Genomic DNA, 49,738 nt, shown 5'->3' with positions numbered 1-49,738 from the left:
ACCGCCGTGCGGTGCCCGAGGTGGACGCTGCGCGCGCTGAGTGAGTACACGTCGTCGCGGCGGCCGAGCCAGGCGTCGTCGCCGGGGTCCAGCAGCCGGTCCCAGGCCGCCTTGTCCGCCGGGCGGAGCTCGCCGTCGACGTCCGCGCGGTCGACCCGGTGGCGGAGGCTGAGCAGCACCGCGTGCAGGTCCTCCGCGCACAACGGCACCGGCCGCTCGAACGTGAACGTCTTGGTGGTGACGTCGACGAGGCCGGCTCGGCGCAGCGCGGTCGGCCAGCCGTACGGCATCGGCACGCTGCCCGGGACGCCGGCGCGCATGCGGGCGAACCAGCGGTCCTCGGCGGCGGCCAGCCGCACCTCGATGCCGGGGTCGCCGACGCCGACGTCCCACGGCAGATGCTGGGCGGGCAGGCCGCCCTCGGCCAGCGCCAGCCGGCCGCCGGGCGCGAGCAGAGCCGCCAGTGCGTCGATGGCCGCCTGCTGGTCGGCGAGGTGGTGGATCGCCGACGCCGCCCAGATGATGTCGGCGCTGCGGGCCACCAGTGGCAGCACGGCGAGGTCGGTGTCGAGGTCGGCGCGCAGCAGCCGGATGTGGCCGTCGTCGACGCCGGACTCGACGATGCGCCGGCGCGCCGCGTCGAGCACCTCGCCGTCGCCGTCGACCCCGACGACGAACGCGGCCGGCGGCAGCGCCGCCCCCAGCGCACAGGCCATGCCCGCGCCGCCGCAGCCGATGTCGACGGCCAGCCGGTCATCCGGCCGAGTCAGCTCGCGGGCCACCGACGTGTACCAGGCGGCGTCGTCGGCGACCGCGGCGCACAGCCGCTCGGCCTCGTCGGCCCAGTTGATGACGATGGCGTTGTGGTGGACGTTCATCGCGGTCCCCCCTCGGCCGGCCCGGTTGCCGGCCTGGACCTGTCGAGCGGTGGATCAGCCGCAGCCGCAGGCGCCCCCGCAGCAGCCTCCGCCGCCACCCGAGGGCGCGGCGCCGGCGCGGCCGGACAGGCCCACGGTGGTCAGCAGCTTGACGGTGTCGTCGTGGCCGGCCGGGCAGGGTGTCGCGGCGCCCGCGTCGGCCATGGGCCGGACGACGTCGAAGGTCGAGCCGCAGGAGCGGCAGCGGAACTCGTAGGTCGGCACGACGTCGAGAATACCGGCCGCCGGCGTGCGCGGGAATGTCCCGGCATCCAGACGTGTTGTTGAGAACGACAATCAGAAGGAGGCTGTCGTGAAGAATCGCATCCACCCCGACTACCGGCCGGTGGTCTACCGCGACGCCGACGCCGGCATGGCGTTCCTCACCCGCTCGACTGCCCGCACCGAGCAGACCGTCGTGTGGGAGGACGGGAACACCTACCCGGTCGTCGACGTCGAGATCTCGTCCGCGAGCCACCCGTTCTACACGGGGAGGACGCGGATCCTGGACTCCGCGGGCCAGGTGGAGAAGTTCCGCCGGCGCTATAGCGCGAGTTCGGCCGCGAGTTGAGAAGGGGCGAGCGGGGTGAGCGGCGGGGCCGCTCGCCTCGCTCGTTTCTCGTTGGGCTGCCGGGGCCCGCACCGGCCGGGGGTGGCCCGCCGCGGGGTGCGGCCGCCGGCCCTGTGGCTATGGTGCGTCTCCGGCCGCAGCGCCGATGCCCCAGGCGGCTACCGCGCCAGCTCGGCGGCCTGAGCCAGCAGGTACGAGCGTTCCACATCGTTGCCGGTCAACGCGGCGGCCTCCTCGTAGGAGGCCGCCGCTTCCACGTTCCGGCCCAGCCGCCGCAGCAGGTCGGCCCGGACCGCCGGCACCCCGTAGTACCCACCGAGTCGCGTGGCCAGTGCGGCGACCTCGTCCAGCGCCGCCGCGGGCCCTGTGACGTGCGACCGTGCGGCCACCCGGGCCAGCTCCGTCACGGGTGACGGCGCGGCGGCCACCAGCAGGTCGTAGAGCGCGACGACCTGTGCCCAGTCGGTCTCCTCGTACGACTGAGCCTCCGAGTGCACCGCCGCGATCGCCGCGTGCAGCGCGTACGGACCGGCCCGTCCCGGCACCGTCCGCCGCATGGCCCGCGCCGCCAGTTCACAGCCCGCCTCGACCAGCCCGCGATCCCAGCGGGACCGGTCCTGCGACGACAGCAGCACCAGCCCGCCGTCACCGTCCAGTCGCCCCGGCCGCCGAGCCGCCGCCAGCCGCACCGTCGCCAGCAGGCCCAGCACCTCGGCCTCGTCCGGCATCAGCTCGGCCAGCACCTCGGCCAGTTCCGTCGCCGTGCCGACCAGCTCCGGCCGGCCCAGCGCCGCGCCGCGCGAGGCCGTGTGGCCCTCGGTGAGCAGCAGCGACACCACCGCCAGCGCGGCCGGCAGCCGGTCCGGCAGCTCGTGATCGGCCGGCACCCGGTACGGGATCCCGGCTGCCTGGATCTTCTTCTTCGCGCGGGTCAGCCGGGCCGCCATCGTCGGCTGCGGCACCAGGAACAGCCGCGCGACGTCGGGCGTCGGCACGCCGCACACCAGCCGTAGGGTCAACGCGACCCGGGCCGGCAGCGACAGCGCCGGGTGGCAACAGGTGAAGACCAGCCGCAGCCGCTCGTCCTCGATCGTCTCCCGGCCCGCGGGCGCGTCGTCGCCCGGCACGATCAGCAGCGGCAGTTTGCGGGCCAGCGTCCGCTGCCGCCGCATGGCGTCCAGGGCGCGGTTGCGGGCGACGGTCGTCAGCCAGCCGGTGGTGTCGTCCGGAACGCCCTGGCGCGGCCAGAGCTCGACGGCCGCGGCGAACGCCTCCTGGACGGCGTCCTCCGCGGCGTCGAGGTCGCGGGTGACGCGGACCACCGTGGCCAGGACTCGCGCCCAGCCACGGCGGTGCGCGTCGGCGACCGCGCCGGCGATGGTGCCGACCGCGTCGGTCACGTCCCGGTGCCCCACAGCGGCCGGATCTCCGTGCCGGTGCCGGTCGGGCAGTGCCGGGCGATCTCGACGGCGTCGTCGAGATCGGCGGCCTCGACGATATAGAAGCCGGCGAGGTTCTCCTTCAGCTCGACGTACGGGCCGTCGGTCACCAGCAGGTCCTGGTCCGGACCGGCCGGACGCAGCGTGGTCGCCGTCGTCGACGGCCGCAGCGCCTCGCCGGAGAACTCGATGCCGCGCCCCCGCAGGTAGGCGATGAACGCCGCATGCTCGTCCAGCGCCGCCGTGCGCTCGGCCTCCGGCACCGCGTCCCAGTCGGTGTCCTGCTCGAACAACATGAGCATGTACTTCATGACGCCTCGTCCTTCCGTCTCGGTGGCTGTCTATCACCGTTGACGAACGAGGTGCGCGGGAATCGACATAGGCTCGGCGGCAACACGGGAGGTGCGATGAGCGAGCAGGTCGACGTGGTGGTGCTCGGACTCGGCGTGGGCGGTGAGCAGGTCGCCGGATCCCTGGCCGAGGCGGGTCTGAACGTCATCGGCATCGAGGGCCGGCTGGTCGGCGGCGAATGCCCCTACTTCGGCTGCATCCCGACCAAGATGATCATCCGGTCGGCCGATCTGCTGGCCGAGGGCCGGCGGAGCGACGGCATGGCCGGCCACGCGGACGTCACGCCCGACTGGGCACCGGTCGCGGCGCGCATCCGCGACGAAGCCACCGACGACTGGAACGACCAGGTCGCCGTCGACCGCTTCACCGGCAAGGGCGGCCGGTTCGTCCGCGGCTGGGGGCGCCTGGCCGGTCCGGGCCGGGTCGAGGTCGACGGCACGGTGTACGAGGCGAGCCGCGCGGTGGTCGTCGGCACCGGGACGGCGCCGTTCGTGCCGCCCATCGACGGCCTCGACGGCACGCCGTACTGGACCAACCGCGACGCCGTCCAGGCCAAGGAGCTGCCGGCGTCGCTGCTGGTGCTCGGCGGCGGCGCCATCGGGCTGGAGCTGGCGCAGGCGCTGGGCCGGTTCGGCGTCCAGGTCACCGTCGTCGAGGCGTCCGACCGGCTGCTCGGCGTCGAGGAGCCCGAGTCGTCCGAGCTGGCCGCGCGGGTGCTGGGCGCCGAAGGCGTCGAGGTGCGGGTGGGTGCCGCGGCCGAGTCCGTGCGGCACGACGGCGAGCGGTTCACCGTCACGCTCGGCGACGGCGTGCAGCTGAGCGCCGAGAAGCTGCTGGTGGCCGTCGGCCGGCGCACCGACCTCGCGGCCATCGGCGTCGACACCGTGGGGCTCGACCCGTCCGCTCGCTTCCTCGCGGTCGACGACCACCTGCGGGCCGGTGAGCGGCTGTGGGGCGTCGGCGACGTCGTCGGGCACGGCGCGTTCACCCACATGGCGACCTACCAGGCCGACATCGTCACCCGCGACGTCCTCGGCCAGGACGGCCCACCGGCCGACTACCGCGCGCTGCCCCGGGTGACGTTCATGGACCCGGAGATCGGCGCCGTCGGGCTCACCGAGGCGCAGGCGCGCGACGCCGGGCTGGACGTGCGCACCGGCAGCACGCAGGTCCCGTCGACGTCACGCGGCTGGATCCACAAGGCCGGCAACGACGGCTTCATCAAGCTGGTCGCCGACGCCGGCCAGGGGGTCCTGGTGGGCGCCACGTCGGCCGGGCCGACCGGTGGCGAGGTGCTGGGAGCGCTGTCGGTCGCGGTGCACGGGCGCGTCCCGGTGGAGCGGCTGCGGCACATGATCTACGCCTACCCGACCATCCACCGCGGCATCCAGGACGCGCTCCGCGACCTCGACCTCGGCTGACGCGTTACGAGAGCCAGGACATCGGATCGGTGAAGTCGCCGTTCACCAGCACCTCGAAGTGCAGGTGGCAGCCGGTCGACGACCCGGTGGTGCCGACGCGGCCGATGAGGTCGCCGGTCGCCACGGACTGCCCCGGGCTGGAGCTGAACGCCGACAGGTGGTTGTACGTCGTGGTGACGTCCAGTCCGTTGACGTTGCCGTGCGCGATCTCGATGCGGTTGCCGTAGGCGCCCGCGTAGCCGGTCGACTCGATCGTGCCCGGGTAGGCCGCGTACACGGGAGCCCCGCACGCCGCGCCGAAGTCGGTGCCGCTGTGCAGCTTGTACACGCCGGTCACCGGGTGCACCCGCATGCCGTACGGCGAGGTGATGCTGCCGCTCGCCGGGCGCTGGAAGACGCCGTTGCCGCTGGGCGGGGGCGTGTCGGTCGTGCCGTCGTCCTCGCCGCGGTCGCCGCGGTCGGGCTGGTTCTCGGCCGCCTCGCGCTCGCGCTGGGCCTGCTCGGCCGCAGCGTGCACCTCGCGCATCTTCTGCAGCTGCTCGTTGGCCGTGGCGCTCGCCGCGGACGCCTCCTCGAGGGCCGTGGTGGCCTGCTCGTACAGCGTCTTGGCGGCGGCCGCGGACTCCTCCGCTGCGGCCGCGTGGCCGTCGGCCCGGCTGGCGGCGTTCGTGGCGTTGGCGCGCGACTCCGCCGCCTCGGCGAGGACGCTGTCCTGGACCCGCATGAGCTCCGAGACGCCGGTCGACCGGGCCTGGAACTCCTCGGGATCGGCGATGCCGAGCTGCATGAGGCCGGTGAGCTCGGAGTTGTTCATGTACGCGTGCGCCGCCAGCCGGCCCAACGTCTCGTGGGCGGCATCGGCCGCCGCGGCGGCGTTGGTGCTCTCGCCACGCGCCCGCTCGGCGCGTGCGGTGGCGCGGTCGGCGGCAGACCGGGCGTCGGCGGCGGCCTGGCTGGCCTCCTCCGCACGCTGCTGCGCGGCTCGCTCGGTCTTCTGGGCCTCGGTGAACGCCGCCTGCGCGGCCTCGAGGTCGGCCTGAGCCTCCTCGACCGAGGGCACGGTGGACGCGGCACGGGGATCGGGCACTGCCGTCGAGGACGTCATTCCCCAGGAGAGACATCCGGCGGTGACAGCTGCGGCCACGATCGGCCCCAGTGATCGTCTCCTCACTCGGGGCCCTTCCTGTCTGCGGTCATCGGCCGCTACTGTAAGCGGGCTTTGCCCGATATACAACCAATGGCTGTAGTGGCGGGGGTGTGTCGTGCTCGACGCCGGTGCTGAGTTGGAGGCCGCATTGCGCCCTTTGACCTGGCCTGATGCCGAGTTGGTCGCCGGTGGTGGCAACTACTTGCGCACTGGCGGAACGTGGGTCTACACGAACTCGCGCCAGCCGGTCCCGGGCGCCGAGGACGTGACGTTCGGCCGCCGCTACGCCGGCGCCCCGCGGGCCACCCGCGACGACGGCGAGGTCGTCCTGCTGGACCGCGACTGGCTGGAGGGCCCCGACGCGCGGCCGGAGCTGCGCTGGTGCATCCCGCTGGCGACGCTCGGGTCGGCGGCGACCGTGGAGGTGCCGGTGGACGAGATCCTGGCGCGGTCCGAGGTCGTGGTGGGCCTGTGGGCGCCGGAACTCGACCCGGCGGCGCTGCTGACGGCGTCGGCGATCGCCCGCTTGCTCGGCGTCACCCGCAGCACCGTCAACGCCTACCACGCGCGCCAGCAGATGCCGCCGCCCATCGTCACGCTGAACCAGCGGGTGCCGCTGTGGACCCGGCCGATCATCGACCACTGGGCCGCCCGGCAGACCCGGCGCCGCCGCCCCGCGCTCTGAGCCTCGTTCGCGGCGACTCTGTCGGTGCCCGCCCGTAGGGTGGGCCTCCCACCCGGCCGGGCGGGGTGTCACCGGGTTCGGCGCACGGGACGCACCGCGCACGGACGGACGGCGCACGGGACGCACAGCTGACCGGGGCCGGCACACGGTGGTCAGGTCGCGACGAGCGCGTCGACGGCGGCCGGCGCGTACACGTGCCCGGTGACCAGGGCGGCCATGCCGACGGCGGCCGGGTGGTGGGCCGTGCTCGGCACGATCTCCAGGTCGCCGGTCAGCCGGTCGAGCGCGTCGGCCCGCACGGCCGTACGCACCTCGTCGACCACCGCCGACAGCCGCCCGAGCGCGCCGCCCAGCACGATGGTCTGCGGGTTGACCAACGCGACCAGCCCGGCCAGCGTCCGGCCGAGCAGCCGCGCCCCGTCGCGCAGGTCCGCCGTCGCCGCCAGCCGCGCGGCGAGATCGTCCGACGACGACGGCGTCACGCCGCGCCGCCGCAGCAGCGCGTAGCCCGACGCGTACGCCGCCAGGCACCCCGTCCGCCCGCACCGGCAGGTCGGCGCGTCGCCGCCCGAGCCGGCCCGGATGTGCCCGATGTCGCCGGCCGCGCCGTCGAACCCGCACAGCAGCGCGCCGTCCAGCACCAGGCCGGCGCCGATGCCGTGCGCGTACTTCACCGCGAGCAGCGGCGTGGCGCCCGGCCGTTCGGCCGCCTCGCCCAGCGCGTGCGCGCGGGCGTCGTTCTCCAGCAGGACGGGGACCGGCCAGCGCGCCCCGATGACGGCGGCGATCGGGAAACCGTCCCAGCCGGGCATGACGGTCGCCGGGCGCAGCAGCCCGGTCACCGGCGACACCGGGCCGGGCAGCGCGACGCCCACCCCGACCAGCGTCTCGCCGTCGGCCGCCGCCAGCAGGCCGTCCGCGACGTGGCACACCGTCGCCAGCACCACGTCCGGCGGGCCGGCGATGTCCAGCGGCAGCTCGCGTTCGCGCAGACTGCGCCCGGTGAGGTCGGTGACCGCGATGCGCCCGGTGTGGTGGTCGAGGTCGAGGACGAGGACGACGCGGCCCTGGTCGGCGAACCGGATCAGCGCCGCCGGACGGCCGCCGGTCGGCCCGGCCGGCCCCGCCTCGTACACCAGCCCGGCGCGGAACAGCGCGTCCAGCCGTTCGAACAGCGTCATCCGCGACAGCCCGGTCTCGGCCAGTAGCTGCTGGCGGGTCCAGTCGTCGCGGGAGCGGATCAGCTCCAGCAGCCGGCCGGGCGAGCTGCCGGCCGTCGCCGCGGGCCGGCCGGTGGTACGCAGCGCCGTCACGCTAGCCCCTTACGTACAGCGAGTTGACAAAAGCAGGACGATACCGAAGCCTGGTCGCTGGGGCGACATCCCGGCGACATCGGAGGAGGCGCGGTGCGGGTCCCTGTCAGTGATGTGGGGCTCGGCGACCGCGCGGCCGACGTCCTGCGCGGCAACGACCTCGGCTCCATGACGGCGGCGGCGCCGCGGCTCTACCCGCACATGTGGAGCTGGGACTCCGGGCTGATCGCCGTCGGGCTGGCTCGGTTGTCCGTGCCGCGCGCCATCACCGAGCTGCGCACGTTGCTGCGCGCCCAGTGGTCGACCGGGATGATCCCGCACATCGTCTTCTCCGAGGGCGACGGCTACTTCCCCGGCCCGGAACGGTGGGCGACACAGGCCGCGGCGGCCGCCCCCGCCGCCGTCCGGACGTCGGGCATCTGCCAGCCGCCGGTGCACGCCATCGCGGTGCGCCGCATCCTCGACGCCGGGCGCGCCGCGGGCGGCGAGACCCGCGAGCAGGCCGAGGCGTTCGTCCGTGAGACATTCGGGTCCTGGCTGGCCTGGCACCGCTGGCTGGCCACCGCGCGCGATCCCGACGGCCGCGGCCTGGTGGAGATCCACCACGGCTGGGAGAGCGGCATGGACAACTCGCCGCGCTGGGACCAGCCCTACGCCGCCGTCGTCCCGGGCGACGACCTGCCCGGCTTCGTCCGCACCGACGTCCACCACGTCGGCGACGTGCGCGAACGGCCCACCGACGCCGAGTACGGCCGGTACCTGTGGATCGTCGAGCAGCTGCGCCGGGTCCGCTACGACGACACCGCCGCCCGCGAGGTCGTCGCGTTCCGGGTCGCCGACGTGTTCATGTCCGCGATCCTCGCCGTCGCCAGCGACGAACTGGCCGCTCTCGGCGACGAGCTGGGCTTCGACGATGATGCCGCCGAGCTGCGCGAGCTGGCCGCCCGGTTCCGCGCCGGCGTGCTGTCGACGGTGTCGCCGTCGACGGGACTGGCCCGCGACCTCGACCGCCGGTCCGGGCGCTGGATCGAGACCGAGACGATCGCCGGCTTCGCCCCGCTGTTCTGCGGCGCCGACGGCGGCCCCGTCGTGGCCCGGCAGCGGTCGCTGTTCTGGGGCGAGCGCTGGTGCGGGCACCCCGAGCTGGCGCATCCGCTGCCGCCGTCGGTCTCGCCCGCAGACCCGGGCCTGCAGGCGAGGACGTACTGGCGCGGCCCGGTCTGGCCGATCATGTCGTGGCTGTTCGGCTGGGCGTTCGAGCGCCAGGGCGACGACGACGGCGCCCGGCGGCTGCGCGACGCGTCGCTGCGGCAGCTCGCCGGCGGCGACTTCGGCGAGTACTACGAGCCGTTCACGGGCGAGCCGCTGGGCAGCCTGCACCAGTCCTGGACCGCCGCCGTCGCCCTCGACTGGCTGGCGCGCTGACTCACCCGATCTCGGCGAGAACGGCGTGCAGCTGCCGCGCCGCGGCGTCGGCGCCCGGTCGTCCGTGCCGGCGCATGAACCCGAGCAGCTCGGCCGCGGCGGCGATGAAGCACCAGCGGAGGACGGCCCGGCCGGCGACCCGTCGGCCGGCGTCGATGACCGCGCGCCGGGCCGCGGCGCCGACCTCGCGCGCGGTGAGCAACGTCGCGTAGTCGTAGGCCCGGGTGCCACACCCCAGCGCCTCGATGTCGACGACTCCGCTGACGCGGCCGCCCTCGAAGAGCACATTGCCGGGCCGGAAGTCGCCATGCACCAGATCGGCCGCGGGCAGGTTCGCCGGCGGGCCGGCGGGGAGCTGGCGCTCGCACTCGGCCACGAAACGCCGCCCGGCCGGTCCGGCCGCGGCGACCGGGTAGCTGAGCGCCGGCCACCCGTCGGTGAGCAGATTGCGGACGTAGGCCGACCAGTCGCGCCGCGGGTCGGGGCCCAGTCCGGCCTGCCGCTCCAGGACGTCGATCAGCGCCGTCGCCTGTCTCGGATCCACCGTGTCCAGCGCACGGCCACGGACGTACTCCTGGACCTGGTAGGCCCCGCCGCCTCGCGTGCGGCCGACCGCGTACCAGGCCGGCGTCGGGTATCCGGCGGCGCGGACCCGCGCGACCGCCGTGGCGGCGCGAACCACCTGCGGCGCCCAGTCGCGGTCCGGGCCCCACTTCAGGACCGCGGACCGGCCGGACCGGTCGGCCAGCAGCCAGGCGCCCGTCTGGAATCCGCCGTCGAGCGGGCGGACCAGCGACCACCGGGGGCCATGCCCGGCGTTGACCTCGGCGAGGACCGACTCCGCGTCCACGCCGTGATCGTCACACGACGTCGCGACGGTGCGCACGCGGAATTCCGGCCGGGTCAGTCCGCCGGCAGCGCCGCCGCCCGGATGATCTCCTGGTCGATCCGGTTGCCGGCGGCGTCGGCGGCGCCGAAGCGGAGCGAAACGAACCCGGTGTGGCCGCGTGGCGGGCGGTTGGGCAGATGCGCCGCGAACGTGTCGCCGGTGCGGCGCACCCGAAGCGGCTGCCAGCTGGCGCCGTCGTCGTACGACACGTCGACGGTGAGGCCGGTGATCCGCGATTCGGCGCCGGCGAGGTGCCCGGCGGCGACGGAGATCTCGTTCGGGCCGCGCCGGTCCCGTGGCCCGGGCAGCCGGTTGCCGAGATCGGCGCCGAAGTCGTGGTCGAGGGTGAGCAGCGGCACCACGGCAGGCGGCTGATCGGCGGGCGTCGTGCCGGAGACGAACGTCCACGAGGTCCGCGTCCGTGTCGACAACGCCGCCCACGGGGTGTGATTCTCCAGCGAGTAGTCGATGCGGTAGGTCTCGTCGCCCGGCGGCAGCGGGATCGTGCCGCCCGGCCGCTCCCTGCCGCTCGCCTCGCCGAGCAGCCTGTCGCCGTGCCAGACCTGGAACAGCCCGTCGTAGCCCGCGCCGTCGCCGTCGGCGACGGCCTCGGCGAAGTGGTCGTCGGCGTCGACATAGCCGGCCGTGGGGATGATCAGCTCGTCGCCCTGACGGGTCATCGGCGCGCTGCTGTCGAAGCCCGGCACCAGCGGTTGCCGCAGCCAGCTGGTCTGCCGGCGGCCCGGCTCGTCGTAGGTCAGGAACGGGCTGAGCGGCTTGAGCGGGGTGACGAACGGGTCGGGCCAGTTGTGGTTGTACGGGCTCTGCGGCGTGTAGAGGCCGTGCTGCCACTCGGTGCCGGGATCGGGCACGTAGTAGTCGACCCGCCGGTCCGGCGTCGTCCGGATCGGGTACGCCCAGGTGACCGAGAAGTCGGCGCCCGGCTCGAACGCCCACGACGTGTCGCTGAGCGTGCCGTCGAGCTGGACGTGCAGGTCGCGCTCGACGGCGGCGAGCTCGTCGGCGTCGGCGACGTGGCTGAGGTCGGCGGGGATCTGGCCGCGCTCGGTGTGGACCAGGTCGTAGCGGAGCGGGTTGTCCGGGTCGCCGGTCGCCGTGACGGTGAGCGGTCCGTCGGCGAGCCGTTCGAGCAGCGCCAGGCCCTGCTCGTGCGACAGCCGGACGGCGGGCACGTCGATGTGGACGGGGTCGCCGGTGACCTCGGCGCTGGACCCGGGCCGGTCGTGGTAGACCGCCACCAGGGCGGCGCCGGCGGCGGCCGCCCGGTTGACCTGCTCGCCGGTCGGGACGGTGTCGGATCGGCGGACCAGCGCCAGTGCGCCGTCCAGGTCCAGCCCGGCGAGGTCATCGGGCTGCCCGTCGCCGATGTCGACGACCGGCAGCGTGGCCGTGCCCTCGAACATCGGGAACTCCCAGCTGTTGTCGCTGAAGGCGTCCGGCGGCAGGTACACGGGGTCGAGCCGCAGCCCGTCGGCGGCCAGGGTGATGTCCGGCGGGCTCAGCCGGAACCGCGTCGACGCGGTGAACGAGCCGAGCATCACCTCGTCGGTGGGCTGCAGGAACAGCCGCTCCTCGACCTGCGCTCCCGGCGCGTTGATCAGGTAGTCGGCGGTGGCCGGTCCCTCGACGGGGGTGCGCACCCAGTTCAGCGCCGCGGCGCCGCCGAGGTTGGCCCGGGTCTCGTGGTCGGGCGTCGTGATCTCCACCTCGACCGCCTCGCGGGCGTCCATGACCAGCGACATGTCCTCGGCGACGGTGACCTCGGGGTCGCCCACCAGCGCGGAGTGCAGCGGCGTCGTGGTGTGGACCGAGCCGTCGCTCACGTCCCACGCCGGCTTCGTGACCACCCAGGCCAGCATCGAGTACGTGCCGCCCGGGACCCGCACGCAGATCGCCTGCTCGGGCACCTGGCTCCGGCACGGCTCCCACATCTGCTCGCCGGTGTCGACGCTGACGATCGGGGTGGGGAGGAAGCTCCCGAACGGGAGGGCCGGCCGGCCGTCGCCCGCGACCGCCGTGAGCGTGACCTCGAAGTGCTCGGCCTCGACCTCGAACGAGACCGGCATGCGCACGGGTGCGGCGCCGCTTGCCGTGGCCCGCAGCTCGCCGGCGTACTGGCCGGGAGTGCCACCGGCGACGTCCAGGACGACCTCCGCGGTCGCGACCGTTCCCGGCTCGACGACCAGCTGCGACGGGGTCACCGTCAGGCCGCCGGCGTCGGCGCCGGGCAGGTCGGCCTCCAGCCGCACCGTCACCGGCGCGTCCCCGACGTTGCGGTAGGTGACCGTGCGTTGCTGCGGCGGGACCGGGCCGTCCTCGGGGAACGGGACCAGCCCGAAGTCCAGCGCCTCGCCACCGGCGAGCACCGGGCCGGCCAGCGCGCGGCGCACGTCGATGCGGCCGGTGCCCTGGTCGAACAGACCCTGGCCGGCCGAGGGGATCGCGGTCGACATCAGGGCCGACTTCAGCTCCGCGGCGGTGAGGTCCGGGTACGCCTGGGCCAGCAGCGCGGCGGCGCCGGCGGCGTGCGGTGCCGCCATCGACGTGCCGGTGTAGGCGACGTAGGGGTCACCGCCACCGGCCCGCGCTGCCGAGATGCTCACGCCCGGCGCGGTGACGTCGGGCTTCACGGAGTACCTGCCGAAGACCGGGCCGCGGTTGGAGAAGGCGGCCAGCCGGTCCTCGCGGTCGACGGCGCCCACGGTGAGGGCCGACGGGGCGTCGGCCGGGCTGCCGATGCAGGCGGCGCACCTCTCGTTGCCCGCGGCTGCGACGAAGAGGATGCCGTACTCGGCGGCCAGCCGTTCGACGGTCGCCGTCAGCAGCGGCGCCTCGACGTGTCCGGGGCCGAGCCCGAAGCTCATGTTGACGATGTCGGCGCCCTGCTGCGCGGCCCACTCCATGCCGGCGAGCGCCCAGGAGATCTCCCCGTACCCGTCGTGGTTGAGCACCTTGCCGTTGAGCAGTGACGCGCCGGGCGCCACACCGCGGCGGTCGCCGCCGGAGGCCTCGCCGGTGCCGGCCGCGGTCGACGCGACGTGGGTGCCGTGCCCGGCGCCGTCCGTGGTGTCGGGATCCGAGGAGAAGTTCGCCGCCGCCTGGACCTTCCCGGCGAGGTCGGGATGGGTGTCGTCGATGCCGGTGTCGAGGACGGCGACGGTGACGCCGGTGCCGTCGAACCCGGCGTCCCAGGCGGCCGGTGCGCCGATCTGCCCGGTGCTGCGGTCCAGGCTCGCCTTGATGCGGGCGTCGAGCCAGATCTTCTCCACCCCGGCGAGCGGCTGGGACGCCAGCGTCCGGACGTCGTCGCCCGTGGTGGTCAGGCCGAGCACCGCCGCGCCGAACACGCCGGGCTCGGCGTCGACGGCGACGGCGTTCAGCGCGGGCAGCTCGAGGGCGGTGGCGGCACCGGGGACCGGCTCCGCGTCGAGCGGCCGCACCATGTCGTCGGCGTAGTCGAGGATCAGCGGCAGCGTGTCGCCGGCCCGCTGCGCCGCCAGCGTCTCGATGTCGAACAGCGCGGCGTCGAGCCGCGACGGCACCAGCGCGGCGACGTCCGTCGGGATCACCGACGTGGTGTCGCCCCGGCCGGTGACGTGGAACTGCGGCACCACGCCGTTCGGCCGGGGCGCGGGGTCGACGGTGATGCTCTGCCGCCCGTCGGCCGCCTCGTGCACCTGGACGCGGTCGCCGGTGACCAGCGTCACCGTGACGTCGTGCGGCGCGGCTCCGAGCGTCGTCGCGGCCGCGTTCGCGGGCGTGGCCGCCGGCCCGTCGGCATGCCCGGGTGTCGCCGCCACGAGCGTCGCGACGACCGACCCGCCGAGGAGGATCGCGGGGAGACGACGCCTGGATGTGCCCGACCGACCGCTCATGACCGCGGCTCCTTCACTGTGTCACCGGAGGGCTGACCGCCTCAGTGTTCGAGGTGGACGTACCGGCACGCCAGGCACTTTTGTGGCGAATTTTCGCCATGGCATGATCTCGCCATGCTGCAGGCGCTCGGCGTGACCGCGCAGGACGAGGAGCTCTATCGGACGCTGCTGCGCCTGCCCCGCAGCACCTTGGAGGACCTCGCCGACACCGGTGGGCACGCGACGTCCACGCTGCGCCGGTCGGTGCGCCGGCTCGAACAGCTCGGGCTGGTCACCCGGCTCGCCGGTGCTCCGGTGCGGTTCGTGCCCGTCCGGCCGGACGTCGCCGTCGACGTCCTCGTGGCGCAGCGGCAGCGAGAGCTCGCGCTGGCCCGCGAGGGCGCCCGCGGGCTGCTGCAGGAGATGGCGATGGAGCACGTCCACGAGTCCGGGGACCTCATCGAGATCGTGCGTGGGCGTCAGGCCGTCGCGCACCGGTTCATGCAGATGGAGCAGACCGTCGCCCAGGAGCTGCTGGTGCTCGACCGCCCGCCGTATGCGCAGGCCCTGGATCAGCCGAACGACAGCGAGTACGACCTGCTCGCCCGCGGCGTGCGCTGCCGCGGCATCTATGCGCCGGAGGGACTGGAGCGGCCCGGCCGCCTCGACGAGTTGCGCCGGCTGGTCGACGCCGGTGAGCAGGCTCGCACCTCGCCGGTGGTGCCGCTGAAGATGGCGATCGCCGACGCCTCGGTGGCGATTCTGCCGCTGAGCTTCGAGCAGAGCGCCGAGCAGGCCCTCGTCGTGTACGCCTCGACCCTGGTCGACGCCTTGGTGTCGCTGTTCGAGGTGCTCTGGGACCTCGCGCTGCCGATCGCCGGGTTCGAGGCGACGGAGCGGCAGGCCGGCGAGGCGGACCCGGCCGTGTCGGCACTGGTGCCGTTGCTGGTGGCGGGGCTCGGCGACCAGGCGATCGCTCGCCAGCTGGGCGTCAGTCCGCGGACCCTGAGCCGGCAGCTGGCGACCCTGATGGAGTCGCTCGGCGCCCGCACCCGGTTCCAGGCCGGAGCACTGGCGGTGGCGCGCGGACTGGCCGGTGCGGATTCGGTATGACAACGCGGAATTCCCATGATCGAATGAGTCTGCGCGCTTATACGTGATTGTTTTCTAGATCACCACGATCCTCTCGTCCGAGTACTCCATCGGGTGTTCGGACCATATTCCTCCAAGATCCGACATACGTCGCGATGCGTACCTAGTCTGCGAGAGAACCGCAGGTGAACGGGGTGTTCGCCGCGGGCAGGCCAGACGCGAGGGAGCCTGATGAACGAGCCGTCGATGCATGTGCGAACCGAGCCTGTCCGCGATCGATTCGTGGCCGTCAGGCCGGCCACCGTGACACTTCCGGCGCCGCCACGGCGCACTCCGGAAGCGTCGTTGCGGTTCCCGTCCGCATTCGAGTCCACCGCCGCACCCGCGGTGCCGGACCGCCGCCGGCTGCCAGCGGGCGACCGCGCCGCGCTCCTCATCGGCACCGCCGTCCACGACCACGCCGGCTACCCGCTGCTGCCGACGTCGGCGGCCGGGCTGCGCCAGTTGCGGCAGGTCCTGCAGCGTGCCGACGTGGGCATGGTCGACACCTGCCAGGTGGTCGCCGACGGCAGCCGCGGCGAGATCATGCGGGCGGTCGAGACGTTCCTCGAGGAGCGCGCCCTGGCCGACACCGTGCTGGTCTACCTGGCCGGCTACGCGCAGGTGTCCGGCGCCGACGGCCGGCTCTATCTCGCGGCCGCCGACACCGACCCCGCCGACCTCGCGCGCACCGCCGTCCCGGCCGACTTCCTCCGCGACCAGTTGCAGGAGTGCCGGGCGGCCAGCAAGGTCGTGCTGCTCGACACCTGCCTGCCCGGCCCGGAGACGGACCGGTTCGCCGTCCAGCGGCGGCAGGTCATGCTCGAGCCGGCCGGGGTCTACGTCATCTCCGCGTCGCCGGCGCCGCAGCCCGCGGCCGCCATGGCCGAGCCGATCCCGCAGCTGGGCACGTCCCGGTTCACCGGCGAGATCGTCGAGGGACTGCGCACCGGCCGGGTGAAGGACGGCCTGGGTCCGTGGATCACCGCCGAGGACCTCGCCCGCTACCTGACCACCAAGCTCACCGCTCAGGGCGTGCCCGCCGAGCAGCTGCCGGCCACGTCGACGCTGGCCGTCACCGGCAACCACGTCATCGCCCGGTCGGCGGTGCGGGCGCTCAGCCTGCTCGACGGCGACGGCGGACGCGAGAGCAGCGGCGCGTCGGCCGGGGCCGGCAGCGCCGTCGCCGTCCCCGCCGGAGGCAGCGCGGACGCCGCCGGCGGCGCCGGTGCCGCGGGCGGTGGCCACGGCGACCAGGTGGCCGACCCCGGTTGGCGCGAGGTCATCGCCTACTACCGGGCGTGCCTGGCCGAGGCGCCGTCGCCGGAGGCGCTGCCGGTGCGCGGCGCCGAGTCCGTCGACTGGTTCCCGATGACCGACGGTGCCGAGGCGCTGATCAGCGGCGCCGAGGCCACCACGCTGGCGCCCGCCGGTGTCGACACGTTCGACTGGAAGGAGCGCGACGTCTGGTACGGGTATCCGGTCGTCACGCTGGCCGGCGCCGGCCGCCGGCACTCGGGCGACCCGCTGGCCCCGCCCACCGTCGCTCCGCTGCTGGTCCGTCGCGCCGAGGTCACCGTCGACGCCCGCGGCGCCGCCGCGTTGCGGCCCGTCGGCCCGGTGCTGCCGCACGCCGGCATCCTGCAGGCCTGCCTCGACGACCAGGAGGCGGCCAGCGTGCTGGCGGCCTGGCGGCAGAGCTGGAAGGCGGGCGACCGCGATCAGCTGCTGGTGGCCATCCGGCAACTGCTGAAGCGGCTCGGGCTGGAGGAGCTGGACCGCCTCGACCCCGCCGCGCTGGGCACCGTCGACCAGAAGACCGCCAACCGCACCGGCGTGCACAACACCGCCTGCGTGCTGTACGTCGAGTCCCGGCGGGCCGCCCAGCAGGCCGTCGCCGCCGAGCTGGCCGAGCTGGGCGAGCGGCTCCCCGACGTGCCCGGCACGGCACTGGAGTTCCTGGGCAAGCCGGTCGGGCTGCGCACGACGACCCGCTCCGCCGTCGCGCCGGTGCTGCCCGCCGAGCTGAACGAGAGCCAGCAGACGGTGCTGGCGGCGGCCATGTCGCGGCCGCTCACCGTCGTCGCGGCGCCGCCCGGCACCGGCAAGGACGACCTCCTCGTCGACGTCGTCGCCACCGCCGTCGCCGCCGGCCAGAAGGTGCTGGTCGCCTCGGCCGACGACGCCGCGCTGCAGCGGCTGGCCGACCGGTGCGCCACGCTCGCGACCGGCCTGCTGATCAAGACCGGCGACGCGCAGGCCCGGGCCGAGGAGAAGCAGATCGTCCGCGAGCTGCTCCGCTCGACCAAGGACGCGTCGGGCGGGCGCACCCGCGGTGCCGTCGCCGCCGAGCTGGCCGCCGCCCAGCTGCAGGTCCGGGCCTGGCGCGACCGGCTGGCCGAACGGAACGACCTCGAGACGCTGCTGCGCAAGACCACCGCCGCCCGGTCCGCGGCGGCCGAGCGGCTGGGTGTGCCGGTCGACGTGCTGGGCGCCGCCTGGCGCGGCGACGACGCCGGGCTGGCCGACTGGATCGACCGCGCCCGGACGCTCACCGAGACCCATCTCATGGGCGGGCTGCGCCGGCGCAACCTGGTGCTCGCGTTCGTCCGCGCCCTCGCCGACGCCGGTGCCGGCTCCGACGCCGCCCGTGGGGCACTGCTCGACCCGGCCGCGTTCGACTCCCTGCTGCTGTTCGCGCGGGCCGAGGACCGGCTGCGTGGCGACCGGCGCGAGGTGCTCGCCGTCAGCGACGACGCGCTGGACCTCGAGGGTCGCGAGCTGTCCGCGCGGGTCGCCGAGCTGTCCGCCGAGCTGCTCACGGTCGTCGTCGCCGAGCAGGCCGGCACCGCGCGCGAGCGCCTCGAGGCGCGCCGCATCGCGCTGGAGCCGGGCGGGCGGAACCGTCAGTCCAGCCACCGCGAGCTGCTCAGCCACCTCGGCGGCTGGGCGCTCACGCCGCAGGACGCCGGTCAGCTGGCGCTCGAAGCCGGCATGTTCGACCTGGTCGTCATCGACGACGCGCACCACTGCCCGGTGTCCGCCGCACTGCCGCTGCTGTTCCGTGCCCGCCGCGCGCTCGTCGTCGGCGACCCCCGGCAGCGGCTGCGCGCGCCCGGCCTCAGCGACCACCGGCTGCGCCGCGCCCGCCGCGGGGCCGGGCTCAGCGCCGGTTTCCTCTCCGAGCGGCGGCTGTCCTTCCGCGGCGACTCCGTCTTCGACGCCGCACTGCCCAACGTCGAGGAGCCGCTGCTGCTCGACGAGCACGACGGCGCGCACCCGGGCATCGCCCGCATCGTCGACGAGCACTTCTACGAGGGACGGCTGACGGTCGTCACCGACGTCGGCGCGCTGCCCCGGGCGCACGACGCCGAGACCGGCGACGCCACGCTGCTGCTCTGGGAGGACGTCACCGGCACGCCCGAACGCGGTGCCAACGGCGGGTCATGGCGCAACCAGGCCGAGATCGACCGCGTCGTGTGGGCGGTCAAAGAGCTGCGCGAGCAGCTGCCCGACGGCGCCACGATCGCCGTCGCCACGCCGTTCCGGGCCCAGGCCGAGGAGCTGCGGTCGCTGTTCCGGTTCGAGCCGGTCCCGGTGGCCTGCGTGGCCGACGACGACCCGGTCGACTGCGACGCCGTCGTGTTGTCACTGGTCGCCGGCGAGGAGATGCCCGAGCAGACGGTCCGCTGGGCGCAGGGCCAGACGGCGCTGTGGAGCGGGGCGGTCGGCCGCGCGCGGGCCCACGTCGTCACCGTCGGTCAGCACGGGTTCTGGTCGCGGCAGGCCGGGCTGCCGGCGCTGCTGTCCCGCATGTCGTCGGTCCGCTCCTTCCACGTCCGGCCGAACCCGCCGGCGCCGCTGGAGTCCGCCGTCTTCACAGATCCGCTGGTCGAGGCGCTGTGCACGCGGCTGACCGCCGCCGGCGTCGGTGAGGTCGAGCCCAATGCCGTCGTCGACGGCTACCGGGTCGACGTGCTGGTGCGGACACCGTCGGGCAGCACCGCCGTCCTGCTGGACCGCGGCTGGCCGGGCGAGGACGCCGCCCGGCACCTGCGGCTGCTGTTGCGCCGCCGGCGGCTGCTCACCGGGCTGGTGCCGGAGTCGGGGCTGCCGCCGGTGACCCGGGTGTTGCGGGTGCCGACGTGGCAGGTGCGGTCCGGCGAACCGATCGACGGTCTGCTCGACTGACCGTTTGCGGGAGGTTTGTCTACAAGTCATCCGCAGTGGGAAGGCTCGACGACACGTGCTCCGTGACGTCGAAGGGACCCCACCATGCGCCTGTTCCGCACCGCCGTCCCCGCGGCTCTGGCAGTCTTGGGACTGATGGCCGGGACCGCTCTGCCCGCTTCGTCCGCCGACCCGTCGCCCCGCGACCGGCCGCTCACCGTCATGAGTTTCAACGTCCACCACGGCGTCGGCACCGACGGCCTGCTGAACCTGCAGCGGGTCGCCGACGTCATCAAGACCGAAGGCGTCGACGTCGTCGGCCTGCAGGAGGTCGACCGCCACTGGGGCGAGCGCAGCGACTTCGTCGACCAGGCCGCCTGGCTCGCCGACGAGCTGGACATGCACGTCGTCTACGGCGCCAACCTCGACCTCGACCCGGCGCAGGCGGGGGAGCCGCGGCGGCAGTACGGCACCGCGATCCTCAGCGAGCGGCCGATCCGCGAGTGGGACAACACCTTCCTGCCCAAGTACGAAGGGCACGAGCAGCGCGGCCTGTTGCGCGCCCGCATCAACGTCCGGGGTGTCTGGGTGACGGTCTACAACACCCACCTGCAGCACAACGACGCCAACGAGCGGCTCGAGCAGGTCGCGGCCATCGAGGAACTGATGGGCGAGCCCGACGAGTCGGTCGTCCTGCTCGGCGACCTCAACGCCGTCCCGTCGTCGCCGGAGATCCGTGAACTCGTCGACGATCTCGTCGACACCTGGGAGGCCGCCGGCGTGGGCGACGGCCACACCTACCCGGCCGAGGACCCGAACGCCCGCATCGACTACGTGCTCACGTCCGGCGACGTCATCACCCGCAGCGCCGCCGTGGTCTCCACCGACGCGTCGGACCACCTGCCGGCGAAGGCGGAGGTCCTGCTGCCCGGTTCCCGCGTCGGCCTGGGCGAATAGCGAGTAGGGCACGTTTCCGAGGCGCGGATCCGCCGGGTTCGGGCAACCGGGCCGGCGGATCCGGGCACACGCGTGAGGGTGCCGATCCGCGTATCGTGACGGTATGACTCGACGGTCAGAACACGATCGATCGGTGGAGGCTGAGATGACGACCATCGTTGTGCCCGACCACCTCGTGACCGTCGAGGATTGGGATGCGCTCGAGGACATCAACCCGCGCATGCGATACGAACTGGTCGACGGGACCGTGCTCATGAGCCCGCGGCCAGTATCGGATCATCAGGACATCATCGGGGCCTTGACGCACGTCCTTCGTGAACACCGGCCGCCTGGGCACCGTGTCCTCCCCGGGGCCGAGTTGGCCATCGACTTGGGGCCCTGGCCGACAATCCGGGTGCCCGACGTTGTGGTCTGCGGGCAGGTACCACAGGGGACTCAGCGTATCCCCGCCGCGGACACCAAGCTGGTCGTGGAGGTCGTCTCGCCGGGATCGCGGCGGACCGACCGGGTCACGAAGCGGTCCGAGTACGAGGAAGCGGGGATTCCCGCGTACTGGATCATCGACCCGGCGGCTGACGACGACAGCCGGTTCGTGGCATCCGAGCTGGTGGGCGGCGCCTACAAGGAGGTCGCCCGCGGTTGCGGCGTCATCTCGCTGGAGCGGCCGTTCCCGCTGACCATCGACGTCGGCGCGCTGCTGACCTTCGACTGACGATGCGCGCCTGGCGGGTCACGACGCCCGGCCCGATGGCGAGCCGGCCGCTGACCCTCGTCGACGACGCGGTGCCCCGGCCCGGCCCCGGCGAGCTGCTGGTCCGGGTCCTCGCCTGCGGCGTCTGCCGCACCGACCTCCACGTTGCCGAGGGCGACCTGCCCGTGCACCGTCCGCACGTCGTGCCCGGCCACGAAGTGGTCGGCGAGGTGGTGGCGCTGGGCGAGCCCGCCGACGCCGCCGGCGACCCGGCGCCCGCCGATGCGGCGGCTGCGGCGACCCCGGCGGCCACAGCGACGCCGGCGCTCGCGCCGGGCGACCGCGTCGGCATCGCGTGGCTGCGCGGCACCGACGGGACCTGCGCCTACTGCCGGCGCGGCGCCGAGAACCTGTGCCCGGCCTCGACCTACACCGGCTGGGACGCCGACGGCGGGTACGCCGAGTACGCGACCGTCCCGGCCGCCTACGCCCTGGCGCTGCCGTCCGGCTACGACGACGTCGAGCTGGCGCCGTTGCTGTGCGCCGGCATCATCGGCTACCGCGCGCTGCTCCGCGCCGAACTGCCGCCCGGTGGCCGGCTGGGCGTCTACGGGTTCGGCGCCAGCGCCCACCTCGCCGCGCAGGTCGCGCTGGCCCAGGGCGCCACGGTGCACGTGCTCACCCGCAGCCCGGCCGCGCAACGGCTGGCGCTCGAGCTGGGCGCCGCCTCGGCGGGCGGCGCCGCGGACCCGCCGCCGGAACCGCTCGACGCCGCGATCCTGTTCGCCCCGGTCGGCGATCTGGTGCCGCCGGCGCTGGCCGCCCTCGACCGCGGCGGCACGCTCGCCGTCGCCGGCATCCACCTCACCGACGTCCCGCCGCTGAACTACCAGCGGCACCTGTTCCAGGAGCGGCAGCTGCGCAGCGTCACCGCCAACACCCGCGACGACGCGCGCGCGTTCCTGCGCTTCGCCGGTGAGCACCGGCTGCAGGTCACCACGACGCCGTATCCGCTGGGCCGCGCCGACGCCGCGCTCGGCGACCTCGCCGCCGACGTCGTCACCGGCGCGGCGGTACTCGTCCCCGCCCTCGGTTGAGCACCCGCTGCCGCAGCACGTCCCGGAACCAGGGGGTGTCGGGCAGCCGCGACAACAGCGGCCCGAACACGACCGTCAGCAGCACGTAGGTCGTCACCAGCGGCGCCAGCGTCGGCTCGATGCCGGCGCTCACCGCCAGCCCGGCGATGACGACGGAGAACTCGCCGCGTGGGACCAATGCCAGTCCGGCCCGCCACCGTCCGGGCTCGGCGATGCCGGCGCGCCGGGCGGCGAGCCACCCGGTGAGCACCTTCGTCGCCGTCGTGACGATCGCCAGCGCGAGGGCCGGCAGCAGCACTGGGCCGATGTCGGCCGGGTCGGTGGTCAGCCCGAAGAAGATGAAGAACACCGCCGCGAACACGTCCCGCAACGGCGTCAGCAGCTCCGAGGCGTGCTCGGCCACGGGACCGGAGATCGCGATGCCCACCAGGAACGCCCCCACCGCGGCGGACACGTTCACCTGCTCAGCGACGCCGGCGACCACCATCGTCAGCCCGAGCACGCCCAGCAGCAGCGCTTCCCGCTGCCGCGGCGAGAACAGCGTCGAGATGATGCTGCCGTGCCGCAACGCCAGGTACAGGATGACCAGCGCCGCGGTCACCGCGATCGCCAGCGTCCGCGCGCCCTCGGCCAGCCCGGCACCGATGACCAGCGTGGACAGCACCGGCAGGTAGAACGCCATCACGAGGTCCTCGATGACCAGGATGGACAGCACGACCGGCGTCTCGCGGTTGTTCAGCCGGCCGAGATCGCGCAGCACCTTCGCGATGACGCCCGACGACGACACCCAGGTCACGCCGGCCAGCGCGACGGCGGCCACCGGGCCCCAGCCGAGCAGCAGCGCGAACGCCGCACCGGGCAACGCGTTGAGCAGCGCGTCGAACAACCCGGACAGCGCCGAGCGGCGGATGTTCGTGACCAGCTCGCCGGCGGAGTACTCCAGGCCCAGCATGACCAGCAGCAGGATCACGCCGACCTCGGAGCCGACCTCGAAGAACTCCTCGCTCGCCGACAGCGGCAGCAGGCCGCCCTGCCCGAAGGCCAACCCGGCCAGTAGGTACAGCGGGATCGGCGACATCCCGATGCGGCCGGCCAGCCGGCCCAGCAGCCCCATGCCCAGCAGGAGCGCACCGATCTCGATGAGGAGGGTGGTGGTCTCCGCCATGGGGCAGGAGGTCAGTTCGCGCCGTCGGCGATGAGCCGGGCCAGTGCGTCGAGGCCCTCGCGGGTGCCCACCGCGACCAGGAGGTCGCCGGTCTGCAGCGGCGCCTCCGGCCCCGGCGACGGCACGACGCCGCCGTCGCGGAGCAGGGCGACGATCGACGCGCCGGTGCGGGTGCGTGCCCGGGTGTCGCCCAGCGCGCGGCCGACGAACGGTGACGCGGCGCCGACGGCGATCTGCTCGGTGTAGAGCCCGGCGGTGTGGTCGCGCAGCGCCGCGAGCTGGCCGAGCATGACCGACGCGCCGAGCAGCTCGGCCAGCGCCTCGGCCTCGTCGTCGGTGAGCGTGATCGGGTCGCGGCAGGAGTCGGGGTCGTCGACGTCGAACACGGCCAGGGTGCGCTCGCCGGAACGTTGTGTCAGGACGCTGACCCGGCGGCCGGTCTGCGTCAGCACGTCGTGCCGTACCCCGATGCCGGGCAGGTCGACCTGCTCGATGCGCACTGCCACGCCTTCGACATTACCTCCGGGCGCCGCCCGGCCTCACCGGGCGTCCAGCGCCCTGAGCATCCGCTGCAGCGCGACCTGCCGGTACGAGCCGTCCAGCAGCTCGCCGACCTCGGTCCAGTCGACCTCGGCGGCGGTGAAGTCGAGCGACAACCAGCCACTGGGACCGTAGTAGGCGGGGACGTAGAAACGCGGGTCCTGCAGCAGCGCCGGGCGGTCGGCCGCGTCGGGCTTGAAGATCACCGCGAACGGGTGCGCGTCGTTGCCCTCGAAGACGGCGAACATCTTCTTCCCCGCGCGGAAGGTCGGCCGCCCCCACGCCTCCACCTCGGCCGCCTCGGGGAACCGGAGACAAGCGGCGCGCAGCTCGGCGAGGTACGGGTCGTCGTCGCTGTACATCCGCGGGTGCGCCACGCGTTTCAGCGTAGCGGCGTCCGATTCCTTCAAGACGGCTGCGCGCGAAGGCTCGTAGCGTCGTCCCCATGACACAGCCACGCTTCAACGCCATCGGATTCGCGGTCGCCGACATGGCCCGCTCGCTGGAGTTCTACCGCACTCTCGGCCTCGACGTTCCCGACGGCGCCGAGTCCGCGCCGCACGCCGAGATCCCGCTCGTTCCCGGGGTGAAGCTGATGCTCGACACCCACGCGAGCATCGCCGCGTTCGATCCCGGCTTCACGCCGGAGACCGGCGGCCACGGCAGCCTCGCCTTCGAATGCGCCGAGCCGGCGGACGTCGACGCGGCGTACGAGCGGATGATCGCCGCCGGCGCCAAGAGTCATCTCGCTCCGTGGGACGCGTTCTGGGGCCAGCGGTATGCCGTGGTCCAGGACCCCGACGGCAACGGCGTCGACTTCTACGCCGCGCTCCCGGGCGCTACGCCACCAGGGTCGTGAGCGTGACGCCGGTCAGTGAGCGCACCTCGCGGGACAGGTGCGCCTGATCGGCGTAGCCGGCCGCGAAGGCGGCGTCGGCCGCCGGAGTGCCGGACCGGCCCAGCTCGAGCGCGCGGTTGAGCCGCAGGACGCGGGCCAGCGTCTTCGGCCCGTACCCGAACGCGTCGAGGCTGCGCCGGTGCAGCTGCCGCGCGCTCAGTCCGACTTCGCGTGCGACGGCGCCGACGGCGGCGCCCTGGCTCAGCCGCCACGCCACCCGCTCGACCACCGGGTCGGCAGGCGGCGCCTCGCCGAGCCGTCGCTCGGCGACGCTCTCGAGCAGCGTGCCCGGGTCGGTCGCCTCGGCCAGCCGCTCGGCCAGCCGGCGCACGTCGGCGCCGGGCCACAGGGTGTCGAGCGGCACCCGCTGGTCGCGCAGCTCGTGGGCAGGCAGGCCGAGCACCCGCGGGCCGACCCCGGCGGCGAACCGGAGCCCGACGAACGGCGTGCCGGGCCGCCACGACGCGAGGTGCGCCACGGTGTCGGGGCCGGCGACGACCAACCGGTCGCTGGACCACAGCAGGTCGAGGCAGCCGTCGGGCAGCACCCGGTGCTCCTCGGCCGTCGCCACCGTCGACGACCAGACCACCGCGTGCGCGATGGTGGACGGTCGCTCGCGGTACATGCCTTCACTGTGCCACTCGGCACCGACAGGCGCCGCCGTGTCGCCGGCCGCATCGCCGGCCCCCCGGACCGTCAGCCGAAGGCGGCGCGGTACTCGCGCGGCGTCATCGCCTTGAGCTCGCGGAAGCGCCGATTGAAGTTCGAGAGGTTGCCGAATCCGCACGACGCGGCGATGTCGGCGACGGCGCGGTCGCTCTCGGTGAGCAGCCGGCAGGCGGCGCCGACGCGCAGTTCGGCGAGGTACGCGGTGAACGTACGGCCGGTCGCCCGGCGGAAGAACCGGCTGAAGGCGGCCGGCGACAGGTGCGCGACGGCGGCGACGTCGCCGAGGTCGATCGGCTCGCCGTACCGCGCGTGCAGATACCCGAACACGTCGTCCATCCGGCGGCGGCCGTCCGGCCGGGCCGGCGACCGGTAGCCGGGGCTGGCCAGCGGCCGCCCCCGCGCGCCGTCGGCCAGCCGGACCAGGACGTCCAGCAGGCCGAGCGTGCCCGCGGGGCCGGTCTCCTCCGTCAGCTCGACCAGCCGCCGGACCATCGGTGCCGGCACCGCCAGCTCCAGCCCGCGCCCGGCCTCGGCCAGCAGCCCGGCGACCGCCGCGAACTCCGGCACGTCGAACAACCCCGGGCCGAGGAAATCCGGCCGGAAGTGGATGACGACCGCCTCGTTGTGGCCCTGCGTCGCCGACACGAACGCGTGCGGTACGCCGGGGCCGAGCAGGGTGAGCCGGCCGGGGACGTACGGCTCGATGCTGTCGCCCGCGTACCGCGTCCCGGTGCCCGCCGTGATCAGCGTCAGCTCGATCTCCGGGTGGAGGTGCCAGCTGAACCGGAAGGCGGGGCTGCGGAACAGGTGGCGCTTCCAGGACAGGCCGCCCGTGGTGCCGATGTGCTCCAGGGCGGGCCGCATGGGGCGACGATACGGTGCGCGCGTGATCGATCGGATCGACGGCCTGAAACGGCCGCGAGAGTACCGGAAACCGTCATCGTCGGCGTGGCGGCGCCGGGTGCGCGGCCAGCAGCATGGACGTGGGCGCCCACCCGAGACCCGCTCTCTCCCGGAGGACCCGATGACCACCACGTCGACCGCTCTCGACACGCCCTACGACCTCACGCCCGACCGGATCGCCGCCTTCGACCGCGACGGCTTCGTCCACCTCCCCGGCGTGCTCGCCCCGGACGTCGTCCGGCACTACGAGCCGGAGATCACCGAGAAGGTGATCGAGCTGAACACCATGCACCTGCCGATGGCCGAGCGCTCGACGTACAACAAGGCGTTCCTGCAGGTCGGAAATCTATGGAAGCACAGTGAGCTCGTGCGGGAGCTGGTGTTCTCGCGCCGGCTGGCCGAGATCGCCGCCGCCCTCCTCGGCGTCGAAGGGGTGCGGCTCTACCACGACCAGGCCCTGTACAAGGAACCCGGCGGCGGCATCACCCCGTGGCACGCCGACCAGTACTACTGGCCGTTCGCGTCGGACCGGTGCTGCACGATCTGGCTGCCGCTGCAGGACACCCCGCTGGAGATGGGCCCGCTGTCGTTCGCCGCCGGCAGCCATCGGTTCGAGCACGGCCGCGACCTGCCGATCAGCGACGAGTCCGAGGCGGCGCTGCAGGTGGCGCTGGCCGAGCAGGGTCTGCCCGTGTTCAACGAACCGTTCGCCCTCGGCGACGCCAGTTGCCACCTCGGCTGGACCTTCCACCACGCCGGCCCCAACGTCGCCGCCGACCCCCGTCGCGTGATGACCGTCATCTACATCGACGCCGACATGGTGGCGGCCGAGCCGGTCAACGACCACCAGGCCGGCAACCTCGCGGCCACGCTGCCGGGGATCGAGCCGGGCGAGGTGGCGGCCAGCCCGCTGAACCCGGTGCTGTACCGGCGCTGACGCCACGGGGCGCGGGCCGCAGGTCGCGGGCTGCGGGTGCGGGTCGCCGGGCCCACGGTGTGAGCTGCGGGCGTGGGCCGCCCCACGGTGCGGCCGAGCGCTCGGCGCCTGCGCTGCTCCATGATCAACGGACGGCGAGCCGGCGGCGGCGTCGCGGCAGGGCGTCAGGACATCAGCGAGTTCAGTTCTCCGTAGGCGAGCCCTCCCTCCAGCGACGTGTACGTCCCGTCCTCGAACAGTTCCCGTGCGGCCCGCTGCGCGACCCCGTACGCGGCGGCCGCGACGGAGGAGCCGAGGCTGATGCGGGCAACACCGGCGGCGGCGAGGTCGGCGACCGGCGGAGCGCTGGGCCCGGCGAGGACGTTGAGCGGTCCGGCGATCTCCGCGGCCAGGCGGGTCACCGTGGGGACGTCGACGACGCCGGGGACGAAGATCCCGGAGGCGCCGGCCGCCAGGTAGGCCCGCGCTCGCGCGATGGTCTCGGCGAACCGGCCGGCCGGGTCGCCGACGGCGCGCAGATAGGTGTCGACGCGGGCGTTGAGGTAGAAGGGCACGCCTGCGGAGACGGCGGCCGCGCGGGCCGCGGCCAGCCGGCCGGCTTGGTCGCCGGGGTCGCGCAGGGCACTCGGGTCGTCGGGGTGGACGTCCTCGATGTTGGCCCCGACGGCACCCGCGGCGAGCACGCCCTCGATGGTGACGCCGACGTCGGCGGGCGTGGCGCCGAAGCCGCTCTCGACGTCGGCGGTGACGGGGACACCGACGGCGTCGACGACGCGGCGGGTGAGCGCCAGCACGCTGTCGCGGTCGATGTGGTCGCCGTCGGCCGTGCCGAGGGCCCACGCCACTCCGGCGCTGGTGGTGGCCACCGCCGCCGCGCCGGCGGCCTCGACCAGCCGGGCACTGAGCGGATCCCAGGCGTTCGGCAGCAACACCGGGGACCCAGGCCGGTGCAGCGAGCCGAACAGCTCGGCGGTGTCGCGAAGAGTCGTCATGTCCGCAGTGAACCACCCGGGTCCGACAAAGTCTGGCGGCTTTCCGCCGCCGAGACCCTGCGCCCCTCGGCCGGCCCTCCGGCCGACCGTCCTGCCCGGCGGACGCTCCGACCCCGGCAGGCCCCGCCTACGTCGACGTCGACCCGGCGGCCGCCACCGCCGCCCGCTGCCGCTCCAACGCGGCCGCCAGCCGGGCGGTGTCCTCCAGTACGTAGTCGTCCACCATGCGACCCCAGCGGATCCGGACCCACTGCACGCCCTCGTTGGTGTAGGCGCTGCCGTCGGCGAGCGTGGCGCTGACCGCGAGCCGCACCACCACGGTCGTGTTCCACGGCCAGCCCTTGACGACGATCTCGGTCGGGCGCAGCCGCAGACCGGGCAGCGTCTCCGCCGCCTGGGCGAACCAGCGGGCGAACTCGTCGCGCCCGCGCAGGTCCGCGCCGAACGTGGAGTCGCCGACGAAGCGGAACCGCAGGTCGGGTGCGGCCTGGGCGACGGCGAGCCGGAAGTCGCCGGTCTCGGCGATGCGGTCCCAGAGCCGGCGGACCTTGGCCCGGACGATCGTGTGATACACGACAGAACCTCCTCACTTGCGATATGCAAGTAACCATAGAAGCCATGACTTGCGAACCGCAAGCGACTACGCTCCAGGACGTGGACAGAGACCGGTTCGCCTCCATCGCCTGCTCGATCGCCCGCACGTCGGGCATCGTCGGCGATCCGTGGACGCTGCTCGTGCTGCGCGACCTCTTCCTCGGCCTGACCCGTTACGACGAGCTGCGCCGCGACCTCGGCGTCGCCACGAACGTGCTGGCCGACCGTCTCGACCGGCTGGTCGACGCCGGGCTGGTGGTCCGCGCGGTCTATCAGCGGGCGCCGGTGCGGCACGAGTACCGCCTGACCGACGCCGGCCGCGACCTGTACGGCGTCGTCGTGGCGCTCATGGCGTGGGGCGACCGTCACCTCGCGCCCGACGGCCCGCCGATGCTGCTGGTGCACGACACCTGCGGCCAGCCGACCACCCCCGTCGTCGCCTGCGACGCGTGCGGCGGCGAGCTGACGGACGACGTGGTCAGCGTGCGGCCGGGGCCGGGCGGACGACATGCGCCGGGAACAGCCGTCGTCGCCGAGCGATTGACCGGTAGCGTGGCGGGGTGACCGAGCAGCCATTCGTCATCGTCGGCGGCGGACTCGCCGGGGCCAAGGGCGCTGAGGCGCTCCGCGAGCAGGGCTACGACGGCCCGCTGGTGCTCATCGGCGACGAACCGGACCGCCCGTACGAGCGCCCGCCGCTGTCGAAGGGGTACCTCCTCGGCAACGACGAACGCGACAGCGCGTTCGTCCACGACGCGGCCTGGTACGCCGAGCACGACGTCGAGCTGCGGCTCGGCACCACCGTGGTCGAGATCGATCCCCGCACGCACACCGTCGTCCAGGATGACGGCGGCACCGTGGGCTACGCGAAGCTGCTGCTGGCCACCGGCTCCAGCCCACGCCGTCTGACCATCCCGGGCGCCGATGCGGCCGGCGTGCACTACCTGCGCCGGTTGCCCGACTCCGACGCCATCAAGTCGACGCTCGCGTCGGTCCAGAGGCTGCTCGTGGTCGGCGGCGGCTGGATCGGCCTCGAGGTCACCGCGGCCGCCCGCACGGCCGGCGTCGAGGTCACCATCGTCGAGGCGCAGGAGCTGCCGCTGCTCGGCCCGCTGGGTCCGGAGCTGGCCCGCGTCTTCGCCGACCTGCACGTCGAGCACGGCGTCACGCTGCGCACCGGGGTGGGCATCGAGCGGTTCACGGTCGACGACGAGCGCGTCAGCGGCGCGGTCCTCGCCGACGGCAGCCGCGTCGAGGCCGACGCCGTCGTCGTCGGGGTGGGTGCGGTCCCGAACCTCCAGCTGGCCGCGGCGGCCGGGCTGCGCGTGCACTCGGGGGTCGTCACCGACGCCCGGCTGCAGAGCAGCGACCCGGACATCGTCGTCGCCGGCGACATCGCGGAGGCCGACCACCCGCTGCTCGGCCCGGGCATCCGGGTCGAGCACTGGGCCAACGCGCTCAACCAGCCGGCGGTGGCGGCGTCGACGATGCTCAGCGGCGACGCCGTCTACGACGAGCTGCCGTACTTCTTCACCGATCAGTACGACCTCGGCATGGAGTTCCACGGCCTGGTCACGCCGGACAACTACGACGACGTCGTCTACCGCGGCGACGTCGCGGGGCGCGAGTTCGTCGCGTTCTGGCTGCGCGACGGCCGCGTCGTCGCCGGCATGAACGTCAACGTCTGGGACGTCGGCGAGCCGATCAAGGCCCTGATCCGGTCCAGCGAGCCGGTCGACGTCGCCCGGCTCACCGATACCGCCGTGCCACTCGAGCAGGTCTCGGGGTCGTAGCCGGAGTCGTCGTGCACGACACCACCGCCCGCCGGCTGTCCCGCCTGCACATCGCCCTCTACCGGTCCAGCCGCGGCGTGCTGGGCCGGCGGCTCGTGCGCAACGACATGTTGCTGCTCACCACCACGGGCTCGCGGACGGGGCGGCGGCACACCGTCCCGCTGCTCTATCTGCACGACGACGAGCGCCTGGTGGTCATCGCCTCGTGGGGCGGCCGGCCGCGGCATCCGCAGTGGTACACGAACCTCGTCGCGCACCCCGAGGTGACCGTGCAGGTGCGCGGCCGTCGGTGGCGAGCCCGGGCGCGGACGGCCGGCCCGGACGAGCGTGCGCTCTGGTGGCCGCGCGTCCTGGCCACGTACAAGGGCTACCGGGTCTACGAGTCCAACACCGACCGCGTCATCCCCGTCGTGTTCCTGGAGCCGCCCTCTCCGTGACCATGGGAGGGTGGAGTTATGGACCGCTCGTTCGTGGTGACCGGCGGCGGCCGCGGCGTGGGCCGGGCCGTCGTGGAACGGCTGCTCGCCACCGGCGGCACGGTCGTGGCCCTCGACCTCGACCCGACGGCGCTCGGCTGGCTGCGCGACCATCCGGCCGGCACCCGGGCGCTGGCCGTCGCCGGCAGCGCGTCCGACGACGGCGTCGCCTGGCATGCCGCCGATCTCGCCGAGTCGGCCGCGCCGCTGGCGGGCTGGGTGAACAACGCGGCGGTGTTCCGCGACGCGTCGGTGCACACGACCGACGCGGCCGAGACGTCGCGGCTCATCGCGCTCAACCTCGACCCCGTCGTGGTGGGCAGCACCACCGCGGTGCGCCGCTTCCTCGCCCACGGGCAGGGCGGCGCCATCGTCAACGTGTCGTCGCACCAGGCGCAGCGTGCGGTCCCCGGCTCGCTGCCTTACGCCACGGCCAAAGCGGCGATCGAAGGGCTGACGAGGGCGCTGGCGGTCGAGTACGGCGGCCGCGGCATCCGCGCCAACGCCGTCGCGCTGGGGTCCGTCGCCACCGAGCGCTACGACACGTTCCTCGCCGGGCTCTCGCCGTCGGCGGCCGCCGAGGTCGAGGCGCAGTTGCGCCAGTTGCACCCCATCGGGCGGGTCGGTCGCGTCGACGAGGTCGCCGCCGTCGTCGCGCACCTGCTCTCCGACGACGCCTCGTTCGTCAACGGCGCCACCGTGCCGGTCGACGGCGGGCGCGCGGCGCTGGGCCTGGACCCGGAGGCCCCGGCGTAACTAGAGGTCGGCGGGGTCCATCACCCGGCGCACCTCGACGAGGTCGTGCGCGGCCTCCGGGATGCGCGCCGCGATCTGCGTCGCCCGCTCCACGTTCGCGCAGTCGACCAGGTAGTAGCCGGCCAGCACCTCTTTGGCCTCGGTGAACGGGCCGTCGGTGACCGCCGGTACGCCGTCGCGCACCCGCACCGTCCGGGCCGCCTCGACGGTCAGCCCGGACGACGCGACGTACTCGCCGGACGCGACGAGCTGCTCGGTCAGCTCGCGGTGCGCGCGCATGACGTCCTCGTTGACCTTGGAGCCGGTGTAGATGCGCTGCCAGGTCTCGTCGTTCCCGTAGATGAGCATCATGTACTTCACGAGCGGCAGCATAGGGTTCCTAGACTGGATCCGTGGCGCGGCCGAACAGCACGGTGGTGGTCATCGTCGGCGACGAGTCGAGCCGGGTGGTGGCCGGCCTGGACGGGCTCGCGAACGTGCGGGCGGTCGCCCGGGCCGGCGGCGACCTTGCCCGCCCGGCTGGGAGGGGCCTCGACGTCGCGGGCGGGCACCGACACTCGCCGCGAACGCCTGGTGACGATGCCGACCAGCGGGTCCGCGCGGCCGTCGCCCGGTCGCACGCCGCCTACGTCGTGCACGACGTCGACCCGCTCGCCGCCGTCGGTGCCGCCTGGGCCGGGTTCTTCGACCGGACGGCACCGGCCGGGACGCTGGAGGTCGCGGTCGAGGCGGCGCTGCGGTCGCTGCGCACCGAGGCCACCGCGCTGCCCGACTACTACGTCGTGCTCGATCCCGACGCGCTCCCGGAGACCCGGCGGCACTGGTGGTTCGGGGTGCTCGCGGGCGCCTCGCCGAACCGCGTCGTGCCGGCCGCCGCCGACGTCGCGACCGTCCGCGACGCGATCGCCGGTCTGCGCTCCGGCCGCTGGTGGCCCGATCCGCCGGACGAGTGGCTGCACGGCCTCGGCCGGGTCGTCCCCGACCGCGCCGTCCTGTCCGGCGGCTGACCGCACCTTCCTCGGCAACAGCAGCAGAAGGTGGCCGCGATCGTATTGACAAATTGAACTGTCAATTCGACGATGGCGGCATGACCGCGATCACCTACCTCGAAGAGCCCGGTGAGGTGCGGGTCGCGCTCGCCCCGCCGCGGCGCGAGTTGCTGACCAGGCTGCGCGAGCCGGCGTCGGCCACCCAGCTGGCCGCGGAGCTCGGGCTGCCGCGGCAGCGGGTCAACTACCACCTGCGCGTGCTCGAGGCGGCCGGGCTGGTCGAGCTGGTCGAGGAGCGCAGGCGACGTGGCTGCGTCGAGCGGATCCTGCGGGCCAAGCCGGGTGCGGTCCTCGTCGATCCCGCCGTCATGGCCGTCGACGGCGAACGGGGCCGCTTCACCCGGTTGCGGGACCAGTACGCGGCCGAACACCTGGTCGGTGTCGCGGCCGACACGGTCCGCGACGTCGCGCGCATGCAGGCGCGGGCCGACGAGTCCGGCAAGCGACTGCTCACCTTCACCATCGAGGCCGAGGTCCGCTTCGGCGAGCCCGGCGACGTGCACGCCTTCACCGACGAGCTGACCGAGGCGGTCCGTCACGCCGTCGCCCGGTTCGACGCCGAGGGTGGCCGCCCCTACCGACTGGTCGCGGGCGGCTACCCGGCGCCGGCGGCACAGACCCCAGAGGAGACCGAGTCATGAACGACCACGAGCGCCCCGTCATCCAGGTGACCATCGCCGCGCCCGTCGACGACGTGTGGCGCGCGCTGCGCGAGAAGGACCGCATCAGGCACTGGCACGGCTGGGACGCGCCGAGCCTGGACGAGGAGATCGACCTCATCTACTTCCAGAGCTTCACCGAGGACGCGCCGGCCCGCACGCTCGGCGTGCAGGAGGGCGACAACATCGTCGTCGAAGCGGTCGGCGACGGCACGCGGGTCACGTTGACCAGGGCGCCGCGTGGCGTCAGCCCCGAGTGGGACGCCTACTACGACGACATCACCGAGGGCTGGACGACGTTCCTGCAGCAGCTGCGCTTCTACCTGGAGCGCCAGCCGGACGCGCCGCGGCGCACCGCGTTCTTCGCCGGGACGGTCGCCGGTGCGCCGGAGCTCTTCGGTGAGCTCGGCCTCGACGACATCGCGGCGATGCCGGCCGGGTCGGCGTACCGCGCGACGCTCGTCGGCCAGGACGTCGCCGGTGTGGTGTGGTTCCGGTCGGCCAACCAGCTCGGGCTCACCGTCGACGGGTGGGGCGAGGGGCTGCTCGTCGTCGCGTTCGTGCCGCCCGGCGCCGAGAAGCCGAACGGCTCGGCCATGGCCGTGCTCAGCACGTTCGGCCTCGACGACGCCGCGTACGCCGGCCTGGACGAGCGGTGGTCGGCGTGGTGGGGCCGGCGTTACCCGGCGTCGGACGAGCCGATGCCCGGTGCCGAGGCCTGACGCGCCCGGTAGGCGCGCACCTTGGCGATGCTGCCGCACGACCGGCCGTCCGGGCCGCCGGCGCTCATGAGGCACCAGCGCTTGCTGGCGTTGCGGGTGTGGTCGTAGAACGCCCAGCGGCAGTCGGGGCAGGTCTTGAGCCGTCGCCAGGTCCCGTCGCCGACGGCGGTCACGACGGCGACCAGCAGGTCGCCGGCGGTGCCGCCGTCGTGCCGGAATCGCAGGGACCCGCCGCTGACGCGCGGCCGCACGCCCGTCCGCTCGATCCACGCGGTGACGACGGCGTCCGGATCGGCCTTGCCCTCGACGGCCGAGCGGAGCTCGTCGCGCAGCCACCGGACGCCCGCGTGATCGGCGGGCGGGACGGCGTGCGCGGCGGCCCAGGCGTCGAAGCGATCGTCGGGCTGCCGGGTGTCGTTGGGGATCAGCCAGCTGTTCAGCAGCTCGCGGACGGCCTCGAGCGCGCCGGGCGCTTCCTGCGCGACGCTAACCATTCAACTAGTTTACCGGTTGCGTCGAGTGGCTGGACGCTGTTAACTGGCGTTCATGATGACCGGTAACCTGGAGCGAGAGCTGATGTGGTCGGCGCTGGCCTGGCCGGCCACCGAGCACCTGGTGCTTCGCGCCGACGACGACGGGGTGCGCGCCGACGGCGTGATCGTCGCGCTGGACGGGCGGCCGACCCGGCTGGCGTACGCGATCGAGGCCGGCCCGGACTGGACGGTGCGGCGGCTGACGCTGGCCTCGTACGGTGAGCCCGGCCTGGTGCTGGACCACCGCGCGGACGGCCGCTGGTTCGACGGCGACGGCGCCGAGCGGGCCGATCTCGCCGGCTGCGTCGACGTCGACATCGCGCTGACGCCGTTCACCAACACGCTGCCGATCCGCCGGCTGGGGTTGGCGGCAGGGGAGTCGGCCGACCTGCGGATCGTCTATGTGCAGGTCGACAAGGGGCTGACGGCGGACGCGGTGGACCAGCGGTACGAGCGGCTGGGCCCGGACGTCTACCGGTACTCGTCCGGCGACTTCTCCGCCGACCTGACGGTGGACGACGACGGGCTGGTCACCGACTACCCGGGGCTGTGGCGGCGGCTGGCCTGACCGGCGCCGCGGCTGGGCGGTGGTGGGGCCCGGACGTGGCCGGCGCCGCGGCTGCGGCGGGACGGCGTTCCTGGCCGGTCGGGCGTCAGGGGGTGCGGGGCGGGCCGGCCGGTGGGTAGGCGTGCTGCGGCGGCACCGTGCGCCCGGCGGCGAACTGCGTGTCGAACCGGTCGCGGCCGACGACCGTGGCCGCCGCGGCGGCGATGCGGTCGACGTCGCCGCGTTCGGCCGGCGGCAATGGCACACCCGACCCTTCGCGGGCGGCCGCCGCCGCGCCGAGCAGCCGTGCCGCACCGGCACCGTCGCCCGTCGACGCGTGGACTCCGGCGAGGCCCTCCAGCGCCAGTGCGACGGCACGCGGGTCACCGGCCGACCGCGCCGCCGCGAGGCCGTCCAGGTGCAGCACCCGCGCGGCGTCGGCGTCGCCGCGCAGTTCGGCGACGAAGCCCAGCTCGGCCAGGATGAGCGCCGCGCCCATGTCGCCGTCGACGTCGAGGCACCAGTCCAGCCAGGCGCGCAGGTGCCGTTCGGCGTCGTCCAGCCGGCCCTGCCGCCGGGCCGACAACGCGAGCCCGATCTCGGCGAACTGCTCGCCCCGCCGGTGCGCGTGCCGGGCGGCGAGCAGCCTGGCCTGCTCGTGCAGGTCGTCGGCGGCCGCGAGGTCGCCGCGCAGCAGGGCGATCCGGCCGAGGCCGGCCAGCTGTGCGGACAGGTCGGTCGCCAGGCCCAGCTCGGTCGCGATGCGCACGCCCTCCTCGTGCAGGACGGCGGCGCGTTCGTAGTCGCCGCGGATCTCGGCGCGGCCGGCCAGGGTGTCGGTGACCCGGAGCTGTCCCCAGCGGTCGCCCAGCTCACGGAAGAGCGCGGCCGCCTCCTCGGCCGACCGCAGCCCGGCGTCCGCGGAGCCGAGCGGGCGGGCGAGATCGGCGCGCAGACTGAGCGCGGCCGCCGTCCCCCAGCGGTCGCCGAGCCGGCGGAACGTCGTCAGCGCCGCCGCCACCCGCCGGACGTGCACGGACAGGTCACCGACGCCGGCCAGCCCGAGGCTGAGGAACCACCGTGCCCAGGCCAGCCCGGCATCGTCGCCGTCGAACCCGGACAGGACGGCGTCGGCGTGCGTGGCCATGGCCGGATCGTCGCCGAGCTGGACGGCGAACCCGGCCGCCCAGACGTCCACCCGCGCCCGCAACCCGGCCGGGGCGGCGCCGTCGACGGCGAGCGCGGCAGCGGCCGAACGCCGTCCCTCGCTCAGCCGGCCGCGCAGGAACCAGTACCACCCCAGCGCGTCGACCAGCCGCAACGCCGGCTCCGCGGCACCGGCCCGCACGGCGTCGTCGAGCACAGCGCGCAGGTTGGCCGACTCCGTGTCCAGGACGTCCAGCCAGTACCGCTGATCCGGGCCGCGCAGCCCGGCGTCGGCGCGGGTCGCGAGCGTCAGGAGGTGGTCGCGGTGCCGCCGCCGGACGGCGTCCAGCTCGCCCGCCGCGCTCAGCCGCTCGCCCGCGTACGCGGCGACGGACTCCAGCAGCCGGTAGCGCGGCCCGGCCGGTGACGGCACGACGGTGAGCAGCGACCGGTCCACCAGCTGGCTCAGTAGTCCGGCGACGGCCGTCGGTCGTACGTCGTCGCCGGCGGCGGCGATCGTTTCGGCCCCGGTGAGGTCGCACCCGTCGGCGGGAACCGCGAGCCGGCGCAGCACCGTCCGTTCCGGCTCGGTGAGCAGTTCCCAGCTCCAGTCGATCACCGCTCGCAGCGTCCGCTGCCGCTCCGGCCCGCCGCGATGCGCGGCGAGCAGCTCGAACCGGTGGTCCAGCCGGGCCAGCAGATCGCGCTCGCCGAGGGCCCGGACGCGGGTCGCGGCCAGCTCCAGCGCCAGCGGCAGGCCGTCCAGCCGCCGGCAGATCTCGGCGACGGTGCCGCGGTCCAGCTCGTGGCCGGGCGCGGCGGCCGCGGCCCGGGCCAGGAAGAGCTCGGCGGCGTCGGTGGAGGGGTCCAGCGGCGCGACGGGCAGGACGACCTCGCCGGGCAGGCCGAGCGGGAGCTGGCTGGTGGCGAGGACGCGGATCGCGGGGGCGGCGCGCAGCAGCCGTGCGGCGACCTCGGCGGCGGCGTCGCCCAGGTGCTCGCAGTTGTCCAGCACCAGGAGCAGCTCGCGCGTGTGCAATGCCGCGGCCAGCCGGGTGACGGGGTCGGGTCCGGCATCGGCGCGCACCTGGAGGACGCCGGCGATCGACTCCGCGATGGCGTCCCACGCCGCCGCTCCGTCCGGTGCGCCGTCCGTCCGGCCGGCCGGACGCAGGCCGGCCAGCTCGACCAGCCAGGCGCCGTCGCGCAGCCCCGTCCGGCCGGCGACCTCGACGCCGAGCCGGGTCTTGCCGACCCCGCCCGGGCCGGTCAACGTCACCAGCCGGTGTTGCGCGAGCGTCCGGGCGGCGTCCTCGATCGCCGCCGCTCGTCCGACCAGGGGCGTGAGCGGTGCCGGCAGGTTGCCCGCGGACGACGTGCGGCGGTGCGGCCGGGCACGGGTCAGGTCGGGGTCCTGGGCGAGGACCGCGGCCTGCAGCCGCAGCAGCTCCGGCGACGGGTCCACCCCGAGCTCGTCGGCCAGCCGCTCACGCAGGTCGGCCAGGCTCGCCAGTGCGTCGACCTGCCGGCCCGCGCCGTAGAGCGCTCGCACCTGCGCCGCCCGGAGCCGTTCGCGTAGCGGCTCCGCACCCACCCACCGCACCAGCTCGCCGGCCAACGCGCCGTATGCCGCCGCATCGCCGGCCACCTCCAAACGCGCCTCGGCCCACTCCTCGACCGTCACCAGCCGGAGTTCCTCCAGTTGCCGGATCGCCGGCGCCAGTGCCCCCGCGTCGGCGACCTCGGCGAACGCCGGTCCGCGCCAGAGTTCCAGCGCCGTACCGAGCAGTGCCGAGCGTGCGCCGGGATCGTCGTGCGCCCGGGCCCGTCCGACCAGCGCCGCGAACCGTCCCGCGTCGACGTCCTCGGCGGGCGCGTGCAGCTGGTAGCCCGCGGGCCGGTACGTCACCAGTCCGGCGCCGATCGTCCGCCGCAGCAGCGACACCTTGGTCTGCAGCGCGCCGAGCGGGCGGGCCGGCGGTGCGTCCGCCCACAACGCGTCGACGAGGCGGTCGGCGGAGACGGCGCGGCCACGGTGCGCCAGCAGGACCGCGAGCAGCAGCCGGATCTTCGCCTCCGGGACCCGCACCGGGACGCCGTCGGCCGTGGTGACCTCCAGCGGCCCGAGCACCCCGAAACGCACGTCCCCACGCTAGCCGAGCAGCTCGGGAGGCGACCGTGAGCGTTTCGAAAGCGGCCGCACGCAGGCTCGGCGGGACCGAACCACGAAAGGACGTCATCATGACCGACCGTCATCCCGTCACCGTCGTCGGCCTCGGCGCGATGGGCCGCGAGATCGCCCGTGTGCTGCTGGAGGCCGGCCACCCGGTCACGGTGTGGAACCGCACGCCGTCGCGTACCGACGACCTGGTCGCCAGGGGCGCGACTCGCGCGGCCACCGTCGCGCAGGCCGTCACCAGCAGTCCGTTGGTGCTGGTCTGCGTGCTCGACTATGCCGCGACCCGTGAGCTGCTGGAGCCGGTCGCCACGGAGCTGGCCGGGCGCACGGTCGTCCAGCTCACGACCGGCACACCACGGCAGGCCCGGGAGCTCGCCGTGTGGGCAGCCGGGCAGGGCATCGACTACGTCGACAGCGGCATGATGGCCACGCCGCCGATGATCGGCACCGAGTCGTCGGCGTTCCTGTACAGCGGCGACGAGGCGGCGTTCCAGCGGTACCGGCCGACGCTGGACCTGCTCGGCACCAGCCGCTGGTTCGGCGCCGACGCCGGGCTGGCCTCGCTCTACGACCTCGCGCTGCTGAGCGGCATGTACACGATGTTCGCCGGCTTCCTGCACGGAGCGGCGATGGTCGGGACGGCCGGCGTGACCGCCGCCGAGTTCGCCGAGTCGGCGGGGGACTGGCTGAGGGCCATGACCGGCTCGCTGACGTACGCGGCCGCATTCGTCGACAGTGGCGACTACACCACCGACGTGCAGGACGTCGTGTTCAACAAGTCCGCGCTGGACGTGATCGTCACGGCCAGCATCGAGCAGGGCGTCGCACCGGACATCGTCGCGCCGATCCAGGGGCTGCTCGCGCGGCAGTTGGCGGAGGGACACGGGAAGAAGTCGTTCGACCGGATCATCGAGAGCATCCGGTCCCGTCCGGCCTGACAGCGGCGCAGTCGGCCCCTGTCCAACCCGGGTCCTGCGGGTCTATGTTGATCACATGTGCAGCTGGGACGACGTCAGCCGCATCGCGACGGCGTTGCCGGAGTCGACCGAGCAGACCGGTCGCGACGGTCTGCGCAGCTGGCGGGTGCGCGACAAGTCGTTCGTCTGGGAGCGGCCGCTGCGCAAGGGCGACATCGCCGCCCTGGGTGACGCCGCTCCGGCCGGGCCGATTCTCGGGGCGTGGGTGCCCGATCTCGGTGCGAAGGAGGCGATCCTCGCCGACGATCCGGAGGTCTTCTTCACCACGCCGCACTTCGACGGGTACTCAGCGGTGCTGGTGCGGTTGGAGCGCATCGACGAGCCGGAGCTGGTCGAGCTGGTGGTCGAGGCCTGGCTGGACCGCGCGCCGAAGAAGGTCGCCCAGGCCTACCTGGACGACGCGCGCTGACGGCGGTGTCGCGGCCGGGCCGGTGATCAGCCCTCCGGCCGCTCCCGGATGCCGTCCAGCGCCATGGTCAGGACCCGCTCCAGCTGGGCGGGATCGGCGAACGGGTACATCGTGACGCCGCCGACCAGCCGCAGCACATCGTCGAACGAGGCATCCGGGCGGGCGTCGCCGGACTTCTGGGCGCGGCTCAGCAACGGCTGCCCGGCGGCGTCGATCGCCTTGCGGCAGGTCGCGAACACCGGGGAGTCGTGGTTGAGCGCCTCGGCGATGGCCCGCTTCGTGGCCGTGTACGTGACGAAGCGGCGCAGCCAGCCGGCCAGCGCGTCCCATGGCGGCTGGCCGGCGAGGTCGTCGGCGGTGCGGCACAACGCCTCGACCTCGTCGATGTAGACGCTCTCGAACAGGTCCTGGCGGGTGGGGAAGTGGCGGTAGAGCGTGCCGATGCCGACCCCGGCCCGGCGGGCGATGTCCTCGAGTGACGCGGAGACCCCGGCCTCGGCGAACGCCTCGCGAGCGGCGGTGAGCAGCTTCTCGTAGTTGCGGCGGGCGTCGGCGCGCTTCGGCCGCCGCGCGAAGACGTCGGACGGCGCCTCGCCGGACGCTCCGCCGCCGGGCGTGGTCGCGCCGCGGCCGGACGCTCCGCCGCCGGGCGTGGTCGCGCCGACGCCGGAGGCCGGGCCGTCCGCGTTCGTCATGCCGTCACCTCGCTCGAGCGTCTTGCAAACGGAGGCATCCCTCCGTATGGTGATACGGAGGGATCCCTCCACCTTAGTCGACCGCTTCCGCTGCGAAGCACCTCACCTGCGGCTCTCCGAGCGAAGGAAACCATCACGTCATGAAGGTCGGTCTGCAGATTCCCAACTTCACCTGGCCGAACGGCCCCGCCGCGCTGGGCGGCGAGCTGGCTGCCGTCGCCCGAACCGCCGATCAGGCCGGGTTCGAGTACGTCGCGGTCATGGACCACTTCTTCCAGATCCGCGGCGTCGGCCCGTCCGAGAACGACATGCTCGAGGCGTACACGGCGCTCGGCTTCCTGGCCGCGCACACCGAGCAGGCCAAACTGCTCACCGTCATCACCGGCATCCACTACCGCGAGCCGGGCCTGCTCGCCAAGGCCGTCACCACGCTGGACGTGCTGTCCGGCGGGCGCGCCATCCTGGGCATCGGCGCCGGCTGGAACGAGGAGGAGTCCCGCGGCCTGGGCTTCACGTTCCCGTCCACGTCCGAGCGGTTCGAGCGGCTCGAGGAGGCGCTGCGCTACCTGCTGCAGATGTGGTCCGACGACGAGGGCCCGTTCCAGGGGCGGTTCACGCAAGCCGAGCGGCTGCTGAACTCGCCGCAGTCGCTGAGCCGGCCGCACCCGCCGATCATGATCGGCGGCGGTGGCGAGAAGAAGACGCTGCGGCTGGTCGCGCAGTACGGCGACGCCTGCAACCTGTTCAACACGCCAGAGCTGCCGCGCAAGCTCGACGTCCTGCGACAGCACTGCGCCGACGTCGGCCGCGACTACGACGAGATCACCAAGACCGTCTACCACGTGCTCGACGTCGGCGAGAACGGCGAGCACACGCAGCGGCTCATCGACGAGCTCGGCCAACTGGCGGACCTCGGCGTCGAGGTCGCGGTGGGCTCCGTGCCGACGGTGCCGCGGCTGGACGCGATCGAGCGCATCGGTGCCGACGTCATCCCGCAGGTCGAGAAGCTCTGATCGTGTCGGTGCCCGCCCATAGGGTGGGACTCCCTCCCAGCCGGGCGGGGTGCGAACTCGGCCCGGCGGGATGTGAGCTCGGCTCCGCGGGGTGTGAGTTCGGCCCGGCGGGAGGTGAGCTCGGCCCACCGCGTGCGAGGTCGACCGGGCGGCTCGCGCAGCCGGGGTGTGCTCACCGCAGCCCCGGCGCCGTGCCGGCCCGGCCACCGCGCCGCTGACCACAGGCCGTGGATCACAGGCCGCGGATCACCGGGTACGGATCACAGGCCGCCGTCGCAGGTGGGTTCGCGTACACCGGCCTGGATCCACGGCAGGTTGACCTTCCGGAACGCGATGGAGCGATGCGACGTGGAGTTGCTCCCGACGTTCTCGTTCACCTCGATCAGCGCGCCGACGTGGTAGTCGGCGGTCTTGGCGATGCTGGAGTAGCCGCCCTCGCGGTAGTTCCCACCCTCGCCGGGCAGCGGGGCGTCCGAGAACGGCCGGCTGTAGCTCCACGTCGCGCCCTCGTTCTCGCTCACCCGGATCCGCATCCTCGTGCGGGTCTCGGTGCTGGCGGAGTTGACGAAGGCGAGCCGTGCGGGCGCGTCGCTGTTGTAGCGCATCGTCGACGCCTCGTTCAGTGGGTCGAGCAGACAGCTGGCCGGCCTGAACGCGGTGAACCCGGCGCCGATGCGGCCGGTCGAGACCCAGCGTCGCTTCGCCGTCTCCCAGACGCCGGAGGTGGGCCGGTCGTTGCGGTACAGCCGGCCGTCGGCCAGCTCGAGGACGGTCGACTCGCCGGTCTGCTCCATCGCCGCGCCCGACGCCGTCTCCATGACGTCGACCTGCCAGGTCCGGCCGTGGTCGTCGCTGTAGATGTTGCGGTGCTGGGCCGGGATGACCAGCCGGCCCGGATGGTCGACGGTGGTCTGGATGCCGACCCCGGGCCCGACGGCGTCCCAGTTCCAGCTGCGCCCGCCGGCCAGCGTGCGCGGCTTCAGCGTCGCCGACATGTTCACCGGGTCGGTCCAGGTGACGCCGTCGTCGGTGCTGTGCGACAGCCAGACCTGCCGGTCGTCCCACGAGTTCACCGGGTGCGACCCGACCGGCTGGTGGTTCATGAACAGCCAGATCGTGCCGGTCTCGCGATCGACGACAGCGGTCGGGTTGCCCCAGGTGCCCTGCCCGGCGCCGACGACCTCGGACAGCCGCGACCACGTGGCGCCGTTGTTGGTGGAGCGCTTGTAGAGCAGGTTGATGTTGCCGAAGTCCTGGTTGTTCGCGGCGCGGCCCTCGACGAACGCGATGAGGGTGTCCTCGGTGGTGCGGATCAGCGACGGGATGCGGAACGAGTGGTACGTGATCCCGTTGAGGACCTCGTCGCCGCCGCCGTCGAAGATGATCTTCTCGCTGTGTGACGGCGCCGCCGCGGCCGCTGCCGCGGGGCCGGCCGTGCTCGCCGCCGCCGGAGTCGGTGGCGGCGCGGCGAATGCTGCCGCGGCGACCGCGGCGGTGATCGTTCCGGTCAGGACCACGCCGCTTCGCCTCATCGCCCGCACCCTTCGTGACCGCCTCACTGACGGTCTGAAATGTACCGGGATATCGGCTTATTGGATAGGCCCGAGGAACGCGCCTCCGCTGGCGTCGACGATGTTCGCGGTGATCCAGCGCGCGTCGTCGGAGGCGAGGAACCCGACGGCGTCGGCGATCTCCTCCGGCCGCCCGATGCGACGCAGCGCCGACAGCTCGCTGAGCCGTTCGCGGAGATCCGGATCCTGCAGCGCCGCGTTGATGTTCGAGTCGGTGGCGCCCGGCGCGACGGCGTTGACGGTGATGCCGCGGGCGCCGAGCTCGTGGGCCAGGGCTCGGGTCATCACCTCGATGGCGCCCTTGCTCATGCCGTACGCGAGCTGGAACGGCGCCGCCATCCGGGCGGAGACCGACGAGACGCTGACGATGCGGCCACCGTCCGGCATGAGCTGCAGCGCCCGCTGGATGATCAGCAGCGGCGCCGTCACGTTGACGGCGAACACCTCGTCGATCTGCCGTGCTGTCACGGCTTCGATGCTGCCCTGGAACAGCGCCGCCAGGTCGCCGTAAGCGGCGTTGTTCACCAGGATGTCCAGGGGCCGTTCCCCGAGGCCCGCCGCGAGCCCGTCGAACAGCGCCCCGACGGCGTCGTCGGAGCCCAGCTTCGCTCGGACGGCGAACGCGCTGCCACCGTGCCGTTCGATCTCGGCGACGGTGTCCTTCGCCGCGTCCTCGCGCTCGCCGAAGTGCACCGCGACGGTCGCGCCGTCACCGGCCAGCCGCAGCGCGATCGCCCGGCCGATGCCCCGCGACGCGCCGGTGACCAGCGCCGTCTTCCCTGTGAGTCGTGTCATGAGGGAAGGGTCGGCGGGGTCGCTCACCGTCCGCTCACCGATCGCTGACGAGACCGTCCAGCCGCGCCAGATCCGCCGTCGCGCCGAGTTCGCGGAACAGCTCGCCTGCCGGTTCGACGGCGCCCAGCTGCTCGAGCGCGACGGCCCGGCCCCACCGGTCGCCCAGCTCGGCGAACCGCGCGTGCGCGGCGGTGAGCTCTCGCTCGGCCGCTGCCGGCTCGCCGTCCAGCGTGTGCCCGACGGCGGCGGCGACCCGCGCGAAGGCGCGCGACCACGGGTCGGCGGCGAACTCGATGCCGCCGTGCGGGCCCTCGGACATGAAGCGGATCAGCGGCAGGTACGGCGAGCGCGGCGGCCCCGGCGGAGAGAGGACCGCGGCGGGCCCGCCCGCGGCCGCGGTCGCGACGGCGAGGGCGTGCTCCTCGCGGTGGTCCGGGAGGGCGGCGGTTGCGGCCGCCAGCCGTCCCGCGACGGCGGCGCGTTCGCCGGTCTGCCCGCGCAGATGCCCGTGCCAGGTGAGGGCGGCGAGTAACCGCAGTCCCAGGACGGGATCGTGCTCGGCCGACCACCGCAGCGCCGCGGCCAGGTTGTCGTGCTCGGCGTCGAGCCGGGCCAGCCAGGTCAGCTGCTCGTGGCCGCGCAGGTGAGGTTCGGCCGCCTCGGCCAGCTCGAGGAACGTCCGCGCGTGGCGCGCGTGGATGTCGTCGGCCGCGGGGAGCCGGGCCGCGCAGAACTCGCGGACGGTGGACAGCATGCGATAGCGGTCGCCGGTCCGCTGGAGCAGCGACTTCTCGGTCAGCCCGGCGAGCAGGTCGTCCGGGCACGGGTCGATCGTGGCGGCGGTCGTGGCCGTGACCCCGCCCGGGAACGCGGCGACGCGGGCGGTGAACCGTTGCTCGTCGGGGGAGAGGAGGTCCCAGCTCCACTCGGTGACGGCGCGCAGCGTGCGGTGGCGGGGCGCGGCCGTCCGGTCGCCGCGGGACAGAAGGGCGAACCGGTCGTCCATGCGGTCCGCGAGCTCGGCGAGGCCGACGGTGCGCAGCCGGGCCGCGGCCAGCTCGATCGCCAGCGGCAGCCCGTCGAGCGCCGTGCAGATCCGGCGGATCGCCGCCGGGTCGGCCGCACCATCCGGACGGTGCGGCCGCCCGGTGACCGAGCCTGGCGTGGCCGTGGTGCCGATCTCGTCGCTGCGCAGAGCCGGTACGAGGGCCGGCGCGGCCGCGGCGGCGCGCTGACCGAACAGCCGGTCGGCGTCGTCCGGCGGGAGCGGGTGGACCGGCCAGACCTGCTCGCCGGTGAGCCCGAGCGGCTCGCGGCCGGTCGCCAGCACACGCACGCCGGGCGCGGCCGCGAGGAGCCGCCGGAGCAGGACGGCCAACTCCGTCACGACACGGTCGCAGGTGTCGAGCACCAGCAGGATCCGCCGGTCCGCCAGGGCCGAGACCAGGCGCTCGGCGGGGTCGACCGGCCCGGACCGGATCGGGAACAGCCCGGTGGCCGACAGCCCCAGTGCGCCCAGCAGCACTGCGGGCAGGTCCGCGCCGTCCTCCACCGCGCCGAGATCGGCGAAGCACACGTCATCGGCCGGGCCGGCGGCCTCGAAGGCCAGCCGGGTCTTGCCGACACCGCCCGGCCCGGTCAGCGTGACCAGGCGGCCGGACGTCAGCAGCTCGCGGACCCGCGCGACCTCGGCAGTCCGCCCGACGAAGCCGGTGAGCTGCGCCGGCAGCGGCCGCGGCGAGACCGTCGGCACGTCGTCGCGCAGGAGGGCCGTGTTCAGCGCGACCAGTTCCGGCGACGGCGACGCCCCGAGCTCGTCGCCCAGGCGGTCACGGAGCCGGGCGAACACGGCGAGTGCCTCCGCCCGGCGCCCGTCGGCGCCCAGGGCTCGCATCAGCTGGCCGTGCAGCCGTTCGCGCAGCGGCTCGGCGGCGGCGAGGGACGTGAGCGACACGGTCAGCGCGCGGTGCCGGCCGAGGGCCAGCTCCGCTTCGGCGAGGTCCTCCAGGGTCGCGAGCCGGCGCTCCTGCAGATCGGCGGCGGCAGGGGCGGCGAACGGGGCCGCCGCGAGATCGGTCAGGGCCGGGCCGCGCCACAGCTCCAGGGCCGAGCGCAACAGTTCGGCCGCCGCGGCGGCTCCGCCCGACGAGTGTGGCCCGGACAGCGCCGACGCTCCCTGCGCGGCCAGCCGCGTGAACCGGTGCACGTCGACAGCGTCGGGGGACACCGCCAGCCGATACCCGGCCGGTCCCTGCTCTACCGCCACCCCGCGCGAGCGCAGCCGGGACACCTGGGCCTCGATCGCGTGCCGGGGCGAGCCGGGCAACCGAGTGCCGTAGACGCCGTCGACGAGGCGCGACACCGCCACCCAGCGGCCGGCGTCGAGGGCGAGCAGCGCGAGAACGGCCCGCGCTCGCGGGCCGCCGGCCGCAAGGGACTCGCCGTCGGTACCGGTGAGGTCGAACGGGCCGAGCAGCCGGACGATCACCTGCTCAGCCGGCGGCGAGGGCGCGGAAGCGGCCGAGGTCGCCGCCGCAGGCCTGAGTGACCAGCTCGAGGGCGTCGGGGTCGTCGGAGTCGTGCAGTTGCAGCGCGAGCACGGTGTTGATCAGCATGCCCTCGGCGAGGAAGCGGCTGGCCTCCTCGGGCGGGAGCCCGGCCTCGTCGCGGATCAGCCGGTAGATGGTGAGGAACCCCTCGCGGCCGACCGGGCCGATGGCGGGGTCGTTGCCGAGGCTGAAGATGTGCAGCAGCGACAGCAGGATGCCGCGGTCGGCGATGAGGTCGAGGTAGGCCTGGCCCAGCCGCTGAACGACCGTGCGGTCGTCGTCGGCGCTGATGGCGGAGCGGAACGCGGTCTCGATGCGGCCGACGGCGCGCCGGGCCACCTCGACGAACAGGGTCTCCTTGCTGCCGAACGTGCGCACGACGTAGGCCTGGCTGATGCCGGCGGCCGTGGCGATCTGGTCGGTCGTGGCGCCCGCGTAGCCGCGATCGCCGAACACGACGCTGGCCGCGGCCAGGATCGACTCACGCCGTTCGGCCGCCGGGAGCCGCTGTCTCGTCTCCATGGTTGACATGTTATCAGTCGATTACTACTGTCTAAGTAATCAACCGATTACAACCTGATCGTGAGGTGCGGCGATGAACGGCGTGCGATCCCGGCCGACGTGGCTGCTGATCCTGGCGGCGTCCGTGCCGATGTTCATGGCGGCGCTGGACAACCTGGTCGTGACCAGCGCACTCCCCGTCCTGCAGCGCGAGTTCGAGGCGTCGATCGAAGAGCTGCAGTGGTTCGTCAACGCCTACACGCTGGCGTTCGCCGGGCTGATCCTCGTCGCCGTCGCGCTGGGCGACCGGTTCGGCCGACGCCGGGTGTTCGCGCTCGGGCTGGCGCTGTTCACGGTCGCGTCGGTGCTGTGCGCGGTGAGCGTGGAGTCGTGGCAGTTGATCGCCGCCCGCGCGGTCCAGGGTGCGGCCGCCGCGGCACTGATGCCGCTGTCACTGACGCTGCTGTCGACGTCGGTCGCACCGCGGCTGCGGCCCATGGCCATCGGCATCTGGGGCGGCGTGACCGGGCTCGGCGTCGCGCTCGGCCCGCTGGTCGGCGGCGCTGTCGTCGAAGGGCTGAGCTGGCACGCGATCTTCTGGCTGAACGTGCCGATCGGCCTGCTGTCGCTGCCGCTGGTGCTGACCGTGCTGCCGGAGTCGTTCGGCCGCCGGGTCCGCATCGACCTCGTCGGTGTGGCGCTGGCCAGCGCCGGTCTGCTCGCGCTGGTCCTCGGCATCGTCCGCGCCGAGTCGGCCGGCTGGGGGAGCACCCAGATCGTGACGACGCTGGCCGCCGGCGCGGTGTTGCTCGCGCTGTTCGTGGCGTGGGAGCGGCGGACGACGGATCCGCTGCTGTCGTTGGGGCTGTTCCGTGACCGCGGATTCTCCATGGCCAACGTGGTCGGTGTGCTGTTCAGCTTCGGCATCTTCGGCGCGATCTTCATCCTCATCCAGTTCCTGCAGGTCGTGCAGGGGTACAGCCCGCTGGAGGCCGGCGTGCTGACGATGCCGTGGACGATGGCGCCGATGGTCGTCGCGCCGCTGGCCGGGCTCGCGGTGCCGCGTCTAGGCACCCGGCTGCCGATCGTCACCGGCCTGGTGTTCGTGTCCGCGGCCCTCGGCTGGATCGCGCTGGTCCTGTCCGAGGACGTCGGCTACGGACGGCTGGTCGGTGCGTTCGTGCTGGCCGGCGTCGGGATGGGCCTGGTCATCGCGCCCAGCGCCACGGCCGTCCTGGCCACCATCCGCGACGAGGACAACGCGAAGGCGTCCGGCACCAACTCGGCGCTGCGCGAGATCGGGGTCGCGCTGGGCATCGCGGTGCTGACGGCGGTCTTCACCGGTGCCGGCGGCCAGCTGACGCCCACGGGGTACGTCGACGCCGCAGGTGTCGCCGTGCTGGTCGGGGCCGGTGTCGTGGGTCTGGGCGCGCTGGCCGCGCTCGGCCTGCCGCACGGCCGGACCGGTCGATCCGTAGAGTCGTCCGCGCAGACACCGATGAGTTCGCGGTCGCTCGCCGGTACATCCCGGTGACAGCACGACCCACCGTCCCACCGGGAGCATGCGATGACCACCACGACCTCCACGACCTCCACGACCTCCGCGACCTCCGCGACCTCCGCGACCTCCACGACCACCACCTCCGACGTCGGCGCCGTCCGGGCGGTCCTGCAGGAGATCTACGCCGCCTGGTCGGCCGGCGACGCCGACGCGTTCGCGGCGCTGTACACCGAGGACGCCACGGTGACCATGCGCGGCGTGGTCCAGCGGGGCCGCGCCGCCGTCCGTGACCACATGGCCGCGGGATTCGCCGGCCCGCTGCGCGGGTCGCAGGGTGTCGACACCCCGCAGGACGTCCGCATCGACGGCGACACGGCGATCGTCGTCAGCCGGGCCGGGATCCTCTTCGCCGGTGAGACGGAACTGCCCGCCGATCGCGCGGTGCTGGCCACCTGGGTCCTGCTCCGGCGCGACGGCCGGTGGCGCATCGCCGCCTACGCCAACACGCCGGCGCTGTGACGACGGGGGCCGGCGGCGACCTCGCGGAGCGCCTGGAGCCGCATCGTCGCGAGCTGGTCGCGCACTGCTACCGGTTGCTCGGGTCCGTGCACGAGGCCGAGGACCTCGTGCAGGAGACGATGCTGCGGGCGTGGCGGGCGCGCGACCGGTATGACGAGACCCGCGCGTCGCTGCGCACGTGGCTCTACTCGATCGCGACGAACGCCTGTCTCACGGCGCTCGAGGGCCGGGCGCGGCGACCGCTGCCGTCCGGCCTGGGCGTGCCGAGCGAGGACGCCGAGGCGCCGCTGACCCCGTCGTTCGAGGTGCCGTGGCTGCAGCCGTTCCCCACCGATCCGGCCGACACGGTCGAGGCGCGGACGGGGTTGCGGCTTGCGCTGATCGCGGCGGTGCAGGTGCTGCCGCCGCGGCAGCGGGCCGTGCTCGTGCTGCGCGAGGTGCTGCGGTTCAGCGCCGCGGAGGTCGCGTCGATGCTGGGCGCGTCGGTCGCGTCGGTGAACAGCGCGCTGCAGCGCGCCCGGGCCGGGCTGACGGCGGCCGAGCCGACGGTGTCGGCGGTCGCGGCCGTCCC

General features: G+C 74.1%; 48 protein-coding genes (1 of these 48 cut by a window edge). 25 read left to right on the top strand and 23 right to left on the bottom strand.

Translation table 11 applies throughout. The annotated features are described in order from the left end of the window. Together DZA62_RS25410 and DZA62_RS25405 are read right to left on the bottom strand one after the other, a co-directional pair. The coding region (locus tag DZA62_RS25410) for a class I SAM-dependent methyltransferase (protein ID WP_157987903.1) at positions 1–878 on the bottom strand (878 nt) is incomplete at its 3' end. A gap of 54 nt (positions 879–932) precedes the next feature. Beyond that, positions 933–1,142, bottom strand: coding sequence for an FmdB family zinc ribbon protein (locus DZA62_RS25405; protein WP_116951730.1), 210 nt, complete (start codon positions 1,140–1,142; stop codon positions 933–935). Positions 1,143–1,230: 88 nt separating this feature from the next. Here DZA62_RS25405 and DZA62_RS25400 point away from each other — a divergent pair, with 88 nt between their 5' ends. Next, the gene (locus tag DZA62_RS25400) at positions 1,231–1,488 is read left to right on the top strand and encodes a type B 50S ribosomal protein L31 (RefSeq protein WP_116951729.1); all 258 of its coding nucleotides are present in this window, start codon (positions 1,231–1,233) and stop codon (positions 1,486–1,488) included. A gap of 158 nt (positions 1,489–1,646) precedes the next feature. Here DZA62_RS25400 and DZA62_RS25395 read toward each other — a convergent pair whose 3' ends face one another. Further along, complete coding sequence (locus DZA62_RS25395; protein WP_116951755.1) at positions 1,647–2,888, bottom strand: RNA polymerase sigma factor; 1,242 nt, start codon at positions 2,886–2,888, stop codon at positions 1,647–1,649. After that, positions 2,885–3,238 carry a YciI family protein gene (locus tag DZA62_RS25390; protein ID WP_116951728.1) on the bottom strand — a complete coding sequence of 118 codons (354 nt, stop codon included), beginning with the start codon at positions 3,236–3,238 and terminating at the stop codon, positions 2,885–2,887. The genes DZA62_RS25395 and DZA62_RS25390 overlap by 4 nt, the downstream gene beginning before the upstream one ends. A gap of 96 nt (positions 3,239–3,334) precedes the next feature. On the opposite strand from DZA62_RS25390, the gene DZA62_RS25385 reads away from it, so the two are divergent. Next, positions 3,335–4,699: a dihydrolipoyl dehydrogenase family protein gene (locus DZA62_RS25385; RefSeq protein ID WP_116951727.1), complete on the top strand. Its 1,365-nt coding sequence runs from the start codon at positions 3,335–3,337 to the stop codon at positions 4,697–4,699. 4 nt (positions 4,700–4,703) lie between these two features. Here DZA62_RS25385 and DZA62_RS25380 read toward each other — a convergent pair whose 3' ends face one another. Continuing rightward, entirely contained in the window at positions 4,704–5,786 is a 1,083-nt protein-coding gene (locus tag DZA62_RS25380; RefSeq protein WP_157987902.1) for a M23 family metallopeptidase, read from the bottom strand. 262 nt (positions 5,787–6,048) lie between these two features. Here DZA62_RS25380 and DZA62_RS25375 point away from each other — a divergent pair, with 262 nt between their 5' ends. Further along, entirely contained in the window at positions 6,049–6,531 is a 483-nt protein-coding gene (locus DZA62_RS25375) for a helix-turn-helix transcriptional regulator (RefSeq protein WP_157987901.1), read from the top strand. 152 nt (positions 6,532–6,683) lie between these two features. On the opposite strand, the gene DZA62_RS25370 is transcribed toward DZA62_RS25375, so the two are convergent. Further along, entirely contained in the window at positions 6,684–7,844 is a 1,161-nt protein-coding gene (locus tag DZA62_RS25370) for an ROK family transcriptional regulator (protein ID WP_116951724.1), read from the bottom strand. 93 nt (positions 7,845–7,937) lie between these two features. Between DZA62_RS25370 and ggh the strand changes: the two genes are divergently transcribed. After that, a complete protein-coding gene (gene ggh / locus DZA62_RS25365) occupies positions 7,938–9,269 on the top strand; it encodes a glucosylglycerate hydrolase (RefSeq protein ID WP_198664165.1) in 1,332 nt (443 codons plus the stop codon). Between the two features lies 1 nt (position 9,270). Here the strand turns inward: ggh and DZA62_RS35940 are convergent, their stop codons facing one another. Together DZA62_RS35940 and DZA62_RS25355 are read right to left on the bottom strand one after the other, a co-directional pair. Continuing rightward, entirely contained in the window at positions 9,271–10,119 is an 849-nt protein-coding gene (locus tag DZA62_RS35940) for an aminoglycoside phosphotransferase family protein (protein ID WP_157987900.1), read from the bottom strand. Between the two features lie 53 nt (positions 10,120–10,172). Beyond that, positions 10,173–14,054, bottom strand: coding sequence for a S8 family peptidase (locus DZA62_RS25355; RefSeq protein WP_116951722.1), 3,882 nt, complete (start codon positions 14,052–14,054; stop codon positions 10,173–10,175). Between the two features lie 114 nt (positions 14,055–14,168). On the opposite strand from DZA62_RS25355, the gene DZA62_RS25350 reads away from it, so the two are divergent. From DZA62_RS25350 to DZA62_RS25330, 5 genes are all read left to right on the top strand, one after another. Then, complete coding sequence (locus DZA62_RS25350) at positions 14,169–15,146, top strand: helix-turn-helix domain-containing protein (protein ID WP_116951721.1); 978 nt, start codon at positions 14,169–14,171, stop codon at positions 15,144–15,146. Positions 15,147–15,428: 282 nt separating this feature from the next. Then, positions 15,429–19,355, top strand: a complete 3,927-nt coding sequence (locus DZA62_RS25345) for an AAA domain-containing protein (protein WP_157987899.1) — start codon at positions 15,429–15,431, stop codon at positions 19,353–19,355. 135 nt (positions 19,356–19,490) lie between these two features. Beyond that, entirely contained in the window at positions 19,491–20,291 is an 801-nt protein-coding gene (locus DZA62_RS25340) for an endonuclease/exonuclease/phosphatase family protein (RefSeq protein WP_198664164.1), read from the top strand. A 145-nt stretch (positions 20,292–20,436) separates the two neighbouring features. Further along, positions 20,437–21,003, top strand: coding sequence for a Uma2 family endonuclease (locus tag DZA62_RS25335; protein WP_157987898.1), 567 nt, complete (start codon positions 20,437–20,439; stop codon positions 21,001–21,003). A gap of 2 nt (positions 21,004–21,005) precedes the next feature. Continuing rightward, on the top strand, positions 21,006–22,079 hold the full coding sequence (locus DZA62_RS25330; RefSeq protein ID WP_116951717.1) for a zinc-binding alcohol dehydrogenase family protein: 1,074 nt from the start codon (positions 21,006–21,008) through the stop codon (positions 22,077–22,079). Here the strand turns inward: DZA62_RS25330 and DZA62_RS25325 are convergent. Genes DZA62_RS25325 through DZA62_RS25315 form a run of 3 tightly spaced genes read right to left on the bottom strand, consistent with a single transcriptional unit; the run spans position 22,042 to position 24,146 of the window. Beyond that, entirely contained in the window at positions 22,042–23,244 is a 1,203-nt protein-coding gene (locus DZA62_RS25325; protein ID WP_116951716.1) for a cation:proton antiporter, read from the bottom strand. The two genes, DZA62_RS25330 and DZA62_RS25325, sit on opposite strands and share 38 nt — an antisense overlap. Before the next feature lie 11 nt (positions 23,245–23,255). Beyond that, positions 23,256–23,750, bottom strand: a complete 495-nt coding sequence (locus tag DZA62_RS25320; protein ID WP_116951715.1) for a cation:proton antiporter regulatory subunit — start codon at positions 23,748–23,750, stop codon at positions 23,256–23,258. Positions 23,751–23,783: 33 nt separating this feature from the next. Next, positions 23,784–24,146: an MmcQ/YjbR family DNA-binding protein gene (locus tag DZA62_RS25315; RefSeq protein ID WP_116951753.1), complete on the bottom strand. Its 363-nt coding sequence runs from the start codon at positions 24,144–24,146 to the stop codon at positions 23,784–23,786. An 83-nt stretch (positions 24,147–24,229) separates the two neighbouring features. Here DZA62_RS25315 and DZA62_RS25310 point away from each other — a divergent pair, with 83 nt between their 5' ends. Then, on the top strand, positions 24,230–24,643 hold the full coding sequence (locus tag DZA62_RS25310; protein ID WP_116951714.1) for a VOC family protein: 414 nt from the start codon (positions 24,230–24,232) through the stop codon (positions 24,641–24,643). Here DZA62_RS25310 and DZA62_RS25305 read toward each other — a convergent pair. After that, on the bottom strand, positions 24,624–25,307 hold the full coding sequence (locus DZA62_RS25305) for a helix-turn-helix domain-containing protein (RefSeq protein ID WP_116951713.1): 684 nt from the start codon (positions 25,305–25,307) through the stop codon (positions 24,624–24,626). The genes DZA62_RS25310 and DZA62_RS25305 overlap by 20 nt on opposite strands. A 71-nt stretch (positions 25,308–25,378) precedes the next feature. Continuing rightward, positions 25,379–26,215 carry an AraC family transcriptional regulator gene (locus DZA62_RS25300; RefSeq protein WP_116951712.1) on the bottom strand — a complete coding sequence of 279 codons (837 nt, stop codon included), beginning with the start codon at positions 26,213–26,215 and terminating at the stop codon, positions 25,379–25,381. 160 nt (positions 26,216–26,375) lie between these two features. Between DZA62_RS25300 and DZA62_RS25295 the strand changes: the two genes are divergently transcribed. Continuing rightward, entirely contained in the window at positions 26,376–27,191 is an 816-nt protein-coding gene (locus DZA62_RS25295) for a phytanoyl-CoA dioxygenase family protein (RefSeq protein ID WP_116951711.1), read from the top strand. A gap of 164 nt (positions 27,192–27,355) precedes the next feature. Here DZA62_RS25295 and DZA62_RS25290 read toward each other — a convergent pair whose 3' ends face one another. Both DZA62_RS25290 and DZA62_RS25285 read right to left on the bottom strand, forming a co-directional pair. Beyond that, the gene (locus DZA62_RS25290) at positions 27,356–28,183 is read right to left on the bottom strand and encodes an isocitrate lyase/PEP mutase family protein (protein ID WP_116951710.1); all 828 of its coding nucleotides are present in this window, start codon (positions 28,181–28,183) and stop codon (positions 27,356–27,358) included. 127 nt (positions 28,184–28,310) lie between these two features. Continuing rightward, a complete protein-coding gene (locus tag DZA62_RS25285; RefSeq protein WP_116951709.1) occupies positions 28,311–28,757 on the bottom strand; it encodes a nuclear transport factor 2 family protein in 447 nt (148 codons plus the stop codon). Between the two features lie 80 nt (positions 28,758–28,837). On the opposite strand from DZA62_RS25285, the gene DZA62_RS25280 reads away from it, so the two are divergent. The 4 genes from DZA62_RS25280 to DZA62_RS25265 are packed head-to-tail and all read left to right on the top strand — an operon-like array spanning position 28,838 to position 31,802. Then, entirely contained in the window at positions 28,838–29,341 is a 504-nt protein-coding gene (locus tag DZA62_RS25280) for a winged helix-turn-helix transcriptional regulator (RefSeq protein WP_198664162.1), read from the top strand. Next, entirely contained in the window at positions 29,338–30,570 is a 1,233-nt protein-coding gene (locus tag DZA62_RS25275) for an NAD(P)/FAD-dependent oxidoreductase (RefSeq protein WP_116951707.1), read from the top strand. The genes DZA62_RS25280 and DZA62_RS25275 overlap by 4 nt, the downstream gene beginning before the upstream one ends. An 11-nt stretch (positions 30,571–30,581) precedes the next feature. After that, positions 30,582–31,007 carry a nitroreductase family deazaflavin-dependent oxidoreductase gene (locus tag DZA62_RS25270; protein WP_157987897.1) on the top strand — a complete coding sequence of 142 codons (426 nt, stop codon included), beginning with the start codon at positions 30,582–30,584 and terminating at the stop codon, positions 31,005–31,007. Positions 31,008–31,025: 18 nt separating this feature from the next. Next, positions 31,026–31,802 carry an SDR family NAD(P)-dependent oxidoreductase gene (locus tag DZA62_RS25265; protein WP_116951705.1) on the top strand — a complete coding sequence of 259 codons (777 nt, stop codon included), beginning with the start codon at positions 31,026–31,028 and terminating at the stop codon, positions 31,800–31,802. Here the strand turns inward: DZA62_RS25265 and DZA62_RS25260 are convergent, their stop codons facing one another. Further along, positions 31,803–32,153 (bottom strand): YciI family protein, encoded by a 351-nt coding sequence (locus DZA62_RS25260; protein ID WP_116951752.1) that lies wholly within the window; start codon positions 32,151–32,153, stop codon positions 31,803–31,805. It lies immediately after the preceding gene. 41 nt (positions 32,154–32,194) lie between these two features. Here DZA62_RS25260 and DZA62_RS25255 point away from each other — a divergent pair, with 41 nt between their 5' ends. The 3 genes from DZA62_RS25255 (at position 32,195) to DZA62_RS25245 (ending at position 34,232) form a co-directional block, all read left to right on the top strand. Beyond that, positions 32,195–32,809 carry a hypothetical protein gene (locus DZA62_RS25255; protein WP_116951704.1) on the top strand — a complete coding sequence of 205 codons (615 nt, stop codon included), beginning with the start codon at positions 32,195–32,197 and terminating at the stop codon, positions 32,807–32,809. An 80-nt stretch (positions 32,810–32,889) separates the two neighbouring features. Beyond that, the gene (locus DZA62_RS25250; protein WP_116951703.1) at positions 32,890–33,492 is read left to right on the top strand and encodes an ArsR/SmtB family transcription factor; all 603 of its coding nucleotides are present in this window, start codon (positions 32,890–32,892) and stop codon (positions 33,490–33,492) included. Further along, a complete protein-coding gene (locus DZA62_RS25245; RefSeq protein ID WP_116951702.1) occupies positions 33,489–34,232 on the top strand; it encodes an SRPBCC family protein in 744 nt (247 codons plus the stop codon). The genes DZA62_RS25250 and DZA62_RS25245 overlap by 4 nt, the downstream gene beginning before the upstream one ends. Here the strand turns inward: DZA62_RS25245 and DZA62_RS25240 are convergent. Continuing rightward, positions 34,190–34,726: a CGNR zinc finger domain-containing protein gene (locus tag DZA62_RS25240; protein WP_116951701.1), complete on the bottom strand. Its 537-nt coding sequence runs from the start codon at positions 34,724–34,726 to the stop codon at positions 34,190–34,192. The genes DZA62_RS25245 and DZA62_RS25240 overlap by 43 nt on opposite strands. Positions 34,727–34,778: 52 nt before the next feature. On the opposite strand from DZA62_RS25240, the gene DZA62_RS25235 reads away from it, so the two are divergent. Continuing rightward, complete coding sequence (locus DZA62_RS25235; RefSeq protein WP_116951700.1) at positions 34,779–35,333, top strand: putative glycolipid-binding domain-containing protein; 555 nt, start codon at positions 34,779–34,781, stop codon at positions 35,331–35,333. An 85-nt stretch (positions 35,334–35,418) separates the two neighbouring features. Here DZA62_RS25235 and DZA62_RS25230 read toward each other — a convergent pair whose 3' ends face one another. Next, a complete protein-coding gene (locus DZA62_RS25230) occupies positions 35,419–38,601 on the bottom strand; it encodes a BTAD domain-containing putative transcriptional regulator (RefSeq protein WP_116951699.1) in 3,183 nt (1,060 codons plus the stop codon). Positions 38,602–38,699: 98 nt separating this feature from the next. Here DZA62_RS25230 and DZA62_RS25225 point away from each other — a divergent pair, with 98 nt between their 5' ends. Together DZA62_RS25225 and DZA62_RS25220 are read left to right on the top strand one after the other, a co-directional pair. Next, complete coding sequence (locus DZA62_RS25225) at positions 38,700–39,575, top strand: NAD(P)-dependent oxidoreductase (protein ID WP_116951698.1); 876 nt, start codon at positions 38,700–38,702, stop codon at positions 39,573–39,575. 55 nt (positions 39,576–39,630) lie between these two features. Next, entirely contained in the window at positions 39,631–40,023 is a 393-nt protein-coding gene (locus tag DZA62_RS25220) for an MmcQ/YjbR family DNA-binding protein (RefSeq protein WP_116951697.1), read from the top strand. Between the two features lie 26 nt (positions 40,024–40,049). On the opposite strand, the gene DZA62_RS25215 is transcribed toward DZA62_RS25220, so the two are convergent. Beyond that, positions 40,050–40,718: a TetR/AcrR family transcriptional regulator gene (locus tag DZA62_RS25215; protein WP_116951696.1), complete on the bottom strand. Its 669-nt coding sequence runs from the start codon at positions 40,716–40,718 to the stop codon at positions 40,050–40,052. A 140-nt stretch (positions 40,719–40,858) separates the two neighbouring features. On the opposite strand from DZA62_RS25215, the gene DZA62_RS25210 reads away from it, so the two are divergent. Continuing rightward, on the top strand, positions 40,859–41,731 hold the full coding sequence (locus tag DZA62_RS25210) for an LLM class F420-dependent oxidoreductase (protein WP_116951695.1): 873 nt from the start codon (positions 40,859–40,861) through the stop codon (positions 41,729–41,731). Positions 41,732–41,991: 260 nt separating this feature from the next. Here the strand turns inward: DZA62_RS25210 and DZA62_RS25205 are convergent, their stop codons facing one another. The 4 genes from DZA62_RS25205 to DZA62_RS25190 are packed head-to-tail and all read right to left on the bottom strand — an operon-like array spanning position 41,992 to position 47,168. After that, positions 41,992–43,263: a sialidase family protein gene (locus DZA62_RS25205; protein ID WP_116951694.1), complete on the bottom strand. Its 1,272-nt coding sequence runs from the start codon at positions 43,261–43,263 to the stop codon at positions 41,992–41,994. Between the two features lie 57 nt (positions 43,264–43,320). Next, positions 43,321–44,097 carry an SDR family NAD(P)-dependent oxidoreductase gene (locus DZA62_RS25200; RefSeq protein WP_116951693.1) on the bottom strand — a complete coding sequence of 259 codons (777 nt, stop codon included), beginning with the start codon at positions 44,095–44,097 and terminating at the stop codon, positions 43,321–43,323. Between the two features lie 34 nt (positions 44,098–44,131). After that, a complete protein-coding gene (locus DZA62_RS25195) occupies positions 44,132–46,585 on the bottom strand; it encodes an AfsR/SARP family transcriptional regulator (protein WP_116951692.1) in 2,454 nt (817 codons plus the stop codon). A gap of 4 nt (positions 46,586–46,589) precedes the next feature. Then, the gene (locus tag DZA62_RS25190; protein WP_116951691.1) at positions 46,590–47,168 is read right to left on the bottom strand and encodes a TetR/AcrR family transcriptional regulator; all 579 of its coding nucleotides are present in this window, start codon (positions 47,166–47,168) and stop codon (positions 46,590–46,592) included. Positions 47,169–47,241: 73 nt separating this feature from the next. Here DZA62_RS25190 and DZA62_RS25185 point away from each other — a divergent pair, with 73 nt between their 5' ends. The 3 genes in view from DZA62_RS25185 to DZA62_RS25175 are tightly spaced (at most 33 nt apart) and all read left to right on the top strand, a layout consistent with a single transcriptional unit that may run on beyond the window. Beyond that, a complete protein-coding gene (locus DZA62_RS25185) occupies positions 47,242–48,681 on the top strand; it encodes an MFS transporter (protein WP_116951690.1) in 1,440 nt (479 codons plus the stop codon). Positions 48,682–48,714: 33 nt separating this feature from the next. Beyond that, positions 48,715–49,167 carry an SgcJ/EcaC family oxidoreductase gene (locus DZA62_RS25180; protein ID WP_116951689.1) on the top strand — a complete coding sequence of 151 codons (453 nt, stop codon included), beginning with the start codon at positions 48,715–48,717 and terminating at the stop codon, positions 49,165–49,167. Further along, a protein-coding gene (locus DZA62_RS25175) for a sigma-70 family RNA polymerase sigma factor (RefSeq protein ID WP_116951688.1) crosses the window boundary here: on the top strand, positions 49,164–49,738 show its 5' portion. It continues 367 nt past the right edge of the window; the window shows 575 of its 942 coding nt (coding positions 1–575); its start codon is at positions 49,164–49,166; its stop codon lies off the right edge, out of view. The genes DZA62_RS25180 and DZA62_RS25175 overlap by 4 nt, the downstream gene beginning before the upstream one ends.

Source organism: Jiangella endophytica (genome assembly GCF_003427025.1).
In the GTDB taxonomy this organism is placed as follows: Bacteria; Actinomycetota; Actinomycetes; order Jiangellales; family Jiangellaceae; genus Jiangella; species Jiangella endophytica.
Note: the sequence above shows the minus strand (reverse complement) of the source record. Positions and strands in the feature narration are given on the sequence as shown.

Coding starts and splice junctions, on each gene's coding strand:
- DZA62_RS25390 (WP_116951728.1), bottom strand. CDS start 3,238: ATGAAGTACATGCTCATGTTGTTCGAGCAGGACACCGACTGGGACGCG.
- DZA62_RS25385 (WP_116951727.1), top strand. CDS start 3,335: ATGAGCGAGCAGGTCGACGTGGTGGTGCTCGGACTCGGCGTGGGCGGT.
- DZA62_RS25355 (WP_116951722.1), bottom strand. CDS start 14,054: ATGAGCGGTCGGTCGGGCACATCCAGGCGTCGTCTCCCCGCGATCCTC.
- DZA62_RS25350 (WP_116951721.1), top strand. CDS start 14,169: ATGCTGCAGGCGCTCGGCGTGACCGCGCAGGACGAGGAGCTCTATCGG.
- DZA62_RS25340 (WP_198664164.1), top strand. CDS start 19,491: ATGGCCGGGACCGCTCTGCCCGCTTCGTCCGCCGACCCGTCGCCCCGC.
- DZA62_RS25335 (WP_157987898.1), top strand. CDS start 20,437: ATGACGACCATCGTTGTGCCCGACCACCTCGTGACCGTCGAGGATTGG.
- DZA62_RS25330 (WP_116951717.1), top strand. CDS start 21,006: ATGCGCGCCTGGCGGGTCACGACGCCCGGCCCGATGGCGAGCCGGCCG.
- DZA62_RS25325 (WP_116951716.1), bottom strand. CDS start 23,244: ATGGCGGAGACCACCACCCTCCTCATCGAGATCGGTGCGCTCCTGCTG.
- DZA62_RS25315 (WP_116951753.1), bottom strand. CDS start 24,146: ATGTACAGCGACGACGACCCGTACCTCGCCGAGCTGCGCGCCGCTTGT.
- DZA62_RS25310 (WP_116951714.1), top strand. CDS start 24,230: ATGACACAGCCACGCTTCAACGCCATCGGATTCGCGGTCGCCGACATG.
- DZA62_RS25305 (WP_116951713.1), bottom strand. CDS start 25,307: ATGTACCGCGAGCGACCGTCCACCATCGCGCACGCGGTGGTCTGGTCG.
- DZA62_RS25300 (WP_116951712.1), bottom strand. CDS start 26,215: ATGCGGCCCGCCCTGGAGCACATCGGCACCACGGGCGGCCTGTCCTGG.
- DZA62_RS25295 (WP_116951711.1), top strand. CDS start 26,376: ATGACCACCACGTCGACCGCTCTCGACACGCCCTACGACCTCACGCCC.
- DZA62_RS25290 (WP_116951710.1), bottom strand. CDS start 28,183: ATGACGACTCTTCGCGACACCGCCGAGCTGTTCGGCTCGCTGCACCGG.
- DZA62_RS25265 (WP_116951705.1), top strand. CDS start 31,026: ATGGACCGCTCGTTCGTGGTGACCGGCGGCGGCCGCGGCGTGGGCCGG.
- DZA62_RS25260 (WP_116951752.1), bottom strand. CDS start 32,153: ATGATGCTCATCTACGGGAACGACGAGACCTGGCAGCGCATCTACACC.
- DZA62_RS25250 (WP_116951703.1), top strand. CDS start 32,890: ATGACCGCGATCACCTACCTCGAAGAGCCCGGTGAGGTGCGGGTCGCG.
- DZA62_RS25245 (WP_116951702.1), top strand. CDS start 33,489: ATGAACGACCACGAGCGCCCCGTCATCCAGGTGACCATCGCCGCGCCC.
- DZA62_RS25240 (WP_116951701.1), bottom strand. CDS start 34,726: ATGGTTAGCGTCGCGCAGGAAGCGCCCGGCGCGCTCGAGGCCGTCCGC.
- DZA62_RS25235 (WP_116951700.1), top strand. CDS start 34,779: ATGATGACCGGTAACCTGGAGCGAGAGCTGATGTGGTCGGCGCTGGCC.
- DZA62_RS25225 (WP_116951698.1), top strand. CDS start 38,700: ATGACCGACCGTCATCCCGTCACCGTCGTCGGCCTCGGCGCGATGGGC.
- DZA62_RS25220 (WP_116951697.1), top strand. CDS start 39,631: ATGTGCAGCTGGGACGACGTCAGCCGCATCGCGACGGCGTTGCCGGAG.
- DZA62_RS25215 (WP_116951696.1), bottom strand. CDS start 40,718: ATGACGAACGCGGACGGCCCGGCCTCCGGCGTCGGCGCGACCACGCCC.
- DZA62_RS25210 (WP_116951695.1), top strand. CDS start 40,859: ATGAAGGTCGGTCTGCAGATTCCCAACTTCACCTGGCCGAACGGCCCC.
- DZA62_RS25205 (WP_116951694.1), bottom strand. CDS start 43,263: ATGAGGCGAAGCGGCGTGGTCCTGACCGGAACGATCACCGCCGCGGTC.
- DZA62_RS25200 (WP_116951693.1), bottom strand. CDS start 44,097: ATGACACGACTCACAGGGAAGACGGCGCTGGTCACCGGCGCGTCGCGG.
- DZA62_RS25190 (WP_116951691.1), bottom strand. CDS start 47,168: ATGGAGACGAGACAGCGGCTCCCGGCGGCCGAACGGCGTGAGTCGATC.
- DZA62_RS25185 (WP_116951690.1), top strand. CDS start 47,242: ATGAACGGCGTGCGATCCCGGCCGACGTGGCTGCTGATCCTGGCGGCG.
- DZA62_RS25180 (WP_116951689.1), top strand. CDS start 48,715: ATGACCACCACGACCTCCACGACCTCCACGACCTCCGCGACCTCCGCG.